Below are 55,467 nucleotides of genomic sequence, written 5' to 3'. Positions count from 1 at the left end.
CACCCCGCTGCTGGTGCAGCTGTTCTTCCTCTTCTATGTGCTGCCCGAATGGGGCCTGACCTTCTCCGCGCTGACCACCGGTGTCTTCGCGATCGGGCTGCACTACTCGACGTACACGATGCAGGTCTACCGGGCCGGCATCGAGGCCGTGCCCGCCGGGCAGTGGGAGGCGGCGACGGCGCTGAGTCTGCCGGTGCGGCGGACCTGGACGGTGGTGATCCTGCCGCAGGCCCTGCGCCGGGTCGTGCCGCCGCTCGGCAACTACGTCATCGCGATGCTCAAGGACACACCGATCCTGATGTCGATCACCGTGCTGGAGATGCTGGGCCGGGCGCGGCTCTTCTCCCAGCAGCACTTCCAGTTCACCGAGCCGGTGACGGTGATCGGCGTGGCCTTCATCGTCATCTCCTCTCTCGCCTCCCTCCTTCTGCGCACCCTGGAGCGTCGCCTTGTCCGTTGAGACCAGTAAGCAGCCAGTCGCCACCGACACCCGTCCGACCGAGCTGATCCGGCTGGCGGGGGTGACCAAGCGGTTCGGGGACAACACCGTTCTGGACCGGCTCGACCTGTCCGTTCAGGCGGGCCGGCACGTCACCCTGATCGGCCCCTCCGGCTCCGGCAAGACCACGATCCTGCGGCTGCTGATGACCCTCACCGAGCCGGACGAGGGCACGATCACCGTCGACGGACAACCGCTCTTCCCCGCGCCCGAGAAGCAGGTCCGGGAGGTCCGCAAGAAGATCGGGATGGTGTTCCAGCAGTTCAATCTGTTCCCGAACATGAGCGTGCTGCGGAACATCACCGAGGCCCCGGTCACCGTCCTCGGCCTGTCGAAGGACGAGGCGGAGGCCCGCGCCCGCGAGCTGCTGGACATGGTGGGGCTCGCCGACAAGTGCGACGCCCGCCCGACCCAGCTGTCCGGCGGCCAGCAGCAGCGGGTGGCGATCGCACGGGCCCTGGCGATGCGGCCCAAGGTGCTGCTCCTGGACGAGGTGACCTCCGCGCTCGACCCCGAGCTGGTCGCGGGTGTCCTCGATCTGCTCCGGGACATCGCCCGCTCCACCGACATCACCATGCTCTGTGTGACCCACGAGATGAATTTCGCCCGGGACATCTCCGACCAGGTACTGATGTTCGACGCGGGGCGTATCGTCGAGGCGGGTCCGCCGGAGCGGATCTTCAGTGATCCGGAGCAGGAGCGGACGCGGGAATTCCTCAGCGCCGTGCTGTGATTACGGGAAGTGAACGAACGAACACCCGAGGCCTCGGCGCCGGGTCATGACAAAGGCATATGCCAGCGTGCCTGCGTCGCAGCTGAGAGCGTCAGATTCTGACCAACGCACTCTCCACATACGGCTCTTGCCGGTTATCGTGGAGGAGATTCGCCGTCCGGACTACGGCCAAAGAGCGAGCGCAGGGGGATCACCGTGGCGCTGATGCACGAGCCGACCGCCCCGTACCACTCCGCCCAGGACGCCCTGCGCGTCCTGGAGACCGTGGCACAACACTCGACCGGCATCACCGACACGGAGCTGACCCACAACACCGGACTCGGCCCCGAGCGCCTGACCACGCTGCTGCGCATGCTGCGCCGCGAGGGGTACGTGGAGCAGATCACCGACGGCGCGTATGTCACCGGGGAGACCCTCAGGCGCCTCGGCTCCGCCCACGGCCGCGAGCAGGCGCTCACCGAGAAGCTCCAGCAGATCCTGGACCGGCTGCGCGACTCGGTCGGCGCCGCCGTGTATCTGAGCCGGTACGTGGACGGCGAGGTGCGGATCGGCCAGTACGCCGACAGCCCGGACACGCCCGCGGTCAACGAGTGGGTGGACTTCCGCTCCTCCGCCCACGCCACCGCGATCGGCAAGAGCCTGCTCACCCAGCTCGACCACAACGCCCGCCGCGACCACCTCTCCCGTCACAGGATGGCCCGCCTCACCTCGCGCACCATCACCAGCGACAAGCTCCTGCTCTCCCGTCTGGAGTCCCAGCCGGCGACGGTGCCCGTCCTGGACCTCCAGGAGTACGCGGTCGGCACGGTGTGCGCGGCGGTGCCGATCACGGCCGGTTCCTCGGTGGGCTGTCTGGCACTGTCCCTGCCGCTGGAGCAGGCCCACCGGCTGAAGCGTGCGGCGGACGCCCTCAACCGCAACGCGGCGCCCGTACTGCTCTCGCTGGCGATCTAAGCCGTGACCAGGGTGGTCACAAGCACCGCTCCGGACCAGGTAGTATTTTCTTCGTCGCCAGCCGCGCAGAGCGGATGGCGGGAGTCATGCGCCGCTAGCTCAGTTGGTTAGAGCAGCTGACTCTTAATCAGCGGGTCCGGGGTTCGAGTCCCTGGCGGCGCACAATATCGATGGCGAGCCATGTCCGCAAAAGCGTGGACCGGCTCGCCATCTCTGTTATTGCGCGGCTACGCCGCGCGCGGTGGGGGCTCCGCCACCCACACCCCCCACTGACGGGCCCTTCGCAGCAGCGAGGGGCCCTTCGACGTCTGCCCCGGTCAGCCTCCGGTACTGGGCCTCCCCGGGCGGTCGCCACCACACGGGGTCGGCACACCGGAACCCCTCGCGCCGCAGCCGCGCCCGCTCGATCTTGTTGGTGGCCGTCACCGGCATCCGCTCCACCACCCGCACGAACCGGGGCGCCATCTTCGTCCCGAGGTCGGGCTGGGCCCGCAGGAACTCCGCGAAGGACCCCGGGTCGAACCGCCCGGCGACGGTCGCCATCACCTGGTCCCCGGTCACCGGATCCGGCACCCCGTACACGGCGACGGCCACCGCCCCCTCGTACCGGGCGACGATGTTCTCGATCATCGCGGCGGCCAGATTCTCCCCGTCGACCCGGATGCGGTCGTCGGTACGGCCGGCGAAGTACAGGTATCCCTCGGCATCCCGGTAGAACAGGTCCCCGGTCCAGTAGGCCCCGCCCCGCCGTCGCTCGGCTTCCGCGGCCGGATTGCGCCAGTACCCCTCGAAGGGGCTGGGCCCCTGATTCACCAGTTCCCCGATGGCCTCCTCACCGTTGAGGAGCTGTCCGGCGGCATCGAATGCGGCCACCGGGCACTCCCGCCCCGTACCCGGATCGCGCACCGCCAGGCCGGGCCCGGCCGGACCCACCGCCCCCGCCGGAGTCCCCGGCGCCCACTGGATGGCCGCCCCGCCCTCCGACGACCCGTATCCCTCCACCAGCCGCACCCCGAACCGCCGCTCGAACGCCGCCGCGTCCACCGCCCCCGCCTCGGTGCCGAACCCCAGGCGCAGGGGGTTGTCCCGGTCGTCCGGACGCGGCTCGGTGGCCAGGACGTACTGGACCGCCCGGCCGACATAGGTGAAGTACGTCGCCCGGTACCGCCGTACGTCCGCCAGGAACCCGGACGCCGAGAACCGCCGCCGCAGCGCCACCCCCGCCCCGGCCGCCAGCGCGGGCGCCCAGTCCGCGATCACCGCGTTGCCGTGGAACATCGGCATGCAGATGTAGTGCACGTCGTCCGCGCGGACGCCGAACTGCTCGACGAGCGAGCGTCCGGCCGCGGCCAGCCGGCCCTGGGAACAGATCGCGGCCTTGGGTGCGCCGGTGGAGCCGGAGGTGAAGTAGAGCAGGACGCGGTCGGCGGGCGTGGCGCGGGCCGGGTCGGGTACGGCGCCGGCGTACCCGGCGAGGAGGTCGTCGTACGCATGGGTGTCGGTGACCAGGAGCCGTACCCCGGGCAGGTCGAGGCCGTCGAGGAGGGGCAGCCGGGCCTTCTCGGTGACGAGGACGGGGCACTCGGTGTGCAGGATGTCGCGGGCCAGCTCCGGGCCCCGGCGTGTGGGATTGATCCCGGCGACCGCCGCGCCGGCCAGCGCGGCCGCGCTCAGCCACAGCGGGAACTCGGGGGTGTTGTCGAGCAGCACCCCGACGTGCGGTTCGGCGGCGCGCGGCAGCAGGTCCGCCAGGAGCGCCGCCCGGGCGGCCGCACCGGCGGTCACCTCGTGGTGGGTCAGCGCCCGGTCCTCGAACCACAACCCCGGCCGGTGGTCGCCCCACCGCGCCGCCACCAGCTCCGCAACCGTGCCCCTCCGGTCCTCCATGGACGGGCACGGTAGTTGACGTACCGTCAGATGTGGAGTCCCGCTACGGCAGCAGACCGTCCGACTCGGCGAAGATCACATGGGCCATGGCCATGAAGGCGAGGCAGAAGGCGACGAACACGCCGAAGAAGACCAGCGTGCAGCCCGTGCCCACCGCGAGCTTCCCCCGGGCCGGGGGGTGGGCCGTGGCCCGCTCCGGGTGGTCCGGCAGATAGTGCACGGTGACGATGTCGCCCTCGATCACGGTCGACGGGCCGTTCAGCTCGTCGAACCGGACGGTGCGCCCCTCGCGCGTGGTGAACTCGTAGACATGGTGCAGGGTGGTGCTCACGGAGGTGTCGCCGGCGCCACCGCTGGTCGTCGTGTACGACCGCAGACAGCGCGCCTCGGCCGTGAGGCCGTGGTTCCAGGCGCCGCTGATCTGCCGGGAGCGGGCGATGGTCCTGACGGCCAGGACGGACACGCCGGCGATCATGATGACGGGTATGACGTAGAACAGAACTTCCATGAGGTCCCCCGAGGTCGGTACGCCGACCGGACGATCGGCGTGGCGGGAACCTACCCCCGCCACCTGCGGAAGTGTCTCAAGGAAAGCTCAGAACCCCGGCAGGGCCCATGTGCGCCGGCGGCCGGGCCGGAACCGGTGGCGCCGGCGCACGCGGAACCCTTCCGAGGCGGGGTCAGAACGTGACGTCCGAGCAGGCGTAGAACGCGTTGCCCGTGTCGGCGATCGTCCAGACCGCGAGGATGACGTGATGACCGCTCAGGCCGGACGGCAGTGTGCCGCTGTGGCTGAGTGTGGAGGGCGGGCGCTGCCCGTTGTAGGGGACCGTGAGGAACGGTGTGGTGTTGAGGTCCGAGCGGGACAGGGCGTGGTTCTGGTTCCAGCCCGGTTTGGTGACGTAGTACTTGAAGTCGGTCGTGGCGTGCATGGCGGTGAACTGCCAGCGGAAGGTGTAGCTCTGACCGCCCGTCACCCTGGTCGTCGGCCAGGCCGCGCCGGACGGCGTCCTGGGCGAGCTGAGCTGGGCGAACCGGCTCAGCCCGCCGTTGCAGAGCTGTCCGTCGGCGGGGCCGCCCGCCGGGAAGCCCTTGGGGCCCTCGACGCTCTGCGGCTCCCACTGGATGTCGCCGCAGTTGGTCACGGTGCCGTTCTGACAGAGCTTCTGCCTGCTGATGGGGAGGTCGGTGTAGCCGTGCCCGCTGGCACCGCCGGTGGAGAGCACGAAGGCTCCGGCGGTTGCCACGCCCAGCACGGCTGCGGACAACTTGGTCTTTGTGCGCATGCTGCCGCTCCTGGAGAACGTGGGGGAAGTTCAGTGAGCTGTGCAGGTCTAGACCAAGTCCCAGATTATTGCCGTTAGTTGAACATGTCCATACCAATCACGGCGCCGCCTCCCCGCGCCCCGAACAGAACGCCACGGTCAGGTCCCGCACCAGCACCTTGCGCTCGTAGTCGTCGAGTTCGACGAGTCCGCGCATCGTCAGCCGGGTCACCGTGTCCTCCACCGAGTCCACGACCGAGCTGAGCACGGTGGCCCGCTGCTGCGCGTCCAGCGCGGCGATCCGGCGGCGGTGCATGGCGGCGGCCACCTCCGGGGCGTACTCCACCCGGACGGGCTGCACGGAGAACACCTCCAGCCCGACGGGCGCCGCGTCCGCCACGACCATCCGGGTCAGCGCGTCCGTGGCCACCTCCACGGCACCCTTCGACGCACCCGGCATCTCCACCGGCACCCGGGCCAGCGCGGCCTCGACGCACTCGCGCAGATACGACTCGTGGTCCTCGACCCCGAGCGCGGCCCGCGCGGTGTCCCGCACCCGCCACACCACGAGCACCACCACCCGCAGCGCGACCCCGTTGCCGTCGGCCGCGGGCATCGGCTCGCTGCGCCAGTGCCGCAGCCGTACGTCGACCCGGCGGCGCAGCACCAGCGGATTGACCCAGAGCAGGCCGGTGCGCCGGACCGTCCCCCGGTAGCGGCCGAACAGGCCGAGCACCCAGGCGCGCCCGGTGGTGCCCCGGGCCAGCCCGCCGAAGCCGAAAAGACCGAGCGCCCCGGCCCCGGCGTACGCCGCCCACTGGGCCGGGCCGACACCGGCACCCGCGTAGGCCGGCAGCCGCAGCGCCTCCACGGCGAGCGACGGCAGTACGCCGGCCCACCAGGAGGCGGCCAGGCACCCGGCCACCCCGCTGACGCCGGCGAACACCCCGGCCGCCCCGGGCAGCACCCGCGCCGGGCGTTCGGACAGGTCGGGGTCGAGCTCCGGGACCGGCCGGGCCTTGGCGGGGACCGGGCGTCTGAGCCGCGGCTGTTCGCCGGTGCCCTGTCTGCGGGCCACCACCGCGGTCCGCAGCGGCACCGGTGACGGGTCGGGGTCGTCACGGAACAGCAGATGGACGGGGATCTCGGTGGTCGCCTCGTTCTGGATCAGCCGGGCGGGACGGGACGGTCCCTCGGGAGGTCCCTCCGGCTCGGGCGAGTGGGATGTGGTCGTACTCATGCGTGCCTCCAGCCTCCGCGCCAGATGCGTCACAACAGGTGGTACAGACGGGTCGTCAGGTGGTGCAGACGGGGTCATAGGGACGGGCGGGTCGGGGTCACGGGGACAGGCGGGTCGGGGGCATGGGGACGTACGGCCCGCCGTGGTCGTTCCGGGTCATGAGAAGAGCCGCCGCCAGGTCTCCGGGCCCGGATAGCCGTCCGCCGCGCCGCCCCGCCACCCCTGGGAGCGCTGGAAGGCCTCGACCGCCCGCCGGTCCGCCTCGCCCCAGCGCGGCCCCGGCCCGGTGGCGTAGAAGGAGCCGAACCCCTTCTCGACCAGCCGCTGCCCCAGCCGGGTGACGTACTCGTTCTCCTCCCCCGGACGGAACAGGTTCCGGCCGGGATAGCCGGGGACGCCGTGCGAGGCGGGCCGTCCGGCGGTGCCGGCCGCCGCGGGTGTCTTGGCCGTGCCGCCCGCCGCGGCCGGGATGTTCTTGCCCTTCCCGGTCGTCAGCAGGTCCCAGGTGACCGGTCCGGGCAGGCCGTCGGCGGCCGCCCCGGTCCAGCCCTGGGCCTGCTGGAACGCCTGGGTCGCCCGTCGGTCCGCATCCGACCAGACGGGGCTCGGGCCCTTGGTGTAGTAGGCGCCGGCGCCGCGGGCGATCAGCATCCGGCCTAGCTGGGTGACGTAGTCGTTGTTCGCCCCGGGGCCGAAGAACTCCGCTCCCGGGTACGGCACCGCCTTGGTGGTACTGGCCGGTTCCGCACCCGCCGCGGTCTTGGTCACTCCCTTGTACCGGTAGGGGACGTACCGGTCGGAGTTGCTCCAGTAGGCGTAGGGGGTCGACTGGCGGCGGGCGTGCGGGGGTGTCTGTTCGTAGGCGGTGTAGTAGGTGTGCGTGTAGTCCGTCCAGCCGCCGAAGATCACGACGTGCGAGCCCTTCTCGGGGTTGTCGGGATTGTGGAACAGCAGGATGTCGCCGGGCTGGAGTTCCTCCTTGGCGATCTTCACCCCGTACTCGCCGAGGCTGCCGGTCCACTCGTTCCCCGGCAGTCCCCAGGCCATGGAGACATAGCCCGAGCAGTCCTGCCGGTAACCGTCGGACCAGTAGGCCTCCATGCTGTACGGCACCTTCGCGGCGATCCAGGTCTTGGCCCGGTTGATGATCTCCGTACGGGTGGTCGCCGGGGCGTCGGCCGGGGAGAGGGGCCCCGCCGGTTTCCCGCGGGGGCCGTGCAGCGGCGCTCTGCCGCCCTGGGGGGTGTCGGACTCCCCGCCCTGCGGGGTGTCGGCGCCACCGTCCGCGGGGACGCCGGGCCGGTGGGGGGCGTGGGAGGCGGTGAGGGCCATGGCCGGCTGGCCCGCGCCGACGGCGGCGGACGCGGCGGCGGCCACGACCAGGGCGCGCCGGGCGGCCGGGTGACCGCCGAAGCGGCCGGCGAGAGGATGCGGGCCCACCCGCCGCCAGTGGACGCATCCGGGGCATTCGCAGTCGCTCACGGGATCGAATTCCTCGAATACCGGAGCCACCATGCGATTCCCCTCACATTCCTGATTCAAATGTCCGCAAATGTGCACATTGCACAGTTTCCCAACTGTCTTCCCGACGCGCATGTTGACGGTCCGAATGATGTACGGCCGCCCGAGCGCCCCCTCGGCGGCGCGGAGGGCCGGAGCCCGGACCTCCCCTGCCGGTCGGGAGCACCCCTGGAGGTCGGGTAGAGTTCTCGTTGTCAGCAGGCGCCGCTAGCTCAGTTGGTTAGAGCAGCTGACTCTTAATCAGCGGGTCCGGGGTTCGAGTCCCTGGCGGCGCACCGACCGGAAGGCCCCCTCGCCATCGCGAGGGGGCCTTCCGCATGGCCGGGTTCCATGGCCGGGTTCTTTCGTATGGCCGGAACCGGGGCTTCCTCCCGATTGGCCGGATACCCTCTGGCCATGGCAGCCCGAGACCTGCAGGAGCGGATCAAGAAGCTCATCGTCGAGCGGCGACTGCCCTCCGGGGCCCCGCTGCCGACCGAGCCCGAGCTGATGGTGTTCCTCGGCGCGAGCCGGAACTCGGTGCGGGAGGCGCTGAAGGCGCTCCAGGCGATGGGCATCGTCGAGATCCGGCACGGCTTCGGCACCTATGTCGGCCCGATGACCCTCGCACCCATGATCGAGGGCCTGGCCTTCCGCACGGTCGCCGGACACTACCGGGGCGAGGACTCCCTGCTCCAGCTGCTCGAACTGCGCGAGGCGGTGGAGAGCGGACTCGTCGCCCGGCTGGCCGGACGACTGCCGGAAACCGACCTGATTGAACTGGAAGGTCTTGTCGTCCGTATGGAACAGGAGGCCGCACAGGGAGCCGGCCTCGCCGAGACCGACCGAGCGTTTCACGCCACCCTCTACCGAGGGCTGGACAACGTGTTGCTGAGCGAGGTGCTGGAGGCGTTCTGGGACGCCTTCCACCGTGTTCAGCGGGATCTGCTGGACGTACCGCAGGACCCGAGGGTCACCTGCCGCCAGCACCGGGAGATCCTGGACGCGGTCCGGTCCGGCGATTCCATACGTGCGGAGGAGGCCATAAGAGACCACTTCGGCAACATCCGTGCCCGCCTGTCAACGACCGACACGACTGATCCACAAGATCCCCACACGCGCCACAATGAACGCGTATGACCGGTAAACACCGCGTTTCGCATCTTGCGATCATGCTGAACACCGTAGAACCCTGGTTGTTCAAGCTGCGGCGATTTCGCGGCACTTGGGGGGTAGGTAAGCGGTTGCCAGGTCTGCGGGGAGAAGGGGCCCCGTTCATGAACGGATGCCGAGGGGGGCATCATGCAACCGGAGGGTCGCAGTCCATGTCTATAAGGTGTGGAGAGCCTGTGGCCCATTTGACGCGGCCGTGCGGGTCGAGGGGGACCTGACGGCCGATCGGAACCGACACAGACACGCGGTCACCTGCGTGTGGGGGGATGACTCATGACGTCGACGCCGTCCGGCGCCCGGCGGGAATTCGACCCGTCACAGACCACCCAGCTGAGGATGCCTTCGCACCGGACCGGTCAATTCCGCCGGATAAAGAAGACCCTGCCGAGATACGACTACGAGCATTACAGCCGGCTGGCGGGCCCCCTCACCCAACCGGATCCCGGCAAGCCGTACAAGGTGCAGTACCGCTCCCTGCTGTCACAGGAGCCGCACCGGGTACGAGCCGCGCTGATGCTGGGCGCGGCGCCGCTGCTCTCGCTGGTCCTGCTCGCCTGGCTGCTCCAGCCGGAACACTGGACCGAACGCGACTACCCGGCCTACGACTTCCTGCCGGCCCTCGACGTCGTCATGCTCGTCTCGATCGGTCTGATCGAGTTCTTCCGCTGTATGAACGTGCTGTCGAACGCGCACGCCACCCTGGTCGCCCGCGACCCGGTCCCGGTCGTGCCCGAGACCGGCACCCGTGTCGCCTTCCTCACCTCCTTCGTGCCCGGCAAGGAACCGCTGGAGATGGTGACGAAGACCCTGGAGGCGGCCGTGAAGCTGCGTCACCGGGGCCTGCTGCACGTCTGGTTGCTGGACGAGGGCGACGACCCGGCCGTCAAGGAGGTCTGCGCCCGCCTCGGCGTGCACCACTTCACCCGCAAGGGTGTCGCGCACTGGAACCAGCCCAAGGGCCCGCACCGCGCCAAGACCAAGCACGGCAACTACAACGCCTGGCTGGAGGCGCACGGCGACGAGTACGACTTCTTCGCCTCCGTCGACACCGACCATGTGCCGCTGCCCAACTACCTGGAGCGGATGCTCGGTTACTTCCGCGACCCGGACGTCGGCTTCGTCATCGGCCCGCAGGTGTACGGCAATTACGACACGTTCGTCACCAAGGCCGCCGAGTCGCAGCAGTTCCTCTTCCACGCGCTGATCCAGCGGGCCGGCAACCGCTACGGCGCCCCGATGTTCGTGGGCACCTCCAACGCCGTGCGCATCAAGGCCATCAAGCAGATCGGCGGCCTGTACGACTCGATCACCGAGGACATGGCCACCGGCTTCGAGATGCACCGCGCCAAGAACCCCGCGACGGGCCGGAAGTGGCGCTCCGTGTACACGCCGGACGTGCTGGCCGTCGGTGAGGGCCCGAACGCCTGGACGGACTTCTTCACCCAGCAGATGCGCTGGTCGCGCGGGACGTACGAGACGATCCTCAAGCAGTACTGGAAGGGCTTCTTCTCGCTGCCGCCCGGCAAGCTCTTCAACTACACGATGATGATCATCTTCTACCCGATGTCCGCCCTCAACTGGATCCTGGCCGCGCTGAGTTGCGCGCTGTTCCTGGGGCTGGGCGCCTCGGGTGTGAACATCGACCCGACCGTGTGGCTGATGCTCTACGGCAACGCGTCCGCACTGCAGATCGGCCTGTACATCTGGAACCGCCGCCACAACGTTTCGCCGCACGAGCCGGAGGGCTCCGGCGGTGTCGCGGGCATGGTGATGTCGGCGCTGTCGGCGCCGATCTACGCCCGGTCGCTGATGGACGCCGTGCTGCGCCGCAAGAGCAAGTTCGTGGTGACGCCCAAGGGTGACTCGGCCAGCCCCGACACGCTGTTCGGGACCTTTAGGATCCACTGGTTCTTCATCCTGGTCTTCGGTGGTTCGCTCGCCGCCGGCTTCGTGTACGGGCACTCCCACCCCGCGATGATCACCTGGGCGGTCTTCGCCATGCTGATCACCGCCTCTCCGATCTTCGCCTGGCGCTACACGCTGCACCAGGACAAGAAGAAGCCCGCCGATCCTGTGGTCACCGAGCCGCAGGACTCGGTTCCGCCCCCGGCCCCGGCGGCTCCTCCGCCGCACGCTCCGCAGCAACGGCCGAGCTGGGCCGCCTCGAACGGGGGCAACGACCAGAACATGCAGATCGCGCTCGGTGGACTTGGGGGACGTAAGGAATGAACGACAGTGCCGGTCGCCGCCGCGCCCGCAGACTTGCGATAGGCACGGCGGTGGTACTCGCGCTGGCCGGGATGAACGGTCCGTGGCTGTACCGCTTCGGAACCGAGCAGTACCACCAGTACAAGATCAACAGACCCGAGTACAAGGCCGAGAACGGCCACTGGGACATCATCGAGTTCCCCAAGGAGTACCGCCAGGACACCATTCACGCGGCGCTCCTGCACACGGGCAAGGTGCTGTTGATCGCGGGGTCGGGCAACAACCAGGACAACTTCGACGCGAAGAAGTTCGACACCCGCATCTGGGACCCGGTCAAGGGCACCATCAAGAAGGTGCCGACGCCCGCCGACCTGTTCTGCACCGGCCACACCCAGCTGGCCAACGGCAATCTGCTGATCGCCGGCGGCACCAGGCGGTACGAGAAGCTCAAGGGCGATGTCACCAAGGCCGGCGGCCTGATGGTGGTGCACAACGAGAACCCGGACAAGCCGATCACGCTGCCCGCGGGAACCAAGTTCACCGGCAAGGAGAACGGCAAGACCTTCGTGTCGAAGGACCCGGTCCTCGTGCCGCGCGCGAAGAAGGTCTTCGACCCGAAGACCGGCGCGTTCCTGCGCAACGACCCGGGTCTCGGCCGTATCTACGTCGAGGCGAGGCAGAGCGGCTCCAAGTACGAGACCGGCACCCAGGACAACTACCGGGTGCAGGGCCTGACCGGCGCCGACGCGCGCAACACGTACGGCATCGCGCAGAAGCTCGCCCTCGACAAGAAGGACTTCCAGGGGATCCGGGACGCCTACGAGTTCGACCCGGTCGCCGAGAAGTACATCAAGGTCGACCCGATGAACGAGGCCCGCTGGTACCCGACGCTCACCACCCTGAGCGACGGCAAGATCCTCAGCGTCTCCGGCCTCGACGACATCGGCCAGCTGGTCCCGGGCAAGAACGAGATCTTCGACCCGAAGACCAGGAAGTGGACGTACACGCCGAAGATCCGGCAGTTCCCGACCTACCCGGCGCTGTTCCTGATGCAGAACGGGAAGATCTTCTACTCCGGTTCCAACGCGGGCTACGGCCCCGACAACGTGGGCCGCGACCCGGGCATCTGGGACGTGACCACCAACAAGTTCAGCAAGCTGCCGGGGCTGAGCGACGCGGGCGAGATGGAGACGTCCGGGACCGTGCTGCTGCCTCCGGCGCAGAACGAGAAGTACATGGTCATCGGCGGCGGTGGCGTCGGCGAGTCCAAGCTGTCCAGCAACAGGACCCGGCTGATCGATCTGAAGTCCGCGAACCCCAGGTTCGTGGACGGGCCGACGCTGGAGAAGGGCACGCGCTACCCGCAGTCCTCGATCCTGCCCGACGACAGCGTGCTGGTGTCGGGCGGCTCGGAGGACTACCGGGGCCGCGGCGACTCCAACATCCTCCAGGCGCGGCTCTACCACCCGGACAGCAACAGCTTCACCAGGGTGGCCGACCCCCTGGTGGGCCGGAACTACCACTCCGGGTCGATCCTGCTGCCCGACGGGCGGATCATGTTCTTCGGGTCCGACTCGCTGTACGGGGACAAGGCCAACACCAAGCCGGGCAAGTTCGAGCAGCGCATCGAGATCTACACGCCGCCGTATCTGTACCGGGACTCACGGCCGTCCCTGTCGGGCGGACCGCAGACCATCGCGCGCGGCGCGTCGGGGACGTTCACCTCGCGGCACGCGTCGACGATCAAGAAGGTCCGACTGATCCGCCCCAGTGCCTCGACCCATGTGACGGACGTCGATCAGCGTTCCATCGCGCTGGACTTCAAGACGTCCGGTAACAAGATCACGGTGACCGTGCCGAAGAGCCGGAGTCTGGTGCAGTCCGGTTGGTACATGCTGTTCGTCGACGACGACCAGGGCACTCCGTCCAAGGCGCAGTGGGTCAAGGTTCCGTAGAAGCAGCGCACTTGGGGGCGCCCTCCGACCGGGAGGGCGCCCCCTTGGGCTACATGCCGGTAATTGCCGGCTATTCGCCGGCTACTTGCTGGCGTTCGCAAGCTTGAGTGCGTACGTCGGCCACCAGGCTCCCGCCTTGGGGCCTCCCTTGCACTGGCCGTCCGACTCCCCCGGCCGCTTGACCCACAGATACGCATCCACCAGCGAGTCCGCCGTCTTCGTCGTCGGCGCCTCCCCCAGCGCCCGGCCCGGCGGGTTGCACCAGCGCTCGTCCGGGTTGCCGGCCGTGTAGGGGCCGTTGCCGTTGCGGCTGGTGTCGATGACGAAGTGCTTGTTGCCGACCTTGGCCGAGAGCTGCTTGCCGTAGGCGATGGAGTCCTGGGTGGAGTAGAAGTTGGAGACGTTGAGCGCGAAGCCGTCGGCCTGGTCGATGCCCGCCCACTGGAGGGGCTGGAAGATCTGGTCGGGGTGGCCCCAGCCCGCGTTCCCGGCGTCCAGGTACACCTTGGTGTTCTTCAGGGACTTCAGCTTGGCGATGGCACCCTTGAGGAGGTCGTAGCGCTCCTCGTGGAACTCGTCCGGGGTGCAGCCGTTCACCAGGTGCAATATGGCGTCCGGCTCCAGGACGACCATCGCGGAGCGGTCGCCGATGCCCTTGGCCACGCCGTCGATCCAGGCGCGGTAGGCGTTGCCGTCGGCCGCGCCGCCCTGCGAGTACTGGCCGCAGTCGCGGTGCGGGATGTTGTAGAGGACGAGCAGCGCCGTACGGTCGGACTTCTCGGCGGCCTCGGTGAAGCCCTGGGCCTCCTGCTCGGGGTTCTCCGGGCCGATCCACTCCCCCGTCGGCTGCTCGGCGATCTTTCTGATCTGCTCGGCGTCGTCCTTCTTGCCATCCTTCTCGTAGGCGGCGACCTGCCGGGCCGCGTTGCCGTCGGGGTTCACCCAGAACGGGTCCACGCCCTTGGGCTGTTGGGTGATCTTCGCACCCTGACCGGCGTCGTCCCCTCCGTCCCCGGAGGAGCATCCCGCGATCAGCAGTCCCGCCCCGAGCACCACTGCGGCCGCCCTGCTGCCGTACATCCAACTCCCCCTTGGGTGCACCGTTCCAAGGGTCAATCGTGACATACCCACCGCGCCGGTCACGAGATCGCATGGGCCCTTGTCGGAGACCTGTTACAGGGTTCACGTCGAGCGGGCCAAGGGTGTGCCGTCGGGGCCGTCCGTCGCCCCGGCGCAGTGTCACCTGCGGGGATGACGGAGAGCCACCAGGTTGGGACTTCCCGTCAACTTCCTCTAGGCCCAGGGGTGTCATCCGTTCTAGAGTCGTTCCATCCGGTCCCGGCCACCGGCCGGATGTGCACCCACCGTGGTTTCCGGACCTCCCGCGCCGGTCGCCGGGTTACTCCCGCAGCCCGCGCGAGCGCGGTCGAGGACCTGCCCGGTCGGCGGCTTCGGGGGGAGCGAGCCGCCGGCCGGGCCAGGTGCCCAGCCAAGGGGTGTCGTTTGGATCATCCAGGGGTCGCGGGCCCCTGGCACGCGCATCCCCATGCCCCCGCTCGGGGTCGGCCGGCCCGCACCGTTCGTCACGGCCGACCTGATCCAAACGACACCCCCTAAGGCCTACGGTCCCGTGCCGGTGAGGTACGCCGACACCACCACGTTGGCCGTGTAGTGGTTGGTCGCTCGGTCGAAGCTGCCGCCGCAGGTGATCAGTCGCAGCTCGGCGCGGCCCGCCTGCCGTGGTCCGTAGGCCTGGCGGGCGTCGAAGTCGTCGCGGGGCAGGACCTGTACGTCGTCCACGGTGAAGTCGGCGACCTTGCCGTCGGCGCGGACCACCCGGACCGTCTCGCCGGGCTGCATCGTGCTGATCTTGTAGAAGACGGCGGGCCGGATCGTGGTGTCCACGTGCCCCACCATCAGCGCGGTGCCGGCCGCTCCGGGTTTCGCCCCGGCCGCGTACCAGCCCACCACTCCCGGCTGGTCGAAGGGCGGCGGTTCGATCGCCCCCTGCCGGTCCAGGCCGCGGCCGACGACCGGCGCCTGCACACCCAGCTCGGGAATGTCGATGCGCTGCGGCAGCGCATCCCCCAACGGCTCGGCCGCGGGCGGGAGTTCCGCCCCGGCCGGCCGGCCCACCGCGGCGATGTCGCCCGTCGCGGCACCGGAGGTCCCCTGCGGTATGCCGGTCAGCTCGCGGCCCCACAGCCACAGGCCGAACAGCAGCACGGCCCAGGCCGCACAGGTCACGAGCCGCCCGGTCCCGGTGGATCCCGCACCGTCGGACATGGTGACCGGTGCCCTCAGCCCGCCTCGCGGCTCCGGCGGGCACTGTGCAGCCCGACGGCGACCGCGGCGAGTCCGGCGAGGACGAGACCGACGACCGCGTGGGCGGTGCCAGGACCGTCCGCGTGGGCGTCCACGGAGGCGAAGTGCGCGGTGCCGCCGCCGCCCGCGTCGACGGGGGCGACGGGCGAGGCGGCGACGGAGGAGAGCGGGTCCGCCTGCGACGCGTCCTGCGACGATGCCCCGGCGACGGTGAGCCTGCCGTTGACCACGGAGCCGGCGCAGGTGACCTTCACGTCGTACGAGCCGGGCTGGGCCGCCGAGCGGACCTGTGTCTCGCCGGCCAGCGCGCCGCCGACGCCGACCAGCCGTGCGTCGGACACGAACGCCGGCGAGGCGGCGGTGCCGGACGTCCCGCCGCAGCCGCTCACCCGCAGCGCCACGGCGGCGCCAGGGGCCGGGGTCGACGGGGTCACGGAGACTCCGCCCTCCGCCGCGTGGGCCGTCGGCACGAGAGCGGCGGCGGCCAGGAGTCCTGTACAGAGAGTGAGGCGTAGTGAGCCCATCGTGAAACCTCCAGATATCTGGAGACTCCCCCCACGGGCCCACCGACGCATCTTCCAGGGGCCTTCTACTACTCCGAACGGGTTGGTCCGGGTTTCGAACCCACGTCTCAGACCCGGTCGACCAGCTCCGCGATCGAGTCCACGATCTCCGACGGCCGGAACGGGAAGCGGTCGACCTCCGCCGGCTGGGTGACACCGGTCAGCACCAGGAAGGTCCGCATCCCGGCCTCCAGGCCCGCGAGGACATCGGTGTCCATACGGTCGCCGATCATGGCGGAGGTCTCCGAGTGGGCGCCGATTGCGTTCAGCCCGGCCCGCATCATCAGCGGGTTGGGCTTGCCGACGAAGTACGGCTTCTTGCCGGTCGCCGCGGTGATCAGGGCCGCGACCGAGCCGGTGGCGGGCAGGGCGCCCTCGACGGAGGGGCCGACGTTGTCGGGGTTGGTGGCGATGAACCGGGCGCCGTCGTTGATGAGCCGCACGGCCTTCGTCATGGCCTCGAAGGAGTACGTCCGGGTCTCGCCGAGGATCACGAAGTCGGGCTCGTGGTCGGTCAGGATGTAGCCGACGTCGTGCAGGGCGGTGGTCAGACCCGCCTCACCGATGACGTACGCGCTGCCGCCGGGCCGCTGGTCGGCGAGGAACTGGGCGGTGGCCAGCGCGGACGTCCAGATGTTCCCCTCCGGCACGTCCAGGCCCATGCGCCGCAGCCGGGCGTGCAGGTCGCGCGGGGTGTAGATGGAGTTGTTGGTGAGCACGAGGAACGGCCTGCCGGACTCACGCAGCTTCTTCAGGAAGGAGTCGGCGCCGGGAATGGGGACACCCTCGTGGATAAGCACCCCGTCCATGTCGGTGAGCCACGACTCGATGGGCTTGCGGTCTGCCATGTCTTGCGTCTCCTGGCGTGCGTACGGTCATGAGCTGGGGGCGCCGGAACCACGGCGTACCGACGCCCCCAGCGTAATCAGCCCTGCCTGATACGGACCCCGTCGATCAAGCGGTACCGGCGAGGCAGTCGCGGCGGAGCCGGTCATCTCCAGCGCGTCGGCGACCCGCGTCCGGATCCCGGCCTTGGCGACCTTGCGGGCCTTGAGCCCGACGGCCACGTTGTCGTCGACCCGCATGTGCGGGAACAGCGCGTACTGCTGGACGACCATCCCGATGCCGCGCCGGTGGGGCGGCAGGTCGGTCACGTCCCGCTCCCCGAGGAGGACCCGCCCCGAGGCGGGCCGTACGAACCCGGCGACCGCCCGCAGAGCGGTGGTCTTGCCGGAGCCGGACGGCCCGAGCAGGGCCATCACCTCGCCGGGCTCGACGGCGAGGTCGAGGGAGTCGAGGACGACGTTGCCGTCGTAGGCGACCGTGACGGAGTCGAGGCGGATGCCGCGGCTCAGGTGAGCACTCCCGGCAACCCGCCCACGGAGTCCAGCACATGGGTCGCTCCGGCCGTGCGCAGCGCGTCCGCGCCGTGCGCCCCGGTCAGGACACCGGCGACCACGCCCGCGCCGGCGCGTACGCCGCTGAGCATGTCGTACGAGGTGTCGCCCACGACGGCGATCTGCCGTACATCGGCGGCGGCCGCCGTACGGAGGAACGCGGCGAGGACCATGTCGGGATACGGACGGCCCCGGCCCCCGGCGTCGGCGGGGCACAGCGTGAGCGGCACCAGGTCCTGCCAACTGAGCGCGGCCAGGATCGCGTCCTGCGTGGTGCGCGCGAAGCCGGTGGTCAGCACGACCGTACGACCCTGCGACCTGAGCTCCTCGATGGTCTCTCGCGCACCGGGCAGGGCCGCGACCCGGCCCGCGTCGACGAGTTCCGCATACGCCGCCTCGAAGGCCTTGTTGGCCTCCTGTGCCCGTGTCTCTTCCCCGAACAGATGCCGGAAGACGGAGATCTTGGACTCGCCCATGGTGGCGCGGACGTAGTCCACCATCGAGTCGGGATCCGCGCCGAGGTGCCTCGCGGCGGCCGCGAAGGCCTCCTCGACGAGCCCGCCGTCGGCGACTGTGGTGCCGGCCATGTCCAGGACGACGAGCCGGATGCCGGTGTTGTCGGTGTTCTGCGTGGTCAACCTCCTCACCAGCCCAGTTCGTTCGCGGTGGTCTCGGCTATCGCGGGCGAGCAGGTCATACCGCGCCCACCGGGCCCGGTGACCAGCCACACCCCGTCGCTCACCTGCTGCCGGTGCACCACCCGGCTGGTGTCGGTGCACTGCGCGTACACGCCGGCCCAGCGGCGCCGGATCTTCGGGAGCGGCCGGCCGAGGAGGGATTCGACGACCTCGGTGAGGTGGTCGTAGGGGTCCTCAAGGGTGTCGAAGGCGAAGGGGTGCTCGTACTCGTGGGTGTCGCCGATGGTCAGGCCGCCGTCGGCGCGCTGCACCATGAGCAGCTGCATCCCGTGCTCGGCGGCGGTGCGCGGCTGCGGCTGCCGGGCGTCGAGCTCGTCCAGGGCCGGGGAGGCGTAGGCGGGGTAGTAGCGGAAGCTGTCCGCGTCGGCGACCGAGGTGGTGAGCGGTTCGCCCAGCGGGTCGGTCTGCATCATCTGGAGCCGCACGCGGCGGACCGGCAGGTCGGGGCCCGTCAGCTCGCGGACGAGTCCGCCCAGCCAGGCGCCGGTGCACAGCACGACCACGTCGGCGTGGTGCACCTCGCCGTGGTCGTCGCGGACGGCACCCGCACCGACCACCTCGCGCGCCTCGCGTCCCGGCAGGAAGGTGTAGTTCGGGGACTTCGACAGCTCGGCGCGCAGGGCGCGCTGCGCGGTGCGCGGCTCGACGGCGGCGTCGCGCTCGCAGTACAGGGCGGCGGTGAAGTCGCCGCGCAGCGCGGAGTTGAGGGCGCGCGCCTCGCCGGGGGTCAGCAGCTTGTAGCCACGGGCGGCGGCGTCCGCCCGTGCCACGGCGGCCTCGGCGACGGCGAGTTCGAGGGGGCCGCGCACGGGGGTGAGGGATCCGTTGGCCCGGAACCCGAGGCCGGGCACGCGCCCGCCGATCCCCTCCCACAACTCCCGGGCCCGGAGCGCGGTTTCGAGCTCTTCCCCGCCCGCGCGTCCACTGACCCAGATCTGCCCGAAGTTGCGCAGCGAGGCGCCGCGCGCCTCCGCTTCCCGCTCGATCTGCACGACCTGATGGCCCCGTTCCACTGCTTGCCATGCGTGCATGGTGCCCACCACACCTGCTCCGACGACTGTCACTCTCACGGCGGCAACGCTCCTCGCGATCGGGGAACCGGAAAGGTCCGGCTGACAACGAGAGCGTGAACGAACCATCGCGTTTGGGCTAGTCCCGTTATCTTTTCGTGATGCTCGGAAGGGGTGCTGTACGGGTCGTTCTCAGCCCGTGAGGTGAGCCGTGAAGGAGAACCGGTCCCCTCGGTACAAGCCCCGCACCCGCTCCAGCGGCCGCCCCTCGGTGTCCCTGGAGACCCGGTGAATCAGCAGCATCGGCAGGGCGGGCGGGGTGCCGATCAGGAGGGCCTCGCGCGGGGTGGCGAGCACGGTCTCGACGCGCTCGTCGGCATCGCCGAAGCCGACGCCCTGCTCCTGGAGGTAGAGGTAGAAGGAGGAGTCGGGCTCGAAGTCGGTGTCGAGGCGCGGGACGCGGGAGACGGCGACGTAGGTGCTCTCCAGGCCGACCCGCTCGTCGTCGGCGAGCAGCACACGCTCCAGGTGCCAGACGGGTTCGCCGCGGGTGAGGCCGATCTCGGCGGCGAGCGCCTCCGGGCAGGGGAAGCGGTCGAGCCCGACGAGGTGACGACCGGGCCTGCGCCCCTGCCGCCGCACGCCTTCCGTGTAGCTGGCGAGGGACAGCGGCTGCTCCAGCTTGGGTCCGGCGACGACGGTCCCCCGCCCCTGCCGTCTGAGCCGCCCCTCCAGCACCAGCTCGCGCACGGCCTGGCGCACGGTCTCGCGGGCGACGTCGTACCGCTCGGAGAGGTCGCGCTCGGTGGGGATGAGGCTGCCCTCCCCCAGTTCCTCCAGGAGGGCGGCGATCCGCGCCTTCACGGCGTAGTACTTGGGGATGCGCCCGTGCTCGGGGATGCCGGCGCGTACGGGGGCGCCGGGGGCCTGGTCGTTCGGGTAGTCCACGGGAGGGATCGTCGCAGACGGGGCGTCCTGTGGTGATCGCGGACCCCCGCGCCCGCGCGGCTCAGCGCCGCCTGCGCGCCATCAGATACGCGCCCCATCCGGCGACCAGCAGGACGGTGGCGCCGACGAGAGCACCGCGCCCGGCCCCGAGCCCGGTCCGCGCAAGCTCCCAGGCTCGCGAACCTGCACCTTCGCCGGCACCTCGACGGGCACCGTGACCGGCACCTTCACCGGCCCGGATGTCGTCCCGGCCCTCTCTCCCTCCTCCCCCGCCTTCGTCTCCGCCGTCCCAGCCGCCTCCTTCATCCCCGCCGTCTCCACCGCCGTCGCCTGCGCTCTCCTCCGCCACCGGGGTCTGTTCCGGCTCCTTCGGCGGCGTGGATTCCTCGGCCGTGGGGAGCGGGGTGCCCGAGCCGCTGGGTGTGGCGGACCGGGGAGTCGCGGTGGGGGTGGGGATGGGCCCGGGTTCGACGCCGATCCCGAACCGGTAGTCGTTGGACTGCCCGATCCAGTCGCCGTCCTGGTTGTGGCGCTGTACGAGGGCCGCGTTGGCGGTGACCGCGTTCATCACGGCGTCGGAGGTGAGGGAGAGCCGGACCTTGACGCTGACGGTCTTGCCGGGACCCACGGTGAACCCTGGGAAGCCGTCCGCGTCGAACACGCCGATGAGCTCGTGCGCGTCGGTGGTCTCGAAGCGGACGTCGTGGGCCGTCGCCCCGTCGTAGAACTCCAGCTTGGGCTGCGAGGCCTTGAGAGCACGTTTGTCGTCGACGAGCACGAGGACGGGGTGTACGGCGGCGCAGGTCTGGCGGGTGGTGTTGGTCAGGTCGATGTACCAGGTGCCGTACCCGCCGCCGGCCTCGTAGGAGGTGGGACCGTCATGGATCCGGCTGGTGAGCGGAAAACGCTGGTCGTCGGTGCCCGCGCAGGGCGCAGCGGAGTCCGCCCACGCGACCGCCGACGGCAGGGGGGCGAGAACGGCGGCTGCGGCGAGGCAGAGGGGCAGAGGCGTGCACAGTCGCATGAGCACATAACCGTCCCGGGCGAGGTGGCCGACGGACGGCGCCATTCCGAACGGGCACCTCGAACGGCGGCGCGAATCCGCCCGATCGGCGCAGACGCGCACGCCGTGCAGGCAGCCTCACCCCCACCCCAGGCAGACGTCAGCCGTCCGCCCGCCCGAACACCGGTGCCAGCATCAGCTGCGCCGCCCCCTCCGCCACCCCGCCGGAGGCGACCCGCACGGGAACCGCCCCGCCGAGCGCCCCCGCCCGCCGAGCCCGCTCCGCCAGCACCCCGGCGACGCCCCTTACGAAGACCTCCGGCGCCGCGGCGACCGTACGACCGCCGAGGAGCACCTGATCGATGTCCAGCAGTCCGACCAGATTCGCCGCCCCGGCCCCCAGCACCCGGGCCGCCTCCGCCACGTCTCCCCGCCCCACGGCGGCCAGGCACAACGCCTCGATGCAGCCGCGCCCCCCGCATCCGCAGACCGGCCCGTCGAGCTGGATGACCTGGTGGCCGAACTCCCCCGCCCCGGTCCGCGCCCCCCGGTGCACGCTCCCGCCGATCACCAGACCGGCACCGAGCCCCGTACCGAGATGCAGATACGCGAACGACCCGCCCTCGCCCGCGACGGCCAGCCGGAGCGCCGCCGCGTTGGTGTCCTTGTCGACCACGACGGGAATCCCGAGCCGCGCGGCCAGCGCGTCCCGCAGCGCGAAGCCGTCCCACTCCGGGAACCCGGTGACGCGGTGCAGGACGCCGTTGGTGTGGTCGAGAGGGCCGGGAGAGGCGACGCCCATCCCCAGGAGGGACGCCCGCGCCCCGGACACCAGCCCCTCCACCTCCCGTGCGGCGGCCTCGACCACCGACTCGGCCCCGGCCCCGAAGTCCAGGCCGGCCCGGACCTCGCCGACGACCGCCCCGGTGAGATCGCAGAGCACCGCCCGCAGCTCGTCGCGGTCCAGATGCACCCCCACCGCGTGCCCCGCCTCCGGCACCAGCCGCAGCACGGTCCGCGGCTTGCCTCCGGTGGACGCCCGCCGCCCCGCCTCCGCCGCGAATCCCTGCTCCCGCAGCCGCGCGGTGATCTTGCTGACGGCCTGCGGGGTGAGCCCGGTCCGCTCGGCGAGTTCGAGCCGGCTGATGCCCTCCGCACCGGCCGTACGCAGCAGATCCAGCACCAGCGCGGTGTTGTGACTGCGTACGGCGAGCAGATTCGCTCCCGTGGGGCCGCTGCCGCTCTTCGTCCTGTTCACGCCACCCATTCTCCCCACCACTTGCACTTTGGCAACAGCGTTGCGAAAGTGGGACGCATGACTGCTGGTACACCCCTCCGCGTGGGCCTGGTCGGCTACGGCCTCGCGGGTTCCGTCTTCCACGCCCCACTGATCGCCGCCACCGAGGGCCTCGCCCTCGACACGGTGGTCACCTCGAACCCCGAGCGGCAGGAGCAGGCCCGCGCCGAGTTCCCGGACGTCCGGCTCGCCACCGCCCCGGACGAGCTGTTCGACCGTGCCGACGAGCTGGACCTGATCGTCATCGCGTCCCCGAACAAGACGCACGTCCCGCTCGCCACCGCCGCCCTGAAAGCGGGCCTCCCGGTCGTGGTGGACAAGCCGATCGCCGGCACGGCGGCCGAGGCCCGCGCTCTCGCGGCACTCGCCGAGGAGCGCGGACTGCTGCTGTCGGTCTTCCAGAACCGCCGCTGGGACAACGACTTCCTGACCGTCCGCAGGCTGACCAGCCACGGCGAGCTGGGTGACGTATGGCGGTTCGAGTCCCGCTTCGAGCGGTGGCGGCCGGAGCCCAAGGGCGGCTGGCGCGAGTCCGGCGACCCCGCAGAGATCGGAGGTCTGCTCTACGACCTCGGCAGCCATGTGGTCGACCAGGCCCTGGTCCTCTTCGGCCCCGCCACACAGGTGTACGCCGAGACCGACATCCGCCGTCCGGGCGCGGAGACCGACGACGACACCTTCATCGCCGTCACCCACGCGAGCGGCGTCCGCTCCCACCTCTACGTCTCCGCGACGACCGCCCAACTCGGCCCCCGCTTCCGGGTCCTCGGCTCGCGCGCGGGCTATGTGAAGTACGGCCTGGACCCGCAGGAGGCGGCCCTGCGGGAGGGGCTGCGGCCCGGCCCGCAGTGGGGCGCGGAGCCCGAGTCGCTTTGGGGCCGTCTCGGCTCCGGAGAGTCCCCGCTGACCGGCGGCGGCGATCCCGTACCGACCCTGCCCGGCGACTACCCCGCGTACTACGCGGCCGTGGCCGCGGCCCTCACCGGCGCCGGCCCCAACCCGGTGACCGCGCTGGAGGCGGCCGCCGCCCTCGACGTGCTGGAGGCGGCCCGGCGCTCCGCCCGTGACGGTGTGGCGGTGACCCTCTGATGCACCACCCGAAGATCACCCCGAAGTACACCCCCGAGATCACCCCGTCCGTGGAGGAGCTGGAGACCCAGGAACGACGCCTGGTCTTCCCGCGGTTCACCCACGACGACGCCTGGGCGCTCGGCTCCCTCCTCGTCGAACTGGCCCGCGAGCGCCAGGCCCCCGTGGCCATCGACATCCACCGCTCCGGCCAGCAGCTCTTCCACGCGGCGCTGCCCGGCTCCACCCCCGACAACGACGCCTGGATCGCCCGCAAGCGCCGGGTGGTGGAGCGCTACGGCGCCTCCTCCTACCTGGTCGGCGCCCGCTTCCGGGCCAAGGGCACGACGTTCGAGGAGGCCTCCCGCCTCGACCCCGACAGGTACGCGGCACACGGCGGGTCGTTCCCGGTCAACGTGGAGAACGTGGGCATCATCGGTGCGGTCACCGTCTCCGGTCTGCCCCAACTCCAGGACCACCGCTTCGTGGTGGAGGCGCTGGAGCAGTTCCTGGGCCGGCCGCCCCAGTAGTCACCGGCGGGATTAACCCGAGGCTCCCTCCGGTTGGCACTGTCCATACGTCTGACAGCCGGAGGGAACGGAACCGATGAGCGGCACCCTGAAGGAAACGGTCGGCCGGTACGGCATCTGGAGCGTCGGGCTCCGCGCGGAGGACCCGGCCCGACGCGCCGAGATCGCCGAGGCGGCCGCCGAACTGGAGGAACTCGGCTACGGCGCGGCCTGGCTGGGCGGCAGCAGCGCGGCCCCCCACGCCGTACCACTACTGGCGGCCACCTCCCGGCTCGCCGTCGGCACCAGCATCCAGAGCATCTGGCAGTACGAGGCCGACGCGAGCGCCGCTGCCTTCGCCGAGGTGGAGACGGCCCACCCCGGCCGCTTCGTGCTCGGTCTCGGGGTGAGCCACGCCAAGTTCGCGGACCAGTACCGGCGCCCCTACTCGGCCCTGGTCGCCTACCTGGACGCCCTGGACGCGGCCGGGGTCCCCGCAAACCGCCGGGTCCTGGCCGCCCTGGGCCCGAAGACCCTGGAGCTGAGCCGGGACCGGGCGGCGGGCGCGGTCCCGTACCTGGTCACACCCGAGCACACCGCCCAGGCCCGCGAGATCCTCGGTGAAGCGCCCTTGCTGGCACCGGAGTTCAAGGTCGTCCTGGAGACCGACCCGGCCCGCGCCCGCGCACTGGCCCGCGACAGCCTCGCCATGTACCTCGCCCTCCCCAACTACACCAACAGCTTCCTGCGCCTGGGCTTCACCGAGGACGACCTGGCCGACGGCGGCAGCGACCGCCTGATCGACGCGCTGTACGCGTGGGGCGACGAGGACCGGATCAGGGACCGCGTGACCGCTTTCCACGAGGCGGGCGCGGACCACGTGGCACTCCAGGTGGTGAACGGCGGCACGAGGGACGCCCTGCCGCGGGAGGCATGGCGCAGGCTGGCATCGCTGCTGGCGTGAGTGGAAACGCCCCAAGGGGCGCGGGGCTGAATCGATATGCGGCTCCGCCGCGTGTGCGCGATCAACCACTTACGGCCTTCACCCGCCGAATTCGCGCAGCCCCCACCCCTTCAGGCGTCTTTGAACTCCTGCCGCTGACGCCCGAGCCCCTCGATCTCCAGCTCGACAACGTCCCCCGCCCTCAGATACGGCTTCGGCTCGGGCTGCCCGAGCGCAACCCCCGCCGGCGTACCGGTGTTGATGACATCACCGGGGTACAGCGTCATGAACTGACTGACGTACCGCACGACTTCCGCGACCGGAAAGATCTGCTCGGCCGTGGTCCCGTCCTGCTTCAGCCCACCGTTGACCCACAGCTTCAGCGACAGACTCTGCGGATCCGGAACGTCGTCCGCCGTCACCAGCCACGGCCCCAGCGGATTGAACGTCTCGCAGTTCTTCCCCTTGTCCCAGGTGCCGCCCCGCTCGATCTGGAACTCCCGCTCGGACACGTCGTGCGCGATCGCGTACCCCGCGACATGCGCGAGCGCCTCCTCGGCCGACTCGACGTAGCGGGCCGTACGCCCGATGACGACCGCCAGTTCCACCTCCCAGTCGGTCTTCTCGGAGCCGCGCGGCACGAGCACGGTGTCGTTCGGCCCGACGACGGTGTCCGCCGCCTTGAAGAAGATGACCGGCTCGGCGGGCGGCTCGGCTCCCGTCTCCCGGGCGTGGTCGTGGTAGTTCAGCCCGATGCACACGATCTTCCCGATCCGGCCCAGCGGCGCCCCGACCCGCAGCCCGGTCGCGTCGAGCGGGGGCAGTTCCCCGGCCTCGGCGGCGGCCCGGACCCGGCCGAGCGCGGCGTCGTCGGCGAGCAGCGCCCCGTCGATGTCGTCCACGATCCCCGACAGGTCCCGCAGGGTCCCCTCGGCGTCGAGCAGCGCGGGCCGCTCCGCCCCCGCCGTACCGACTCGCAGCAGCTTCATGGTCACAATCTCCCTCGATCGCGAACGCCCCGCCGATGTGTGCAGCCATCGGAGGACTGGTCGATCCTCCAAGGTCGAGGTCCAGTCCGCAATACCCGGTTCACGTACTGGACCGTAACCGGGCCCTCTCAATGATCCAGACCCTCTCAGCGCGATCCAGACCCTCTCAGCGATAGAGCGCCGCGCGCTCCACGGCACTCCAGGTCGTACTGGTCACGACGTACAGCGCGGCGGCCAGCGGCACCACGGCGACGGTGACGATCGTCAGGTACGACATGAAGGGCATGATCCTGCCGACCGCGGCCGGCCCCGGCACCTGCTCGCCGCCGTCCCCCACCGGCAGCGCACCGCCGACGGCCGCCATCCGCTTCGTACGGACGCAGTTGAAGGTGGCGACGGCGGCGACAACGGCGAAGAGGGCGAGGTAGACGAGCCCGGCGCCCCCGAAGACCCCGCCGTCGCCGAGGGCGTCGGCCCATCGCCCGCCCAGCGGCGCCGCGAACAGCTGGTGGGTCAGCAGCCCGTTGCCCTCCCCGCCGATCGCCGAGTTCGAGAACAGGTGGTAGAGGAGGAAGAAGGCGGGCAGCTGGAGGAGGCTGGGCAGACAACCGGACAGCGGCGAGACCTTCTCCTCGGCATGCAGCTCCAGCACCGCCTTCTGGAGCTTCTCCGGATTCTTCGCGTGCTTCTTCCGCAGCTCGGCGACCTTCGGCTGGAGCGCGGCCCGGGCGCGCTGACCGCGGGCGGCGGCCCGGGACAGCGGATGCACGAGGAGCCGTACGAGCGCGGTGAACACAACGATCGCGGCGGCGGCCGCGGACGCGTGGAAGAGCGGCTGGAGCAGATCGGCGAGCTGCTCGACCAGGGTGGCGAAAACGGACATGGGTGAGCCCTCCGTGGGTCTCGTCGTGCCGGAGTGATGCGGGATGGCGGCATGACGACCTGCGCGGGGTCACCTGTGTGTTTCGGTGTTTCGGGGGTGATCGCCCTACGCGGTGGTCGCCGGGAGGGCGTGTCCGGGCGCTCGGGGACGTGGCCGCCCCGAGGCGTCGGGATCGCGTTGCGGCAGGAAGGCCGTACGGCGGTCGCGGTCGCGGATGGCCGTACGCACCCGGGTGGGCGGCACGGCGGGCGCGCAGCGCGCGGCGATCAGGGAGCAGAGGGCGAGCGCGGACCCGGCCGCGGCGGTCGCGGCGAGCGCGACGGTGGCGGAGAGGGTGCCGGTGTCGAGGAGCGCGATGTCGAGCAGCAGGAGCAGCAGGACGGCGGCGGGACGCGGGGATGCCCAGCGGCGAACCATTGCCTGCTGCTCCTTTCGACCATCTGTTGTACGCGCGTTGTACTCGCGCTGCTCATGCGTGTCCGGTCTCCAGGGGCTCCAACAGCCGCTTGGGCTTGAGGAGCGCCCGGCTGACCGGATCGGCCGGGTCGGGATCGAGTCCCGGTCCCGGCGTAATGAGGACGTCCGCGGGGGGTACGAAGGTTCCACAGGCGGGGCATTCGCCGTACGGCCCGAGTTCCGTACCGCAGTCCACGTGCCGGAAGTAACGCAGCTGGGTCTCGCTGAAGTGCTCCCGCCCCCAGACCGCGAGCGCCCGCAGCGCCGGCCACAGGGCGACGGCGCGGTCGGTCACGACGTATTCGTCCCGTGGCGGCGACTCCTGGTACCGGCGCTTTTCGAGGATCCCCTCCTCGGTGAGCGTCTTCAGGCGGGCCGAGAGGACGGCGCGCGGGATGCCGAGGTGGACGAGGAAGTCGTTGTAGCGCCGGACGCCGTAGAGCGCGTCGCGGACGACCAGGAGCGTCCACCGCTCGCCGACGATCTCCAGCGCGCGGGCGATCGAGCATTCCTGCGTCGCGTAGTCCTTGCCCAGTGCCATGGCGTCCACCTTAGCCACTTTCCAAAGTGTTGGTTCAATGACCGAACCGACGGTGCTACGGTACACCCATGACAAGGTTCAATGAAAGAACTATCCAGCGTGCGGAGGCAGCAGAGCCCACCGCCAAGCAGAGCGCGCCACACACGGCCCCGAACACGGCCCCGAACACGGCACCGAATACGGCCCCGAAGGCGACCCCGAAGGCGGAAGCGCCTCCGCACCCCCGGGCCACGCTCGCCCTGACCAGCGCCGCGACGGCGGTGGCCCTGATGACGTACACGGCCCCGGTGGTCACGCTCCCCGGCACGGTGGCCGCTCTGCACACCCCCGTCTCGGCCCAGGCCTGGCTTCTGAACGGCACCCCGCTGGGCCTCGCCGCCCTGCTCCTGGTGGCGGGCAGCCTGGCCGACGACTACGGACGCCGCCGGATCTTCCTGCTCGGCACGCTGGCCCTGGGCGTGACGACGGCGCTCAGCGCCCTGTCCACGACGACCTGGGTGTTCACCCTGACCCGCATAGCCCAGGGCGCGGCCAGCGCGGCGATCCTGGCGAGCAGCCTAGGCCTGCTGGTGGCCGCCTTCCCCAGCCCGCGGGGCAGGCTGCACGCGACGGGCGTATGGGGAGCCTTCGTCAGCGGCGGCATCGCGGTCGGCCCGCTGGTCGCCGGTTCACTGCCCGACTGGCGGGTGGCGTACGGCGTCCTGGGCGCGGCGACGCTGGCCGTGGCCGCGCTGGCAGTCCGCCCCCTGACCGAATCCCGCTCACCCAGAGGCGGCCGCCCGGACCTGCTGGGCGCACTGACCTTCGGCCCGGCGCTGGTGGCACTGGTCGCGGCACTGACCCTGGGCCGGGACGGCTGGCTGCGGACACCGGTAGAGCTGCTGTTCGCGGCGGCCGTCCTGCTGCTCGCGCTGTTCGCGCTGGTGGAGCGACGGGTGCGCACCCCCATGATCGACCTGGGCCTGCTGCGCCACCGCCGCTTCCTGGCGTCGTCGGCGGCCGGCCTGTTCACGGGCCTGACGGTGATCGGCCTGTTCAGCTTCCTCCCCGCGGTGCTGCAGCAGGCGCTGCACATGACGGCGATGAACACGGCCTGGCTGTTCCTCCTGTGGTCCGGCCTGTCCTTCACGGTGGCCCTGCAGGCCAAGCGCCTGGCGGGCCGCGTGCCCCCGCGCCTGCAACTGGCCATCGGCTTCCTGCTGCACGCCGCCGGCGCCCTGACGATGCTCGGCGCGATAGCCGCGGATTCCTGGCCCCGCCTGATCCCCGGCCTGATCCTCGGCGGCATCGGCAGCGGCCTGCTGAACGCCGCGCTGCCTCTGCTGGCGGTGGAGTCGGTACCGGTCGCGCGAGCGGCCATGGGCTCGGGCGCCCAGCAGACGTTCCGCTACATCGGCTCCTGCGCGGGCGTGGCCCTGACGATCGCCCTGGTGACGCCCTCCTCCGGCGGCTTCGGCCAGGGCACGAACGTGGCGATCGTGGTGTCGGCGGCGCTGGCCGTGGTGGGGGCGGGGAGTGTCTTGGCGCTGCGGGAGCGGAGCTGAACGACGGCCGCCGGCCAGCCGGTGCCCGGAGGAGGACCGGTCCACTGCTCTTCACGGCACCAGCGGCACGGGCGACTCGGGCGAGCATCACTACGCACTCCCAGCCAAATAGGACCGGCTCTTGCCGAGCCGAGACCCAGAAGCCCGTAACACGATCCCGGCCCCCCGGGACCCCAGCAGCCAGGAGTCAGCGACGACGTGGCCCGCGCCTCGCAGGCGCTGTTCCTTGGGCGGCAGCTCCGAAAAGGACAACTGTTGCGCCATTTGTTCCAACTGCCTGCGGATCGCAGGCAACCGTGCCTCACCGGCCGTCGGCAGCAAAGCCCGGGCTCGTCACGGTGGCCTTACAGTGCTCAGCCAGCCCTACGCCAACCTCCCACTGGCCGTCAGGACTTGATTGCAGCAACCCAGTCGGCGGTCTGCACAAGGATCGGACCAGTTACTTCCTCACCACCAGAGACGTAGGCGACCCATCGAAGTTCGTTACAAGCGAAAAATGACTCACCCCATGAATCCACCCAAATACGCGCTTCTCGGTCACCAGACTGAGTCAGATCCCACCACGCCCAACCACGGGATTCCGATTCGGCATCAAACTGGTACAGCCATTCCTGCGCCCTCCATGGCACTCCAGCGATAGCGGCCTCATAGCGCTCCGCCCCCCGCCTCACATGCTCGGCGGCTGGCGCCGAGGCCCCTTGGGCGGCAGCGACGAACCAGTCGGGGAGCGTTCCGACAGGAGGCACTCCTTCGTCAAACGAGTGCGTGAGGGCAACCTGAAGCGCAGGATCCAGCACAGACCGCAGCCTCGCGCTGAACTCGGCGACCGGGCAGTTCGTCCGCACATCGAAGGCGGACAGAATGGGGGGCGCCACTTCGGGCGACGGCCGATGTGACAGCCGCAGCCGCTCCTGCTCGATGTCCTCAATTTCGTGAAACATTTCAGTGCTTACCTATCAGCCTTCTTGGACTACTCTGCCCGGATATTTTGCCACTTCTTCTCTGAACTCCTTGAGCATGCTGCCGGGAATCCCGTACAGATCATCCCCCATGGTTGGGTCGGAGATCTCAGGGCAGATCCTCTTGAGCTGCCTCCACTCCTCGTCCGTGAACCCGAGCCCCGGCGGCTGCTGCTGAGGTATCGCGGTCCTTCTGAGCTTGTCCCGGTACGCTTGCGAGATCTGGAACTCTACGATTTGCCCGCCATCACCCCGGAACTCGACCGTATGACGTATGTCTCCACTCAGGTTGACGTACAGGAACCCCTTGCCGGTGATGGTGACCTTGCCGTCTTCACCGATGTGAATGCGCCGGCTCAGCGGGAAATCCGTCTGCTTGCGATACCCGAGGACAGTCTCTTCGCAGCGCGGGGCGAGGCCGAGAGGATCGATCCACGAGTGCGGATTATGGACGTAAGTCGACGGGTTGGGAGCCGGGGCAAGGCCGAGTGGATCAGGAGTGAGATAGCGGGCCGTCTCCGGGTCGTAGTGCCGGTGATAGTTGTAGTGAAGGCCCGTCTCAGGATCGAAGTACTGGCCCGGGAACCGCAGCGGGATGTACGTCGCGCTGTCGGACGCCCAGGACGTCGTACCCCACACAGTGGCACGCGCACGCCAGGCAACACTGCCAGTTTCGTCGACAAGCTCGGTTGGGGTACCGACGAGATCGGTGACGATCGCGAAAAACCGGGAGTCGATCTCGTCCTGTGTCGTGTCGTCGACTCCGACCCGTTCGGTCTGTGCGATTGGGTGCACATCCTGGTGGTCCCAGGTAAGGGTGACCGGGTGGGGCAACTCGTCAGCCGCTGTGGTCTGTTCACAGAGCGTGGCGCCGTCCCAGGTGAACTGTGTTTGTTCGACGACGGTAACGCCATCCGTAGCCAGACGCTGTTTGGCCATGCGGCGCCCGAGTGGATCGTACAGGTAGCGCCACTGGGTTCCGTCGGGTGTGATGACGGAGGTGAGGCGGTCGTCGGAGTTCCAGGTGTAGTGCCAGGTGTCGGGTTTACGGGACAGACGGGTCTTCTGACGCAAGGTGATCCGGCCTGCTGCGTCGTGCTCATAACGGACGCTCCCGGCAAGGGTGAGGCGCGTACCGGCGTAGGTGCGGGTTCCGGTGGCCTCGTGACCCGGGTGTGTGGAGGGCCAGGATGCGGCGGCCTGGTTGCCGACCTCGTCGTATAGGTAACGTTCGGTCCAGTCCGAGGCACGAACGGTGGTCACGCGGCCCGCGGCATCGAGGTCGAAGTGACGCGTGCCGTTCCGCCGATCGTCGACGCTGGTCAGATAGCCGTCGGCCCGGTAGCTGTAGTGCCGCTGCTGAACGCTCTCGCCCTGGGCGTCGAGCACGGACTGAGACGTCAGGCGTCCCAGTCCATCGAACGCGTTGGACAGCGTGACTGTCTCTCCGACAAGACGGGTCAGCAGGCGGTCGGCCCGGTCGTACGTGAAGTTGATCCGGCGGCCTCCGGTGTTCAACTCGGCGCAGCGGCCTGCGGCATCGTAGCTCCAGTGGCTGACGGCTCCGGTCGGGGTGGTGCGGCTCGTACGGTGGCCCAGCAAGTCGTACGTGTACCTCGTAGTGCGACCGTTGACCGACTCGGACAGCAAGCGGCCGGCAATGTCGTGTTCGAGGACGAGTGTCGAATCGCTGGTGGTCGCCGCGCGAAGCCGCCCCGTGGACGTGTAGCTGAAGTCGGTGACCTGGTCGTGGGCCGTCCTCCGGATCATCTGCCCCAGTGCGTCTCGCTCAAAGACCGTCGTCTGTCCGAGCGCATCGGTACTGGTGTGGAGTCGACCCGCAGCGTCATGAAGGTAGGTGACAGTACGGCCGTCGAAATCGGTCTCCGAAGTCAGGTGTCCGGCGGGGTCATAGTTATAACCCCATATCTGACCCAGCGGGTTCGTGACGCCGATGAGGCGTAGTTCGGAGTCGTACGAGTAGGCGTACCGCACACCGTCCGGGCCGGTACGGGCTACGGGAAGGTCGAAGTGCCCGTATTCCAAACGTGTGACGGCAGTCATCGCGTCGGTGCGCGCGACGCAGTTGCCCTCTGCGTCGTACGTCCATGACTCGCTGGTGCCGTCGGCAGCGGTGCGGCGGGCAAGCTTGCCCTCCACAGTCCACTCCTGGCGGGTCACGTTACCGAGAGGATCGGTGATCTCGACGGGTCGACCGAAGGCATCGCGAACGTAGCAGGTACGCGCCCCCAACGGGTCGGTGACCTCAGTGAACAGTCCAGCCCGATCGCAACGGACGAGTGTCGTGTTGCCCAGTGCGTCGGTTACGGATGCCAGGTGTCCCGCCGAGTTGTAGGTGAAGCGGGTGGTGGCACCCACCGGGTCGGTGACGGCGGTGCGGTCGCCCTTGTCGTTGTACTCTTGACGCCAGACAGCTCCATCGGGACCCGTGATGGCCGCGGGCAGGCCGAGCGCGGTGTACTCGGATGTCAGCTCCCCACCGTCCGGACGGATGACCGCGATGATCCGGCCGTTGTCGCTGTAGCGGTAGCGGGTGGTGTTGCCGAGCTGGTCTCTGACGGCGGTCAGCTGGTGATCGGCGTCCCAGAACTGGTGAACAGTGTGGCCCAGTGGGTCCGTCTCGCGAACGAGGCGGAGTGCTTCGTTGTGTTCGTAGACGCGGGTGTGGCCGAGGGAATCCGTCACCCGGGTGGTGCGCGTTGCATCGTCGTAGGTGAGGGTGGACGCGAGCGCGTTGCCCGTACCACCGGTGGCAATGACGCGCCCCTGGTCGTCGTACTCGTACCAGTAGTTGGTGTTGTTGCGGTCGGTCCAGGAGGTGATGCGGCCCTCGACGTCGTAGGTGTAACGCATCGGCAGCCCCGAGGAGTTGAACTCCTCGGAGAGGTGACCGTGCTCGTCGTACGCGAAAGTGACCAGCGTGGTGCCGGGCCGGTCCGGGTGGGCGGGGTCGATCAGGCGCAGCCCCGTGACGCGGGAGCGCGCGTGATCGTGGTCGAGGGCGATCCGGTAGCCGCCGGAGTGGACCACCGCGCCGGGGACGTCACCCTCCTCGTACTCGATGGTGATCCGGTTGCCGTTGCGGTCCTGGATGTACTGCAGAGGCAGGTCGACGGCGGTGTCACCGGCGGCCGCGACGGGGCTGTGGAAGACATACGTCAGGCCCGCGTCGGGGTCGGTGACACGGATGCCGCCGTCGACGTCGTAGTCCCAGGAGAGAGTGAGGCGGGAACCGGGCGTGTCCGGACGGACGGGCTCGTCGGTCTCGATGTCCGGGCGTGGGAAGCACAGGCGGGCACCGTCCGCGGTCGCGTAGACGAAGCCGTCGTCGTCGGCCTGGACGCGCTGGTCGAGCGTCGACGCCCAGGACGGGCCGAACCAGCCGCCCCACCGGTACGACGACAGGTGCGTGCGCTCCAGGACCAGCGGAAGTACGCCGGGCAGGGTCACATCGGTGCGCGGCAGCGACATGTCCCCGGTGGCCACGTCGATCGGATCCCGCACGAACTTCTTGACCATGTTGCGGACCGAGGCCGGCAGCTTGTTGAAGCCCGGGTTCAGCTTCAGCCGCTCGAAGGCGGCGCAGTTGAGCTTCATCCCCTTGGCCAGCTCGGCCAGCTGGCTGGGCTTCAGCGCCTTCAGCCCCTTGCCGAGCGCCTTGCCCAGCACCCCGAAGCCGACGCCCATCAGCGCACCCTCGGTGAGGATCCCGGCCAGCTTGCCCGGATCCTTGAACGCGCCCGGATCCTTCAGCAGCGTCTCGAACGCGGAGAACTTCGCCCCCTCGGCCGCCATCTTGCCCACTTGGGCAACACCGCGGATCTCCTTGAGCGCCTGCAGCGCCCGCTCCACGCCCCGGATGACCTCCATCACCCCGCGCACCACGGACCCGAGCGCCGTACCCTCCTCCTCGATCCGCCCGACCAGCGCCACGACCTTCAACGCCCGCTCGCCGGCCATCAGATTCGAGGCCACTTCGGAGGCACCGGCGGTGAGGATCGACAGCGCGAGTCCCGCGATCTCGAACTCGGCGATCTCCGCGAGCATCACGCCGATCTCGGACAGCAGCTCGTGCGCCTTGTCCGCGAAGTCGTCCAGCGCCTTCGCGCCCTCCCGCAGCGAATGCGCCATCTCGTTCGCGCTCTTACGGGCCGACTTGGACCGCTTGTGGAAGGCCTTGGCCGCCTTCCCCTCCCACTCCACCCCCGACAGCGCCCGCTCAGCCGCCGCCGACGCGTCCTCCAGCCCCTTCGCCAGGTGCCGCCACTTCTTGGCGATCTCCCGGACCCCGTCCGGATCCACCGCCGGATCCGTGATCCCCAAAAACTCCAGACGACTCGCGAGCTTGTCACCGAACCAGTGGTTGGCCCTGTTGATGTAGTGCAGCGGGTTGAGATCCACCATGACTGTGCGCCGCTCAGCCCTTCTTCACCCGGGCCGCGGCCGCCAGCAGAAGGTCCAGCAGATCGAAGGTGTCGGACACCTCACCGATCAGCTTCGCCTCCGCCTCCCACTCCTCCTCCAGCTGCTTCGTCAGCTTGGACAGAGTGGTCATGCCCTTCTCTATCTCGTCCTTCGCACCCAGCAACGAACCCAGCGCACCCAACGCCTTCAGGTCGTGCTGCTGCTCCTTGAACGCCGCCAACGGCTTCGTCGTGTGATGCCCCACCGTCCGCAGCCCCGACGCCGCCTTGTGCATCGACGCGGCTTCCTTCGCCAAATCAGACATGACACCCGCCCCCGTAACTTCCCCGTACACGCACGCACTTCACTCTGTGCACATGCCAACCCCATCGACACTAGGGAGAGGGATTATGCGGAAGGTATGGGCTACCCCAAGGGAAAGCAAAGACTGATTACGCCCGGGGCCGCATCGAAGTCAGCTTCCCCCACACCACCATCCGGTACTTGGAGGTGAACTCCGGGGTGCAGGTGGTCAGGGTGATGTAGTAGCCGGGATCGTCGTAGCCGTACGCGGGTCGCACAACGGAGCGCGGTACGGGCCGGATCACGCCAGAGTCCCGGGACGAGGTCTGCGGAAGGATCTTGTCGACGCTGTACGTGTACGTCGCCGACCTGGTCTCGACCTCGACGAGGTCCTTCGACCGCAGCCGCGGCAGATACCGAAAAGGCTCGCCATGGGTGTTCCGATGCCCCGCGACCGCGAAGTTGCCTGCCTGGCCCGGCTGTTGGGTGCCGGGGTAGTGACCGACGTACCCCTTGTTGAGGACGTCCGGCTTGCTCACGCCCTCGGCGACCGGCACGCGCAGATGGAGTCGGGGGATGGTCAGGATGGCGTACGCCTGGGAGCTTCGCGGAAGCGACGAGCCGACGGTGACGTACGACGGCTGCCGCCCGGCCGCTCCCGTACCCGCACCCGTTCCCGTTCCCGTTCCCGACGGCGGAGCGGCGGACTCGGCGGAAGGCTCCTGCGTGCCGGCAGACACCCCGGAGGAACCGGAGGAACCACCCCCCGCCCCCCACTCCCGCTCCAACGCCTCCACCTTCCGCTCGGCCCCCCGCCGGGCCTCCCGATTGGTCCACCACAACTGATGCACGACCAGCAGCAGGAGTACGACCCCGACGGTGACGAGGACCTCACCCCCGACCCACACCGCCCGCCGGCGCCGCACACGCCTACGCCGGCTGCTGTGCTGCACCACGCGAACGACGGAAGCCCGCATACGAACGCCTCCCTCACCGGCCCGGGACGCCGCCCGCACGATAAGGCGCACGCCGTCAACTCACCAGAGCCGTAAGCCTTCCTGACGGACGCCGGCCGTACAGCTGCTTCGCACACAGGCCGTACAGCTGCTTCGCACACGGGTTTTAGAAAGGGCTGGCACAACTCTCGACAACCTCCCACACCACACCTGATGCTTCCTGTTGGCATGCGGGGGGACGAGTCAACGCCGGTCCATGGGAGACCGGCGCTTGAGCCGCACGCACGGAGAGGCAGAGAAGCAGCCATGATCCGACGCAGAACACTGCTGGCAGCCGCGGGAGGTGGCCTGCTCGGCAGCGCCCTGGCCACGGGCACCGCCGGCGCCGACGCGACCATCGCCGTCAACCCGTCGACGGCGTACGGCACTTGGGAGGGCTGGGGCACCTCCCTGGCCTGGTGGGCCAACGTCTTCGGCGCCCGGGACGACTTCGCCGACATCTTCTTCACCACCAAGTCGACGACGTACAACGGCACTTCACTCCCCGGCCTCGGCCTGAACATTGCCCGCTACAACCTCGGCGCGTGCAGCGGGAACAGCGTCAACGGCGAGAGCATGGTGGCGTCGCCCAACATCCCCGCCTTCAAGCAGGTCGAGGGCTACTGGCAGGACTGGAACAACGAGGACCCCACCTCCTCGGCCTGGAAGTGGACGGCGGACGCGACCCAGCGGGCGATGCTGCTGAAGGCGACGGCACGCGGCGCGACGACCGAGCTCTTCGCCAACTCCCCCATGTGGTGGATGTGCCTCAACCACAACCCCTCCGGCGCCTCCGGCGGCGGCAACAACCTCCAGTCCTGGAACTACCGCCAGCACGCCTCGCACCTGGCGGCGGTAGCCCTCTACGCGAAGCAGAACTGGGGCGTGAACTTCGCGACGGTGGAGCCCTTCAACGAGCCCTCCTCCAGCTGGTGGACGGCGACGGGCACGCAGGAGGGCTGCCACATGGACGCGAGCGTCCAGTCGGCTGTACTGCCGTACATGCGGAGCGAGTTGGACAAGCGCGGCCTGACGAGCACGAAGATCTCGGCATCGGACGAGACGAGCTACGACCTGGCGCGCACGACGTGGAACTCCTTCAGCTCGACCACCAAGGGGTACGTCAACCGGGTCAACGTCCACGGCTACCAGGGCTCGGGCGGCCGTCGCGACCTGCTCTACACGGACGTGGTGACGACGGCCGGCAAGGCCCTGTGGAACTCGGAGACGGGCGACATCGACGGCACCGGCATGACCATGGCGAGCAACCTGCTCTACGACTTCCGCTGGCTGCACCCCACCGCCTGGGTCTACTGGCAGGTGATGGACCCCAGCTCGGGCTGGGCGATGATCGCGTACGACGCGAGCACACTCCAGCCCGGCGCCGTCCAGACGAAGTACTACGTAATGGCGCAGTTCAGCCGCCACATCCGCCCCGGTATGACGATCCTCGACACGGGAGTGAGCTACGCGGCCGCCGCACTGGACAAGTCAGCGAAACGCCTGGTGATCGTCGCCGCGAACACCTCCTCCTCGGCCCAGACCCTGACCTTCGACCTCTCCCGCTTCACGACGGTGACGGGCGGCACGAACGGCCTGGTCCCGCGCTGGAACACGGTGACGGGCGGGGGCGGCGACCTCTACACCGCTCACTCGGACACGTACCTCTCCGGGAAGACGGTGGCCGTACCCTTCGCGGCGAAGTCGGTGCAGACGCTCCAGGTGGACGGCGTCACGATATGAGCCGCCGCCCCGGCCCTGGTCCCGCCCCCACAGGAATCCGGAAATCCTGACGCCCCCGTAGCTCTGCCGACCAGCGCATACCTCTCCCTATGTCGTTGGTCGGCAGTACGGTGTCCCCCATGCGCCCCGACACGCCTGCCGAGAACGTCGACCACACCGCCGAAGCGGCACGCCTGGAGCGGACCGCCGGCCTGTACCCCGCGGACGCCGAGGCCCTGCTGCTGCAGTCCGCGGCCCACCTGGAACTGGCCGGCGACCGCCCCGCCGCGACCACGCTCTACGACCGTCTGCTGTCCACTCCGGACACGCTGGAGAACCCCCACCTGGTACGGGCCCTGAAAGCCTCGAACCTCTGGGAGTACGGCCATGAGGCCGAGGCCCGCGCGATCATCGACGGAGTCCGCGCGTCCGCCCCGCGGGACGCGGCCCCCTGGGTGATCGTCGCCGAGGCCCTGGAGTCCCACGACGAACTGGAGGCGGCGCAGGCCACGTTCACGGAGGGGACGACCCTGCTCCTGACGGACGTGACGGAACCCCCGTACTCGACCCGCCCTCTCCTGTTCGGCCGCCACCGGGTGCGCCGCATGCTGGGCCTGCCCCACGACGACTGGGACGCCCTGGCCGACACCCTGCACTCCTCCCCGGTGTCCCTGGACGAGCTGCACGACCCCAAGCGGGTATGGTCCCTGGGCTCGGACAACCCGGCGGAACTCGAAGCGGAGATCTCCCGCCTCCGAGCGGAACTCGGCGCATACCGCGAGGCACTGTCCCGCCCCTTCCCGGTGGCCGTCCTGCACTGGGCACAGGGTGAGCTGGCGGAGCTGGTGGAGGCGTATCCCTCCCTGGCGACGGAGTACCCCTCCCGCGACGAACACCTCGCGACGATAGAGGCCTCGCTGCGGGAGCTGGCATCTTCGGGGACGCCGAACCTGGGGATCGTTACGGGGACGGTGCCGTCGTACGAGGCTTTCGCCGCGTCGGAGGGGTCGTCGCCGGGGGATGTGACCTTGCTGCCGCAGTATGCGACGACCTTGGCGGCTCGGGGGCGGGCTGTGGCTTGGCCTCCGCAGAGGGGGGCCGTCTGCTGGTGTGGCGCAGGGCGGTTTTATGGGGAGTGCCATGGACGACCTGTCTCTGGACCCGGCACCGACTGACTTGCAGCCAATGCCAAGACTTTAGAAAACCAAGGTCGGCCGCGGTCTCACAACGTACGGCCAAGAGGTGCTGACCAATGCGAGCTGAGGGGGTACAGATAATGGCCAAAGAATTTTCGGTCGAAGAAATTGAAGCCGAGGACGACGAGCAAGAGCAGATCAGTGAATACGACATCGTCTCATCCCCCAACGACTTCAACACCCTGACCATTAATAGCTTTATCGATCAAGGGGCTATCCAGACACCGGGGTTTCAGCGAAATTACGTTTGGGACATCAAGAGGGCATCCAAGCTGATCGAGTCGCTCATTCTAGGACTTCCCGTGCCCCAAGTGTTCCTCTATGAAGAAAACCGAAATAAATTCCTTGTCATAGATGGGCAACAACGACTCCTGACAGTCCACTTCTTCATGAGGGGAAGGTTCCCCAAAAAGGAGAAGCGCGGCGAACTCAGGAAGGTGCTGAACTCGGGGGCGGGTCTGAGTGAAGAACTCCTGTTGGACGATGAGTTCTTCACCCCCTTCAAGCTCCAGCTTCCGAAACTTCCCAACGGGACCTCTAATCGATTCTCGCGGCTCACATACGAAACCCTCGGTGACTACCAGAATCAATTCAATCTTCGAACGATTCGAAACGTAATCGTCAAGCAGGTCAATCCGAGGGACGACGACTCGTCCATCTTTGAAATGTTCAACCGCCTCAATACGGGTGGAGTGAACCTCAATACTCAAGAAATTCGAGCAAGCCTCTATCACTCGAAGTTCTTCGAGAACCTGTTCGCACTAAACGAGAACAAAGAGTGGCGTTCTGTCCTCGGCACAACGGACCCAGACTTCCGGATGCGGGACATCGAGATAATTCTGCGGGCCCTATCTCTCAACCGAGGGACAGAGACATACTCTGGCTCAATGACCAGCTTCATTAATTCATTCTGCAAGGAGGCCCAGGGTTTCGACGAAAGTCAGGTAAATCAGGTCACTGAAGACTGGGAGTGGTTCCTCGAAACGATTCAGGACTGGGATGAGTGGACATTCTGGCCCGGGCAGAAGAAGTTCAGTGCGCTCTTTTTCGAGTCGGTTTATTGCGCAGCGCAAAGCCTTCGCAAGGAGGGTCACGACCTGAAGAAACTGGATCACGCAAAAGTCGGAGCTTTCGGGCGCAGCAAGGATTTCTCTGCCTTCTCTCAAGAAGGATCCACAAAGACAACTAACGTAAGAGGACGGCTTACCGCAACTTACGATCTCATGCGCGCCGCCCTCGAAGAGGTATCACAGTGAGCCTGCCCGCGAAGCCGGTGGAACTCCTGTACAACGACCAGCAGCAGATGCTAGCCGAACTCCAGGTGCGCGAGCCCTCGTTCCACTCAACTCTGCAGACAATGTTGCCAAAGGTTCTGTTGCTCGCCGCCGCGAGCGAGTTTGAGCATTACGTGTGCCTGCATCTTCGGGGCTACGTGCGTGACCACGTGACTGCGCCCGGGGTCGTGTGGCTGGTAGACCGCAAGGCCATTAGCCGCCAATACCACACCTATTTTGATTGGCCGAATAGAAAGGCCGGGCCTTTTTGGGCCCTCTTCGGCAAAGAGCAGAAAAAGGTCATTGAAGCCGAGATAGCAGCGAAGGATCCGATACGCGAGGGCCAAGAAGCATTCTTGGAGATAGGAGCTGTCAGGAACGAGCTCGTTCACAGCAACTATGCGACATTCACCCTAAATAAGACAATTGATGAAGTCTACGGACTTTATCAAAAAGGGTCAGCCTTCATCGATGAGCTCCCTCGCCTGCTGCGCGTGCCGGTCGACTCTGGCAGGCAAACCACCCCCTGACGTGAGGCCTTCGTTGACAAGCCATCAGGACGAAACCCTGCCTATCGACATTTCGAGCGCTACGAAAATTGTTAGAGCTGTGGACGACAAAGAGTTGGAGAAGGTTCGCAAACACCTTCTCGGGCTGGACCCTGAAGGAAGTAAATTCGCAGCCATTCTACGCAAGACGATAGATCAGCTGCTCGACGGGGAAAACACTGGCCGTTATGACTGGCGCCAGCTCCACAAGACTGAAAAAACTCACGCAGGGACCCTCGTAGAGATCAACTTGCAGCGCGAGTTCGATTTCAATCCAGGTCGGGATATGGACTACGAGATCGCCGGCGTGGACGTGGACTGTAAGTTCTCCCAGGACTTGGGCGGCTGGATGATTCCGCCAGAAGCCATGGGGGAAATTTGTCTGGTTGTGTGGGCCGATGACCAAGTCAGCAAGTGGAGCGCAGGCCTATTTCGGGCAGACAGGGAGAAGCTCACGCGGAATGGGTTGGTGACTCGGAGGGGAAATCGAGACCATAAGTACCGACTCAATAAATCGAACCTTCATCTCATCGACTGGCTGTGGCATCTACAGCCACTCAAAGAGAACCTCTTGCTTCACCTTGACGATGAAACGCGCAACGCGCTCTACGCACCTACGTCGGGGCAGAAACGTGTCAACGAGCTCTTCCGGCGCGTGCAGAGGCGCCGAATTGACCGCAACGTAGTAAGGACTCTGGCTCAGCAGCACGATTACATGGCCCGCGTGCGGGACGATAAGGACCGTATACGCGCACGGCCGGCCCTGAGAGAAGAGGGATATATAATCCCTGGAGACTCTCGGAACCACCAAGCTGTTGCACAAGCACTCGGAGGTCCGGTTCCGGAAAAGGGAGAGTTTGTAAGTTTCAGGGTAGCTAAGGCACAGCCTCACCATGGAGATCGGCCATCGGTCGAACTCGATGGCTGCGCCTGGGTGGCCGTCGGCCCGGGTGAAAAGGAAGACCGGCCTGCCCCTAAGCTGCCTTCCCGATAGCCGAGGCGTGCAGGGGGTCTCATGGAAGTCGAGTGGCAACCACCAAGTGGCTCTTGGGCCTCATCTGCGGCAAGGCGCCGCAACATGCAGGCCATCCGAAGCCGGGACACCACCCCTGAGCGCCTGATCCGACGGCTCGTTCATGCCCAAGGCCTGCGTTATCGAGTAGCAGCCAGGCCACTGCCCGACCTTCGCCGGACCGCAGACATGGTCTTCCGCCCGGCGAAGGTGGCAGTCTTCATCGACGGCTGCTACTGGCACGGCTGCCCAGAACACTACGTGCCGCCCAAGACCAACTCGGGTTATTGGTCAGAGAAGGTCGCCCGGAACATGGCCCGGGACCGAGACACCGACCATCGGCTCACGGACGCAGGCTGGATGGTGCTCCGGTTCTGGGAACACGAACCGTCTGCAGAGTGTGCAGCCCGGATTGCCTCCGAGGTCGCCAAACGCCGTGCTAAGACGCCCCAGGCGGGCAATAAGAACGAGTAATCAGTTCCGCTTTCCGTTCCGCTCGCGCGCAGCTCGTAGAACATCGGCGATCGACTCACCGACCGCCTTGGCTACGGGCGGCGGGAAGGCGTTGCCCACCTGTCGGTACTGCGCGGTCTTCCCACCCGCGAACTGCCACTCTGGCGGGAAGCCCTGGATGATGGCGGCCTGCTGCACCGTAAGCATCGGCCCATCTACGCCGAAGAGATCGCGATCTTCGGTGCCCTTCTTCTTACAAGTCTCGGGGTCGTTGGCGACTCCGAGGCCATTGACACCGAGTAGCTTCCACGCGGCCTTTGCGCGACTGGGGCCAAGGTCCGCTCCCCCATGCTTCTTCGATCCGCCGACCAGCGTGGGAGCGATGCCTCCGCCCTTTTCCAGAAGCTCTGCATGACGCCTTTGCGCAGTCCCGAGCCAGCGGTCATACGCGTCGCGAGCCCGCTTCGCGTGAACGCCCTTGAAGTACGGCTCATACCGGGCTTTCATGGACACTTCCAGTGCCATCGCAACGCTGACGTGATCGTCACCGGTTGAGGCTGGCCATTCGTACTTGACATCCTTCAGGACGTCCTTCCGAAAGGCGACCAGGATGGCACGGGGACGAAGCTGCGGAACTCCGAAGTCGCTGGCCTCCAGGATGCCCCATTCGCACACCTCGTAACCAAGCCCGGCGTCCTTGACCAACTGACCGTCATCGGCGCGGTATGAGCCGCCTTGAAGCCGTGCCTTGATGTAGTCCCGGTAGTCATCGAACTTCGGGTCCATGATCCCACGTACGTTCTCAATCATGACTGCACGGGGATTCAGCTCGTCGACGAGTTTCAGCATCCGAGGGAACAAGTCGCGCTCGTCGTCTTTTCCGAGTTGCTTGCCGGCATGAGAGAACGGAGGACACGGGACGCCGCCTGCCAGGAGATCCAGGCCGCGCTGCCCGAGCAGCGTCTTGCTCTTCTGTAGATGCTTGTCCTGATTGAAGTCATTGACGTCTGTTGGGGGCAGAACGTCACAGTTTTTTCTCTCCCAAGCCCAGCCGGGCTGGGAGTCGACATTCTTACGCAGCGTCTCGGCCGCGTGTGGGTCGATCTCCACGAGGGCGAGATGGCCAAACCCTGCCCCATGCAAGCCGATAGCCTGTCCGCCAGCTCCGGCGCAGATCTCGATCGAGGTGAACTCAGGCTCCTCAATCTGCTCCTCGGAGCGCTCTGGTTCGTTCGTGCGGGTCATGCCCCCTCCTTACAGCCGTACTGCGGCAGACACATCTTGCAATCCACCATCACTGAGGGTGACAGACCCCACTGACAACGACCCCCCAAGTGTGCAGTACGCCTCGCACTTCGTTGAACGCACCCTCCGCCATGCCGAACACTCATACGATATTGATCATGCCGATCTCGCGAAGCCCTGTCTGGACCGAGGACGAACTGCTGCTGGCCGGAGCACTGGTCGTGAAGAACGGCTGGCACGAGCTGCGGACTGGAGACCCGGAAGTCCAGGAGCTGTCCGAACTGCTTCGCTCGCTGCCGATTCATGATCCAGAGGCTCTGACGCTTCCTGGCTTCAGATCTCCGGACAGCGTGAGCCGCAAGACAAGCGACTTCGCGTCCAATCACAAGCTGTATGCGGGCAAGCCCACGCGCTGCGGCAAGCCCACTTTGCTCATGATCGAAGCCTTCACCAACCGTGAGGCCGAGATGCTCCAGGCCGCCCAGGCGATCGAAGACGGCATCGGCTCTGGCGAGCTCCAGCTGATCCCTCCACAGCCCGACGAAGTCGACGAGACCGGTGCCACTGCCATCGAAGGACGTCTCCTCGTCCGCCGTGCACTCGCCCGGGAGCGGGATCCCAAGCTCCGCGCGCTGAAGATCAAGCAGATGCGGCACCGCGGTCGCGCCCTCCGATGCGAGGTCTGCGAATTCGACTTCGCGCGCACCTACGGAGACCTTGGCGAGGGCTTCATCGAAGTGCATCACGTCACTCCCCTGTACGTCTCCGGACTGCGGGAGACCAAACTCAACGATCTCGCGTGCCTGTGTGCCAACTGTCACCGCATGTGCCACAGGAGCCGTCCCGGAGAATCCTGGCGCACGCCGGCCTCTCTTCGCGAGCACATGCCGAACCCCGGACGGGCCAATAGCCACTAGGCCGCTTCCGCTTCGGCCTCGTAGTGCATCTGAGCCCGGTCGAGGAGGTCGTCCGGGTCATGGCCTTGGGCGGCCGTCCAATGCAGGAGGTCCGCGATCAGTTCCACCGCAGACGCCGCAAGGTCGGCGTCTCGGCCTTTGCTGCGCAGAGGGATGCCTCCACGTGCGCCCTCATAGTTCTCAAGCGCTTCGACGGCACGCTCAACGCGCCGACATGCGCTTCCCACACTGAGCCCAATCTCGCACCAGACCGCCTTGCCGACAGCCGTCAGTACCGTGCCCCAGTCCAGTGCCAGTGCCGCAAGTAAGTGCAGGCCTCGGCCGCACTCCTCATCACAACCCGAACTCTTGAGCGCCGGCATCGCGGGACTCTTGTCGTGGACTTCGAGCCGCAGCCGCTCGCCACTCCACTCGAGGACCAGGGCAGCTGCCGTGCCCTCCCCGACGTGTTTGACAACGTTCGTTGCCAGTTCCGTGACGAGCAGTTGCGCCTCATCCGAGGCCACGGGCATCCCCCACCGGTTCAGTTGCTTAACGGCAGCTCGCCGGAGCAGGGGCACTTCCGCCGACGCCGCCTCGAACGGCAGGACACAGCGGAGTCGGCGGTCGGTGACTTCGTTGCCAGGCACGGCGCTCTCTCCCTATAGCCACGCAGGCGTTGGGCCTGCCGTATCCGTACGGCTGCACTGCGTAGCCGCCTGAGAGCGAGCATGGCATAGAGAAGTCTCACCATGTAACTTCTCACCTGAATCGATCGAGTGAATCCGGTAGTGAGCCGGGTTCACCGCTACCTAGCCTGATGGGAATCTCCGGGCCCTCTCCCCAGTGCACGGCGAAGGAGTCGAATGTCCGAACGGACCACAACGCGTCGCCGCCAACTCGGCGCCATGATGCGCAAGTTGCGCGCTCGCAAGGGGCTGACACTTGAGGAGGCCGGGCGACTCGTCGGCGTCTCGAAGGCGACAGTCAGCCGCTACGAAACCCAGGCGGGACCAGTCAAGTGGATCGTGGTCGATGCGCTGTGCCGTGAGTATGGAGCAACTGAAGCCGAACGGAAGACCATTGTCGGTCTAGCGAAGGATGCCAAGCAGCAAGGCTGGTGGAGCTCCTTCGCGGACTCCATTCCCGAAAGCATGAACCTGCTGCTCACCCTTGAGGACGAAGCGGTACGTGAGAGCCACTTCTCCTGCGTCTACGTCCCTGGCCTCCTGCAGACGCGCGCCTACAGCACTGCACTGCAGAAAGCCAACGAAGTTCCGCTGGAAGAGGCGGAGATCGAGCGGCTGGTCGACATCCGTATGAAGCGACAGGAGATCCTCACCCGCCCAAAGCCACCGCGCTTGTGGGCGATCCTCGACGAGTCCGTCATCCGCCGCGTCGTCGGGTCACCTCAGACCATGAAGGAGCAGCTCGATCGGCTGCTCGAAGCGAACGAGTCCCCTCACATCACCCTCCAGGTGCTGCCCTTCTCCAAGGGAGCCCATGCCGCCGCGCTGGGAAGCTTCGTGATCATCGGCGGCCCCGAGCCGGCTCTCGACGTGGTGTACGTCGACTTCCATGCAGGCTCTCTCTTCCTGGAGAAGGACGAGGAACTGGACCGATACAGGCTTGCGTTCGAGTACCTCCAGGCACAAGCGTTGGACATGGAGGCTTCCTCCGCCCTGATCCATCGCGCCCTCAAGGAGCTGTGAATGCCCGGGAGTCCTCATCCCGCGTCCGAGCTTAGGTGGTTCAAGTCGTCGTACAGCGGCGGCAATACGACCGAGTGCATAGAGGCGGCGTTCGTCCCTTTTGGCGTGCTCGTAAGGGACTCCAAGCAGCCAGAGGGTGTTCATCTGATGATCTCTGCAGGGGCTTGGTGCGACTTCCTGGCGGGCGTGTGCACAGCTTCCTCGTAACGAAGCCCGATGCGTATCAGTGGTTCAAGTCCTCCTACAGCGGCGGAAGCGGAACCGAGTGCGTCGAGTGTGCGCATGCCAGTGACTGCACACTCGTGCGTGACTCCAAGCGTGTCTCTGGGCCCGTCATGGCTGTTCGAAGAAGCACCTGGGGAGCCTTCGCAGGTGCACTGGGTCGAGGTGAACTGGGAGGGCGCTGATGGAGGGCGTCCGTCGCCGTCTTATCTGACCGCGCCTCCAACCCAGACCACAACAGAGCCGATCCCACGGTGGGCCGCAATCCGATCGCCGAAGTCGATGGCAGAGCGTAGTGAAGCGGAGCGGGCCAGCCAGCGATCGTCGGAACATGCGCGCATCGCCCGCCCGCTCAATCACCGCGGACTGATGGCGCCAAGACTGCCGCGTTGCGCCGCCACTGCGCCGGTATACGTCTCGCGAGTCAGGGCCCCGGGCGCAACGCCGAGTTCGGCGAGGACGGAGCGGACGTCGTCCAGGGCCGCGCTCACCTCGTCCTCATCGACGAGCGTCTCTACTTCGAGAAACGTCCCATCGATCTCGGGTACGTGGACGAGCGTGGCAAGCATGCGGCGGCCGAGTGCCTCGAACTCGTAGTTGCGGCAATACTTCTCGAACGCGATGACCTCGACGTAACCGAGGCCGCGCAGGATCGCGTGCGTGGCGGCCGCGTCCCCGACTCGGGTCTCTTGCTCGGGTTTGGACCGGGAGTCCTCGTCGATCGCGGCGTCCTTGAAGGTGAGCACGGTCCGCGTGCCGTCCATGCCGTCCACCGTGCGGACACGCAACTCCTGGTCCGCCTTCTCCAACGAACCGTCGGGCCGGTCGTAGTACGCATCTCGGTACACCACAACGCGGGCTTCCACACGCTCGTCGAGCTTCCGAGTGATCGCCTCAGGCGAGTGGACCCGGGCCTTCAGCTCCGCTTCGATCACGGTCTTCCCCTTCTCCTTGTCACACGGCGCTCCGCGCATCAGCAATTACTGCTTCGAAGCATGCTGTAGCGCCGGGCAGTGACGCCGTCCGACTCTGCCAGCAAGTTGGTGCGCCCCTGATCGCAGTCGAAGGCTTCGTTACATCTGGCAAGTTCTGGCAAGCTTCTGTCCTCCAAAGCGATACGGGCGGCAGGCTCTGGCATACGGATCGTCACCTACGAGAGAGGTGGACCCATGACCCTACGCAAGCTCGGCCAGGACCCCGAGAGCCCTAGCGGTGGCTCGCCCACGGTGTATCTGGACGAGGAGAAGGACACCTATCTCGTGCAGGGGTGGAAGGTGCTGGACGACGAGCGGCTCGGCCAGATGGACATCCCCGGCCACGAATCCGTGGTGGAGATCCCGCGACGCATGGTCCAGTTCTTCTTGGAGGTACAGCGTGACCACGGTTCCGACGTTTGAGGAACTGTTCCGCAGCTGCCGCGAATCGGCGGTCCATCTGGAGATGCGGGACGCCTACATGAAGTCGGACCCGGCGTATCTCGACTGGGACGCCGGCGTGGCGATCAACCCCGCCGAGAGATGGGCCGACTGGCTCGCCCTGGTCTCCGAGGCCACCAGCCGAGGAGTGAGGGTCCGCCGCGCCCGCATCGTGTCCGAGCCGGTGAGCAAGTACATCCGGTTCGAGCACGAGGTGACGAACGGCCTGAACATAGCTGCTGGCGAAGAAGTTTGCTGGCTGCCGCGCAGGAAGGCCACCAGCATCGCCCTGCCTGGCAACGACTTCTGGCTGTTCGACTCGTCCCTGCTGCTGGTGAACCACTTCGATGGCGAGGGCGAGTGGCTGGAGCCGTCTCTCAGCACCGACCCCCAGGAGGTCAAACTGTGCGCGAGCGCCTTTGAGGCGGTGTGGGAACTGGGCATCCCGCACGCCGACTACCAGCTCGCCTGATCGGTAGGCGAAAAGTACAGAGCAACGCCATGCCATCCCCTTCCTCCAGCGTCCAGGAGGCCCGAAAGGCTCTCGGTCAACGCCTGCGCGAGATCCGGCTCGACGCCGGGCTCACCGCGCGGGCGTTGGCTGTAGTCGCCGGCTGGCACGAATCCAAGTGCTCCCGGTACGAGAGCGGGGCCCGTAGTCCCTCTGAAGCCGATCTTCGGGCGTGGGCACTGCACTGCGGTGTGCCGCACCTTGGCGACGAACTCGTCACGACGGCACGTGGTATCGACGGCATGTACGTCGAGTGGCGACGCATGGAGCGATCCGGGCTGCGTCGCGCGCAAGAGTCTGTGGTTCCACTCTGGGAACGCACCCGTCGCTTTCGTATCTATTCTTCCTGGCTCATCCCGGGCCCAGTGCAGACGGCCCCCTACATTGAAGCCCTGCTGAAGTCGATCCGCGATCGGCGTCAACTGGTCGACGACGTCGAAGAGGCAGTGCGCGTGCGCGTCGCCAAGCAGCACGTCGTCCACGAAGGCGGTCACAGCTTCGCAATCGTGCTGGAGGAGGCCGCCCTGCGTTATCGCATCGGCGGCCCCGACGTGATGGCCGGGCAACTCGGCCACCTACTCACCGCCGCTTCCCTCCCGTCCGTCTCGCTCGGAATCATCCCGCTGACCGCCGACCGGTCTCGCATCTGGCCGGTTGAAGGTTTCTTCCTGTACGACGCCGAGGTGGCCAACGTCGAACTAGTCTCCGCGCACCTCACTGTGACGCAGAGCCACGAGATCGACCTGTATGCGCGGACCTTCGCGGCACTGCAGGAGCTGGCCGTCTACGGCTCGAAGGCTCGTGAGCTGATCACCTCGGCAATCGACGCGCTCGGGTGATCGTCGGCAAGTTCTGGCACGTTCGTTGAGGGCGCACCCGGCCGCTTCCTAGCGTGATTCGCATGGCGGAAACGGTGACTCCTGACGTAGGTGAGCTCGTCTACGACACCAAGCAAGATCGTGTCGGCGAGGTAGTGGACTACCAGGCGGGTCGGGCTCTCCTGCGCCCCTCGGGCGGAGGCATCGAATGGGAGGCAAACCCGGACGATCTCCGGCCAGCAGACGCCAAAGAACGCCTACGGGCACGCGTGAACGAGATGAATACGAGGCGATTCTGATGCCCGTGCGTTCCGTGTGGCGATTCGTGAACTACACGATCAGCCACGCGAGCGAGGGCGGTGTGACATGGGAAGTCTTCTGCGCGACCTACGGCTGCGACGACTCGCACATCGCCGACAAGGAGGAGCAGTGCTCCGAGTGGGCCATGCGGCACACGGTCAAGACGGGCCACGACTTGTTCCGGCGCGCATGTACCGACCACGCTCGCGTCAGTGCTTCCCCCGCTGAAGCCTCTGTCTCCGCTCCAAGATCTCCCGCCCACCACAGGCGGCGGCCAGTCACGGCCGCGACAGTTAAGCAGGAAGGTGCAGTGATGCTGGACGGAACCAAGCTGTACGGGCTCGACATCAGCGGGGCCTCCTTCGTGAAGGCGTGCGGAGGTCCATGCACCGAGGGGTGCGTGACCCTGGCGCGTATCGGCGAGGACGCCTGGGCTCTGGGAGACAGCAAGCGGCCGGACGTGGAGCCGCTGCGGTTCACCACGGAAGAACTCGACGCGGCCGGCATCGACCCGGCGAGGTTCGGGCTCTCGGTCTGAGCGCTCCCCCCGGCCGGTCCCGGTTCCTGCTTGGAGCCGGGATCGGTTCCCCTTCGATCTTCGACAGCCAAGACACCAAACGGGGAACGACCAGTGCACCACCATGGCTATCTCTGGGTCGGGACGAAAGAGCGTTTCGATGACGACGCCCTACGGCGACCTCCTCATCCGGAGCCGCCCCCAGCTGGAAGCAGACCCGAGCTGCTCCAGCGCTACCGCGAGGTCGCGGCGGAGTTCCCGATCGTGGATCTGCCGCCACTGGAAACGGCGTACTGGCTCGTCAAACCGCCTTCCATGGTTCGGGGCACGTGGGATGAGGCCAAGGAGGCGGCCGTCTGGCTCGGGGAGCGCGTGACCGAGTACGCGCTTCGATTCGCCTCCGATCGGGACCGCGACACCACCGAAGTGGCGTTGCTGGTCAACTCCACCGCTGAGAGGCTGAGTTCCGGAGTCGACGTGTCACTCGGCTTCTACCTCGAACGCCCCTCGTATCTGTCACTGGCGGTGGCGACGTGTTCCCCGAACCGTGCAAAGCCTGAGCTGGCATGTCCCGTCGAGCAAGGAGATACGCAGTGACCAGCATGATTCCCTGGCAGCAGCGGCTGTCCACCGGCACGGTAGACATCCAGGACGAGGTGATCTCCTGGTACCAGCAGACGCGGCACGGCAGGGCTGCATCCCCACCATGATCTGGGGGACGCTTCAGACCGAGGCCTACGCGACAGTCATCCTCCGCCAGGTCGTCGACTTTCTCGGGGTTCCGGACGATGTGCCCGCGGGCGTGGCCAAGCGGATGGAGCGGCAGAAGGTGTTGTACGACGGGGAGCATCACTACGAGGTGATCCTCGGTGAGCAAGCCCTGTACACGACCGTCGGAGGGCCGGAGGTCATGTGGAGCCAGATGGAACGGCTCCTTCGCGACGGCGACCTTTCCTCGCTCTCCCTCGGCATCCTCTCCGCCACCGCAGAGGTGGGTGTCGTTCCCATGCCTGCCTTCAACATGCACGGCGAGGGCCGAGTGCACTACGAACTCGTCTCCTGCGGCGTGGACATCACCGACTCCGCCGAACTCGCCCTCCATGACAAGGCCTTCGATGCCCTGCGCGGTGCAGCGTCCTACGGGGACGCGGCGCGGAAACTGATCACCAAAGCACTCGATTTCTGGAGCAACGCCAGTTCTGCCTCGAAGTGACAGGCCATGCAGGCACCCCGATCACGACAAGTACCGGTTCCGGTAAACATCCTGAAGGAGGCCACTCGTGCCCAATGTCGGCTCTGACCCGGTGTACCTGGACGGTGAAGCCTGGAAAGCCAAGTTCCGGGACTTCCAGAGCGAGGCATGGCGGCTCGAAACGCTGCCCGAATACCGGGTTCCGCAGGAGGAGGAAGGGATCCGAGCCTATCTGGCCGGCGAACGCATCGACCCCCACACGTACTCGGATGCCTACACCGAGGACCTCAAGAGGGTGCGTCGCGAAGGCAAGAGCAAGGGGCGCGTGCACATCGTCACACGCCCTCTCACCACGTACCTCCAGTACGAGTTCATGCACTACCGCCCCCACGTATGGGCGGGCGACGACATCCGGATCATGGACGTGACCGACCGCGAAAACCCTCTTGCCGGCGTCCAAGATTTCTGGATGTTCGACAAGAAGGAAGTCGTCCTCATGCACTACCAGGCGGACGGCACACAGATCAGCCGGGAAGTCTACGAAGGTGACGTGGCGCCCTTCATCGAGTATCAGCGTGTCGCGCTCGCTGAGTCAGTGCCCTTTGAGGAATATGCGAAGGGCCTTGGTGATTGAGCAAGGTGGTGCGGACCTTCGCCTTGAAGACCTTCTCGTTCGCCTTCGCCTCAGCCACCAGCTCGCGTAGCGTCTTCTCCCCGACCACTGGGAACAGGGGCCGGCGTACGACCTCGTCGGGCTTGTCGACGGCGGCCGTCGCCAGCTTGAAGAGGATGCCCTCCATACGGCAGACCTTCTTCAACTCGGCGGTGAGCTGCTTCTCCACCCACCGCTCGGCACGGGCATTGATCTTGTGGACCAGGGCGACCAGCAGGTCGACAACGGCATCGATGATCTCCGCCTGACGGGACGAGCACAGCGCCGCAAGCAGGGTGATCCGAACGTCCTCCGCCGTGTCGCGGAAGTCCGAGGCGTACATCTTGATCGCCCGCGCCCGCCAGGCGGCCACCAGCTTCTCCGAGCAGTCCGTGAACAGCCCGTCGGGCAGCCCGAGCTTGCGCACGTCGTTGAGCTTGGTGATCTCCGTCAGCAGGGAGTCCAGGCTGACCGCGCCCGGGTCGCGCTTGAGCGCGGCCAGGAGGGCGGTACGCCTCATTGTCCTCGGCCACCAGGGACAGCAGCCGGGCCGTGCCCGCCTCGCCCAGGCGGCAGATCGTGCGGGCGCAGAACGCCTTCTCCCGCTTGCCCCGCGCCGCACCTTCTCGATCCGCGTCTGTCCTGGCGGCTCGATCTTCCGCGCCCGGCACTCCAGCAGCAGGGCCTCGCGCTGCCGGTCCTCCACCAGCTCGACCGGACAGACCTCCGCGGCCAGCCACTCGGCCGGCGTCTCCTCGTCCGCGACCGTCGACGGCCGGGACCTTCACCGGATCGGCGACGTACTCCACCGCGGCCGGCGGGACCTCTTCCAGCACATCGGAGAACCGGCCCTCCAGTTCGAAGAACTACAGCAACAGGCTGAACCCGAGCCGGGTCGCCCCGCTTTTGTTCGCAACCAAGTCCCAGTCGCCGTCCACCAGCGTCCCGTTCGCCAACGGTTCCTCTGGCGACCGCTCTTGCCGCACGCCCGCCCCTTTGGCCTCGATCAGTCGATCGGACCAACGTCAGCGCCCAAGACAGGGAAATGGGGCTCGTCCGGCTACCCGCGACCTACTTTGCCTGGCCGGAGCGCCGGCCATCGTCACCAGCACGGCGCTGGTGGGCGCCGGCATCTACGGTGTCAGCGACGGTATCGGCCGGTTCAGCAATGGCCTCGGCCAGGCACTGCGTGAGGCGGAGTCGACCGGGCGGACCGCGGCGGGCGGTGGCAATGAGCAGCGCGCCATGGACCTGGTCATGGAGAATGCCGACTACGGCAATGAACTGCCCATCACCATGAAGGACCCGCGGTGGCCCGCCTCCGACGGATGGGTGAAAATGGAACAAACCGTGGACGGTGTCGAAGTCCACTATGCGTACAACACCCGCACGCGCGAAGCCGCCGATTTCAAGTTCAAGGACCGGAGCCAATGACGCCGACAAACCGCGACAGCGGCCGCCCGGACGTCTCGTGGCCGGCGAGCGCGATGACGCCCGGTACCAGGGTCACCGTGGTCCAGGACCCGTCCTGGGCAGGCCCGTGGCAGGCCGAGTTCCAAGGGGTGATCGACGATTTCCAGCCGCCGGCACCCGTTCGGCACTCCACGGCACAGGAGGGCGAGCTGGCCTACTGGGTCGTGTTCGACAGCCCTCAGTACGACAGTGACGGCTGCGGCCCGTACTACAAAGCCCAGATCTGGGACCGCTACCTAAGGCCGGTCTCGCAGTAGTTGACGGGCACAGGTGTGGCCCGGGTGCACCGGGCCACACCTTCAGCACCCGACGAAGTGGTCGAACTCCCCCGCCTGCACGCCGAACGCGAAGGCGTTCCACTTGCGGCGGACAAGGGCTTCGCCTCCAAGCGGCCGGACCAGGGCTGGCCCGGTCCGGCCCTCCGCTTCCATTCGCTGTCACGCCTCCGCCGCGTGGATTCCGCGCCACAGTTCCGCCATCTCCTCCGCCACTCCGGGGGCCACCAGCAGCAACGGCTCGTCGTACGCAGGTACGGGCGGGAGTGCCACCGCTCCCGCCTCCGTTGCGATCAGGTACGCCGGTAGCCCGTCCACGGCGTGGAATTCGCCGATCGCTGCGGCGGTGGCTCGGCCTGCGGCTACCTGGGAGAGGGAGAGTGCCGTCGAGCCCATCACCCTGGTCGTGCAGTGGCGGGTGGAGAGGGCGTTGAGGAGGGTGTCCAGGCCCGGCCAATGGGCGTGGGCTGCCCATTCCGTCAGGAAGATGTGGCCCGTGAGGGTGGTGTGGGGGGCTGCGTGGATGGGGGTGCCGTTCAGGTGGGCGCCTCTGCCTCGGATTGCTGTGAAGGTCTCTCCGCGCCAGGGGTCTGCCACCAAGCCGAGCAGGGGTGTGCCGTCGGGGGCTGCCAGGCCCAGGGAGAAGGAGCACCAGCCGATGCCGTGGGCGTAGTTCGTGGTGCCGTCCACCGGGTCCACCATCCAGTACGGGGCGTTCGGGGTGGCCGGCTCGTGGGTGCCGTACTCCTCGCCCTCGATGCCGTGGGTCGGGAAGGCGGATCGTAGGACCGAGCGCACGTGCTTCTCGATCGTCTCGTCCGTCTGCGTGACGATGTCCGCCGGGCTTGCCTTCTCTCGTACCCCGCCGGCATGCGGATGGCGGATCGTCTCCGGTGCCCAGGCTGCCAGCTCAGTCGCGATCGTCAGGGCTCGGTCCAGGTCCAGGTCGCGGTCGTTCACGGTGTCACCGTCTTGTAGAGGTACGTCTGCTGTCCAGCCGTGGGCTTCCGGGTGCCGGAGGCCGCCCGCTTTTTTTGCAGTGTCGTGCTTTCGCGAGCCGAGTAAAGGGCGCTCCGCGTCGCCTTCGGCGATGATCCTTCGGGTCACCCTTGACTCGGCTCGCGGAAGCCGAGGAAGAAGCGAGCGAGCGGCGCGGGGAAAGCAGGGGCCCAGGTGGGCCGGCCCTCGCGTGGGCTGCGGTGTGGGCCCTGCCGGGGGCGCTGACTCCGGTCGCAGTCCCCCAGTCCGGCGATCTCCTCCCGTGCGGCAGCCTCCCGCCGATCGAGCTCCTCCGGCCACGACACCATCGCTGCCTCCAAGACCGCACTCCGGGACACGACGATCCGCCGTCCGACCACGAAGGGCAACGGCGCACGGCATCAGCAGCTCACGGCAGAAGAGCCGCACCCATTCCGCCATCACGTACCCACCTGCGCCCCCGCTCCACCTGGGGAATTCCGTGATCGCTCACACCGCCTCGCCGACCTGGGCTATACCTGTGCCGTGACTGTGCCGAGGGACGTAGACGAAGTACGCAACGAGCTGCGCGCCGTTCTCGATCGGTGCGAGGTGTGGCTTCGCGCCGCGTCAGCCGCTCCTGAGACTCCGTCGGAATGGCCAGAGGAGGTCCTCAGCGACGCGGGCACGATGACACGGCTGAGGACACGTGCGGCCTCAACCCTGATCAACGTGGCGCTGCTGGGTGCTTTCTCGTCCGGCAAGAGCTTCCTTCTCAGTGGCCTGCAGGGCGGGCTTGAGCTGGTC

Annotated in this window: 56 protein-coding genes, 2 tRNA genes and 2 pseudogenes (2 of these 60 cut by a window edge); 33 read left to right on the top strand and 27 right to left on the bottom strand. The window is 67.9% G+C overall.

Features of this window, described 5'->3' with window-relative positions; genetic code table 11:
* The 4 genes from ehuD to ACZ4EG_RS01045 form a co-directional block, all read left to right on the top strand.
* Positions 1–460 carry the 3' portion of an ectoine/hydroxyectoine ABC transporter permease subunit EhuD gene (gene ehuD, locus ACZ4EG_RS01060; protein ID WP_467789084.1) on the top strand. It extends 191 nt beyond the left edge of the window, so only the last 460 of its 651 coding nucleotides appear in the window; its start codon lies beyond the left edge, outside the window; its stop codon occupies positions 458–460.
* The gene (gene ehuA / locus ACZ4EG_RS01055; RefSeq protein ID WP_467789083.1) at positions 450–1,232 is read left to right on the top strand and encodes an ectoine/hydroxyectoine ABC transporter ATP-binding protein EhuA; all 783 of its coding nucleotides are present in this window, start codon (positions 450–452) and stop codon (positions 1,230–1,232) included. The genes ehuD and ehuA overlap by 11 nt, the downstream gene beginning before the upstream one ends.
* 195 nt (positions 1,233–1,427) lie before the next feature.
* Complete coding sequence (locus ACZ4EG_RS01050) at positions 1,428–2,186, top strand: IclR family transcriptional regulator (RefSeq protein ID WP_453552696.1); 759 nt, start codon at positions 1,428–1,430, stop codon at positions 2,184–2,186.
* 88 nt (positions 2,187–2,274) lie between these two features.
* Positions 2,275–2,348, top strand: a tRNA-Lys gene (locus ACZ4EG_RS01045).
* 54 nt (positions 2,349–2,402) lie between these two features.
* On the opposite strand, the gene ACZ4EG_RS01040 is transcribed toward ACZ4EG_RS01045, so the two are convergent.
* From ACZ4EG_RS01040 to ACZ4EG_RS01020, 5 genes are all read right to left on the bottom strand, one after another.
* A complete protein-coding gene (locus ACZ4EG_RS01040) occupies positions 2,403–4,073 on the bottom strand; it encodes an AMP-binding protein (RefSeq protein ID WP_467789082.1) in 1,671 nt (556 codons plus the stop codon).
* 43 nt (positions 4,074–4,116) lie between these two features.
* Positions 4,117–4,581, bottom strand: a complete 465-nt coding sequence (locus tag ACZ4EG_RS01035) for a DUF3592 domain-containing protein (RefSeq protein WP_467789081.1) — start codon at positions 4,579–4,581, stop codon at positions 4,117–4,119.
* 172 nt (positions 4,582–4,753) lie between these two features.
* Complete coding sequence (locus ACZ4EG_RS01030) at positions 4,754–5,359, bottom strand: lytic polysaccharide monooxygenase auxiliary activity family 9 protein (RefSeq protein ID WP_363295350.1); 606 nt, start codon at positions 5,357–5,359, stop codon at positions 4,754–4,756.
* Positions 5,360–5,456: 97 nt separating this feature from the next.
* Positions 5,457–6,578: an SPFH domain-containing protein gene (locus ACZ4EG_RS01025; RefSeq protein WP_453552702.1), complete on the bottom strand. Its 1,122-nt coding sequence runs from the start codon at positions 6,576–6,578 to the stop codon at positions 5,457–5,459.
* A 156-nt stretch (positions 6,579–6,734) separates the two neighbouring features.
* Positions 6,735–8,093 carry a peptidoglycan-binding protein gene (locus tag ACZ4EG_RS01020; RefSeq protein WP_453552704.1) on the bottom strand — a complete coding sequence of 453 codons (1,359 nt, stop codon included), beginning with the start codon at positions 8,091–8,093 and terminating at the stop codon, positions 6,735–6,737.
* A gap of 207 nt (positions 8,094–8,300) precedes the next feature.
* Between ACZ4EG_RS01020 and ACZ4EG_RS01015 the strand changes: the two genes are divergently transcribed.
* The 4 genes from ACZ4EG_RS01015 to glxA all read left to right on the top strand — a co-directional run bounded on the left by ACZ4EG_RS01015 (position 8,301) and on the right by glxA (position 13,414).
* Positions 8,301–8,374 (top strand) — tRNA-Lys (locus ACZ4EG_RS01015).
* Positions 8,375–8,495: 121 nt separating this feature from the next.
* Positions 8,496–9,218 carry a FadR/GntR family transcriptional regulator gene (locus ACZ4EG_RS01010; protein WP_363295353.1) on the top strand — a complete coding sequence of 241 codons (723 nt, stop codon included), beginning with the start codon at positions 8,496–8,498 and terminating at the stop codon, positions 9,216–9,218.
* A gap of 306 nt (positions 9,219–9,524) precedes the next feature.
* The gene (locus ACZ4EG_RS01005; protein WP_453552706.1) at positions 9,525–11,480 is read left to right on the top strand and encodes a glycosyltransferase family 2 protein; all 1,956 of its coding nucleotides are present in this window, start codon (positions 9,525–9,527) and stop codon (positions 11,478–11,480) included.
* A complete protein-coding gene (gene glxA, locus ACZ4EG_RS01000; RefSeq protein WP_467789080.1) occupies positions 11,477–13,414 on the top strand; it encodes a radical copper oxidase GlxA in 1,938 nt (645 codons plus the stop codon). Before ACZ4EG_RS01005 ends, glxA begins: the two co-directional genes overlap by 4 nt.
* An 81-nt stretch (positions 13,415–13,495) precedes the next feature.
* Here the strand turns inward: glxA and ACZ4EG_RS00995 are convergent, their stop codons facing one another.
* The 10 genes and pseudogenes from ACZ4EG_RS00995 to ACZ4EG_RS00950 form a co-directional block, all read right to left on the bottom strand.
* Positions 13,496–14,494 (bottom strand): glycoside hydrolase family 6 protein, encoded by a 999-nt coding sequence (locus ACZ4EG_RS00995; protein WP_453552710.1) that lies wholly within the window; start codon positions 14,492–14,494, stop codon positions 13,496–13,498.
* A gap of 540 nt (positions 14,495–15,034) precedes the next feature.
* Positions 15,035–15,700: a class F sortase gene (locus ACZ4EG_RS00990; RefSeq protein WP_467789079.1), complete on the bottom strand. Its 666-nt coding sequence runs from the start codon at positions 15,698–15,700 to the stop codon at positions 15,035–15,037.
* 14 nt (positions 15,701–15,714) lie between these two features.
* Complete coding sequence (locus ACZ4EG_RS00985; protein ID WP_467789078.1) at positions 15,715–16,263, bottom strand: hypothetical protein; 549 nt, start codon at positions 16,261–16,263, stop codon at positions 15,715–15,717.
* A gap of 107 nt (positions 16,264–16,370) precedes the next feature.
* Positions 16,371–17,150 carry an HAD-IIA family hydrolase gene (locus ACZ4EG_RS00980; protein WP_363295359.1) on the bottom strand — a complete coding sequence of 260 codons (780 nt, stop codon included), beginning with the start codon at positions 17,148–17,150 and terminating at the stop codon, positions 16,371–16,373.
* 87 nt (positions 17,151–17,237) lie between these two features.
* Positions 17,238–17,657 (bottom strand): annotated as a pseudogene (locus tag ACZ4EG_RS00975) (ABC transporter ATP-binding protein); the annotation flags it as partial.
* A complete protein-coding gene (locus tag ACZ4EG_RS00970; protein ID WP_467789077.1) occupies positions 17,654–18,337 on the bottom strand; it encodes a phosphonatase-like hydrolase in 684 nt (227 codons plus the stop codon). The pseudogene ACZ4EG_RS00975 and the gene ACZ4EG_RS00970, both read right to left, overlap by 4 nt.
* A gap of 5 nt (positions 18,338–18,342) precedes the next feature.
* Positions 18,343–19,467 carry a TIGR03364 family FAD-dependent oxidoreductase gene (locus ACZ4EG_RS00965; protein WP_467789076.1) on the bottom strand — a complete coding sequence of 375 codons (1,125 nt, stop codon included), beginning with the start codon at positions 19,465–19,467 and terminating at the stop codon, positions 18,343–18,345.
* A gap of 132 nt (positions 19,468–19,599) precedes the next feature.
* Complete coding sequence (locus tag ACZ4EG_RS00960; RefSeq protein WP_467789075.1) at positions 19,600–20,355, bottom strand: GntR family transcriptional regulator; 756 nt, start codon at positions 20,353–20,355, stop codon at positions 19,600–19,602.
* A gap of 61 nt (positions 20,356–20,416) precedes the next feature.
* Complete coding sequence (locus ACZ4EG_RS00955) at positions 20,417–21,424, bottom strand: hypothetical protein (RefSeq protein WP_467789074.1); 1,008 nt, start codon at positions 21,422–21,424, stop codon at positions 20,417–20,419.
* A gap of 94 nt (positions 21,425–21,518) precedes the next feature.
* Positions 21,519–22,625 carry an ROK family transcriptional regulator gene (locus ACZ4EG_RS00950; protein WP_453552728.1) on the bottom strand — a complete coding sequence of 369 codons (1,107 nt, stop codon included), beginning with the start codon at positions 22,623–22,625 and terminating at the stop codon, positions 21,519–21,521.
* A gap of 48 nt (positions 22,626–22,673) precedes the next feature.
* Between ACZ4EG_RS00950 and ACZ4EG_RS00945 the strand changes: the two genes are divergently transcribed.
* The 3 genes from ACZ4EG_RS00945 (at position 22,674) to ACZ4EG_RS00935 (ending at position 25,196) form a co-directional block, all read left to right on the top strand.
* Positions 22,674–23,744 (top strand): Gfo/Idh/MocA family protein, encoded by a 1,071-nt coding sequence (locus ACZ4EG_RS00945; RefSeq protein WP_467789073.1) that lies wholly within the window; start codon positions 22,674–22,676, stop codon positions 23,742–23,744.
* Positions 23,744–24,253 (top strand): heme-degrading domain-containing protein, encoded by a 510-nt coding sequence (locus ACZ4EG_RS00940; RefSeq protein ID WP_453552732.1) that lies wholly within the window; start codon positions 23,744–23,746, stop codon positions 24,251–24,253. Before ACZ4EG_RS00945 ends, ACZ4EG_RS00940 begins: the two co-directional genes overlap by 1 nt.
* 76 nt (positions 24,254–24,329) lie before the next feature.
* Positions 24,330–25,196 (top strand): LLM class F420-dependent oxidoreductase, encoded by an 867-nt coding sequence (locus ACZ4EG_RS00935; RefSeq protein WP_467789072.1) that lies wholly within the window; start codon positions 24,330–24,332, stop codon positions 25,194–25,196.
* Positions 25,197–25,306: 110 nt separating this feature from the next.
* On the opposite strand, the gene ACZ4EG_RS00930 is transcribed toward ACZ4EG_RS00935, so the two are convergent.
* From ACZ4EG_RS00930 to ACZ4EG_RS00915, 4 genes are all read right to left on the bottom strand, one after another.
* On the bottom strand, positions 25,307–26,164 hold the full coding sequence (locus ACZ4EG_RS00930) for a fumarylacetoacetate hydrolase family protein (RefSeq protein WP_467789071.1): 858 nt from the start codon (positions 26,162–26,164) through the stop codon (positions 25,307–25,309).
* Positions 26,165–26,330: 166 nt separating this feature from the next.
* Positions 26,331–27,047, bottom strand: a complete 717-nt coding sequence (locus ACZ4EG_RS00925) for a YidC/Oxa1 family membrane protein insertase (protein ID WP_467789070.1) — start codon at positions 27,045–27,047, stop codon at positions 26,331–26,333.
* A gap of 105 nt (positions 27,048–27,152) precedes the next feature.
* Positions 27,153–27,464 carry a DUF6412 domain-containing protein gene (locus ACZ4EG_RS00920; protein ID WP_453552740.1) on the bottom strand — a complete coding sequence of 104 codons (312 nt, stop codon included), beginning with the start codon at positions 27,462–27,464 and terminating at the stop codon, positions 27,153–27,155.
* Between the two features lie 52 nt (positions 27,465–27,516).
* Positions 27,517–28,044 carry a winged helix-turn-helix transcriptional regulator gene (locus tag ACZ4EG_RS00915; protein ID WP_390706801.1) on the bottom strand — a complete coding sequence of 176 codons (528 nt, stop codon included), beginning with the start codon at positions 28,042–28,044 and terminating at the stop codon, positions 27,517–27,519.
* A gap of 68 nt (positions 28,045–28,112) precedes the next feature.
* Between ACZ4EG_RS00915 and ACZ4EG_RS00910 the strand changes: the two genes are divergently transcribed.
* On the top strand, positions 28,113–29,588 hold the full coding sequence (locus tag ACZ4EG_RS00910; protein ID WP_467789069.1) for an MFS transporter: 1,476 nt from the start codon (positions 28,113–28,115) through the stop codon (positions 29,586–29,588).
* A gap of 956 nt (positions 29,589–30,544) precedes the next feature.
* On the opposite strand, the gene ACZ4EG_RS00905 is transcribed toward ACZ4EG_RS00910, so the two are convergent.
* From ACZ4EG_RS00905 to ACZ4EG_RS00895, 3 genes are all read right to left on the bottom strand, one after another.
* Entirely contained in the window at positions 30,545–34,972 is a 4,428-nt protein-coding gene (locus ACZ4EG_RS00905) for a DUF6531 domain-containing protein (protein WP_467789068.1), read from the bottom strand.
* Between the two features lie 13 nt (positions 34,973–34,985).
* Complete coding sequence (locus ACZ4EG_RS00900) at positions 34,986–35,297, bottom strand: hypothetical protein (protein WP_467789067.1); 312 nt, start codon at positions 35,295–35,297, stop codon at positions 34,986–34,988.
* A 127-nt stretch (positions 35,298–35,424) separates the two neighbouring features.
* Positions 35,425–36,252, bottom strand: coding sequence for a class E sortase (locus ACZ4EG_RS00895; RefSeq protein ID WP_467789066.1), 828 nt, complete (start codon positions 36,250–36,252; stop codon positions 35,425–35,427).
* A gap of 285 nt (positions 36,253–36,537) precedes the next feature.
* On the opposite strand from ACZ4EG_RS00895, the gene ACZ4EG_RS00890 reads away from it, so the two are divergent.
* From ACZ4EG_RS00890 to ACZ4EG_RS00865, 6 genes are all read left to right on the top strand, one after another.
* A complete protein-coding gene (locus tag ACZ4EG_RS00890; protein WP_467789065.1) occupies positions 36,538–38,013 on the top strand; it encodes a glycoside hydrolase in 1,476 nt (491 codons plus the stop codon).
* A 119-nt stretch (positions 38,014–38,132) separates the two neighbouring features.
* Positions 38,133–39,167 (top strand): hypothetical protein, encoded by a 1,035-nt coding sequence (locus ACZ4EG_RS00885; protein WP_467789064.1) that lies wholly within the window; start codon positions 38,133–38,135, stop codon positions 39,165–39,167.
* A gap of 77 nt (positions 39,168–39,244) precedes the next feature.
* Positions 39,245–40,444 carry a GmrSD restriction endonuclease domain-containing protein gene (locus ACZ4EG_RS00880; protein ID WP_467789063.1) on the top strand — a complete coding sequence of 400 codons (1,200 nt, stop codon included), beginning with the start codon at positions 39,245–39,247 and terminating at the stop codon, positions 40,442–40,444.
* Positions 40,441–40,992 (top strand): HEPN domain-containing protein, encoded by a 552-nt coding sequence (locus ACZ4EG_RS00875; protein ID WP_467789062.1) that lies wholly within the window; start codon positions 40,441–40,443, stop codon positions 40,990–40,992. Before ACZ4EG_RS00880 ends, ACZ4EG_RS00875 begins: the two co-directional genes overlap by 4 nt.
* A 79-nt stretch (positions 40,993–41,071) precedes the next feature.
* Positions 41,072–42,004 carry a NaeI family type II restriction endonuclease gene (locus tag ACZ4EG_RS00870; protein WP_467789061.1) on the top strand — a complete coding sequence of 311 codons (933 nt, stop codon included), beginning with the start codon at positions 41,072–41,074 and terminating at the stop codon, positions 42,002–42,004.
* Between the two features lie 21 nt (positions 42,005–42,025).
* Positions 42,026–42,496 (top strand): very short patch repair endonuclease, encoded by a 471-nt coding sequence (locus ACZ4EG_RS00865; protein WP_467789060.1) that lies wholly within the window; start codon positions 42,026–42,028, stop codon positions 42,494–42,496.
* Here the strand turns inward: ACZ4EG_RS00865 and ACZ4EG_RS00860 are convergent, their stop codons facing one another.
* Entirely contained in the window at positions 42,497–43,720 is a 1,224-nt protein-coding gene (locus tag ACZ4EG_RS00860; RefSeq protein WP_467789059.1) for a DNA cytosine methyltransferase, read from the bottom strand. It lies immediately after the preceding gene.
* Positions 43,721–43,878: 158 nt separating this feature from the next.
* Here ACZ4EG_RS00860 and ACZ4EG_RS00855 point away from each other — a divergent pair, with 158 nt between their 5' ends.
* Positions 43,879–44,637 (top strand): HNH endonuclease, encoded by a 759-nt coding sequence (locus ACZ4EG_RS00855; protein WP_467789058.1) that lies wholly within the window; start codon positions 43,879–43,881, stop codon positions 44,635–44,637.
* On the opposite strand, the gene ACZ4EG_RS00850 is transcribed toward ACZ4EG_RS00855, so the two are convergent.
* Entirely contained in the window at positions 44,634–45,266 is a 633-nt protein-coding gene (locus tag ACZ4EG_RS00850; RefSeq protein ID WP_467789057.1) for an ATP-binding protein, read from the bottom strand. The genes ACZ4EG_RS00855 and ACZ4EG_RS00850 overlap by 4 nt on opposite strands.
* 216 nt (positions 45,267–45,482) lie before the next feature.
* On the opposite strand from ACZ4EG_RS00850, the gene ACZ4EG_RS00845 reads away from it, so the two are divergent.
* From ACZ4EG_RS00845 to ACZ4EG_RS00835, 3 genes are read left to right on the top strand one after another with little or no spacing between them, the layout of a single operon-like run.
* Positions 45,483–46,328 carry a helix-turn-helix domain-containing protein gene (locus tag ACZ4EG_RS00845; protein ID WP_453557313.1) on the top strand — a complete coding sequence of 282 codons (846 nt, stop codon included), beginning with the start codon at positions 45,483–45,485 and terminating at the stop codon, positions 46,326–46,328.
* Entirely contained in the window at positions 46,329–46,535 is a 207-nt protein-coding gene (locus ACZ4EG_RS00840) for a DUF397 domain-containing protein (protein ID WP_467789056.1), read from the top strand.
* Complete coding sequence (locus ACZ4EG_RS00835; protein ID WP_467789055.1) at positions 46,496–46,735, top strand: DUF397 domain-containing protein; 240 nt, start codon at positions 46,496–46,498, stop codon at positions 46,733–46,735. Before ACZ4EG_RS00840 ends, ACZ4EG_RS00835 begins: the two co-directional genes overlap by 40 nt.
* A 171-nt stretch (positions 46,736–46,906) precedes the next feature.
* Here the strand turns inward: ACZ4EG_RS00835 and cyaB are convergent, their stop codons facing one another.
* Positions 46,907–47,485: a class IV adenylate cyclase gene (cyaB, locus tag ACZ4EG_RS00830; RefSeq protein WP_467789054.1), complete on the bottom strand. Its 579-nt coding sequence runs from the start codon at positions 47,483–47,485 to the stop codon at positions 46,907–46,909.
* Positions 47,486–47,719: 234 nt separating this feature from the next.
* On the opposite strand from cyaB, the gene ACZ4EG_RS00825 reads away from it, so the two are divergent.
* From ACZ4EG_RS00825 to ACZ4EG_RS00790, 8 genes and pseudogenes are all read left to right on the top strand, one after another.
* Positions 47,720–47,947 (top strand): hypothetical protein, encoded by a 228-nt coding sequence (locus ACZ4EG_RS00825; RefSeq protein ID WP_453557305.1) that lies wholly within the window; start codon positions 47,720–47,722, stop codon positions 47,945–47,947.
* Positions 47,925–48,437 (top strand): DUF6879 family protein, encoded by a 513-nt coding sequence (locus ACZ4EG_RS00820; RefSeq protein WP_467789053.1) that lies wholly within the window; start codon positions 47,925–47,927, stop codon positions 48,435–48,437. The genes ACZ4EG_RS00825 and ACZ4EG_RS00820 overlap by 23 nt, the downstream gene beginning before the upstream one ends.
* Before the next feature lie 29 nt (positions 48,438–48,466).
* Entirely contained in the window at positions 48,467–49,315 is an 849-nt protein-coding gene (locus ACZ4EG_RS00815; RefSeq protein WP_467789052.1) for a helix-turn-helix domain-containing protein, read from the top strand.
* A gap of 187 nt (positions 49,316–49,502) precedes the next feature.
* Positions 49,503–49,799 (top strand): annotated as a pseudogene (locus ACZ4EG_RS00810) (DUF7848 domain-containing protein); the annotation flags it as partial.
* Positions 49,800–49,907: 108 nt separating this feature from the next.
* Positions 49,908–50,132, top strand: a complete 225-nt coding sequence (locus ACZ4EG_RS00805; RefSeq protein WP_453557354.1) for a DUF397 domain-containing protein — start codon at positions 49,908–49,910, stop codon at positions 50,130–50,132.
* A 93-nt stretch (positions 50,133–50,225) separates the two neighbouring features.
* Positions 50,226–50,708: a hypothetical protein gene (locus ACZ4EG_RS00800; RefSeq protein ID WP_467789051.1), complete on the top strand. Its 483-nt coding sequence runs from the start codon at positions 50,226–50,228 to the stop codon at positions 50,706–50,708.
* A gap of 109 nt (positions 50,709–50,817) precedes the next feature.
* Positions 50,818–51,324 (top strand): Scr1 family TA system antitoxin-like transcriptional regulator, encoded by a 507-nt coding sequence (locus ACZ4EG_RS00795; RefSeq protein WP_467789050.1) that lies wholly within the window; start codon positions 50,818–50,820, stop codon positions 51,322–51,324.
* 91 nt (positions 51,325–51,415) lie between these two features.
* Positions 51,416–51,937 carry a DUF6879 family protein gene (locus tag ACZ4EG_RS00790; RefSeq protein WP_467789455.1) on the top strand — a complete coding sequence of 174 codons (522 nt, stop codon included), beginning with the start codon at positions 51,416–51,418 and terminating at the stop codon, positions 51,935–51,937.
* On the opposite strand, the gene ACZ4EG_RS00785 is transcribed toward ACZ4EG_RS00790, so the two are convergent.
* A complete protein-coding gene (locus tag ACZ4EG_RS00785; protein WP_467789049.1) occupies positions 51,864–52,475 on the bottom strand; it encodes a hypothetical protein in 612 nt (203 codons plus the stop codon). The two genes, ACZ4EG_RS00790 and ACZ4EG_RS00785, sit on opposite strands and share 74 nt — an antisense overlap.
* A gap of 599 nt (positions 52,476–53,074) precedes the next feature.
* On the opposite strand from ACZ4EG_RS00785, the gene ACZ4EG_RS00780 reads away from it, so the two are divergent.
* Together ACZ4EG_RS00780 and ACZ4EG_RS00775 are read left to right on the top strand one after the other, a co-directional pair.
* Positions 53,075–53,389, top strand: coding sequence for a hypothetical protein (locus tag ACZ4EG_RS00780; protein ID WP_467789048.1), 315 nt, complete (start codon positions 53,075–53,077; stop codon positions 53,387–53,389).
* On the top strand, positions 53,386–53,685 hold the full coding sequence (locus ACZ4EG_RS00775; RefSeq protein WP_467789047.1) for a ferrous iron transport protein A: 300 nt from the start codon (positions 53,386–53,388) through the stop codon (positions 53,683–53,685). The genes ACZ4EG_RS00780 and ACZ4EG_RS00775 overlap by 4 nt, the downstream gene beginning before the upstream one ends.
* 180 nt (positions 53,686–53,865) lie before the next feature.
* Here ACZ4EG_RS00775 and ACZ4EG_RS00770 read toward each other — a convergent pair whose 3' ends face one another.
* Positions 53,866–54,663 carry an inositol monophosphatase family protein gene (locus ACZ4EG_RS00770; protein ID WP_467789046.1) on the bottom strand — a complete coding sequence of 266 codons (798 nt, stop codon included), beginning with the start codon at positions 54,661–54,663 and terminating at the stop codon, positions 53,866–53,868.
* A gap of 729 nt (positions 54,664–55,392) precedes the next feature.
* Between ACZ4EG_RS00770 and ACZ4EG_RS00765 the strand changes: the two genes are divergently transcribed.
* Positions 55,393–55,467 carry the beginning of a dynamin family protein gene (locus tag ACZ4EG_RS00765; RefSeq protein ID WP_467789045.1) on the top strand. It continues 1,806 nt past the right edge of the window, so the window shows 75 of its 1,881 coding nt (coding positions 1–75); it begins with the start codon at positions 55,393–55,395; its stop codon lies beyond the right edge, outside the window.

The sequence above is a fragment of the Streptomyces sp. NPDC025638 genome, from assembly GCF_055558775.1.
Note: the sequence above shows the minus strand (reverse complement) of the source record. Positions and strands in the feature narration are given on the sequence as shown.

Coding starts and splice junctions, on each gene's coding strand:
- ACZ4EG_RS01040 (WP_467789082.1), bottom strand. CDS start 4,073: ATGGAGGACCGGAGGGGCACGGTTGCGGAGCTGGTGGCGGCGCGGTGG.
- ACZ4EG_RS01035 (WP_467789081.1), bottom strand. CDS start 4,581: ATGGAAGTTCTGTTCTACGTCATACCCGTCATCATGATCGCCGGCGTG.
- ACZ4EG_RS01030 (WP_363295350.1), bottom strand. CDS start 5,359: ATGCGCACAAAGACCAAGTTGTCCGCAGCCGTGCTGGGCGTGGCAACC.
- ACZ4EG_RS01025 (WP_453552702.1), bottom strand. CDS start 6,578: ATGAGTACGACCACATCCCACTCGCCCGAGCCGGAGGGACCTCCCGAG.
- ACZ4EG_RS01020 (WP_453552704.1), bottom strand. CDS start 8,093: ATGGTGGCTCCGGTATTCGAGGAATTCGATCCCGTGAGCGACTGCGAA.
- ACZ4EG_RS01010 (WP_363295353.1), top strand. CDS start 8,496: ATGGCAGCCCGAGACCTGCAGGAGCGGATCAAGAAGCTCATCGTCGAG.
- ACZ4EG_RS01005 (WP_453552706.1), top strand. CDS start 9,525: ATGACGTCGACGCCGTCCGGCGCCCGGCGGGAATTCGACCCGTCACAG.
- glxA (WP_467789080.1), top strand. CDS start 11,477: ATGAACGACAGTGCCGGTCGCCGCCGCGCCCGCAGACTTGCGATAGGC.
- ACZ4EG_RS00995 (WP_453552710.1), bottom strand. CDS start 14,494: ATGTACGGCAGCAGGGCGGCCGCAGTGGTGCTCGGGGCGGGACTGCTG.
- ACZ4EG_RS00990 (WP_467789079.1), bottom strand. CDS start 15,700: ATGTCCGACGGTGCGGGATCCACCGGGACCGGGCGGCTCGTGACCTGT.
- ACZ4EG_RS00985 (WP_467789078.1), bottom strand. CDS start 16,263: ATGGGCTCACTACGCCTCACTCTCTGTACAGGACTCCTGGCCGCCGCC.
- ACZ4EG_RS00980 (WP_363295359.1), bottom strand. CDS start 17,150: ATGGCAGACCGCAAGCCCATCGAGTCGTGGCTCACCGACATGGACGGG.
- ACZ4EG_RS00955 (WP_467789074.1), bottom strand. CDS start 21,424: ATGGCGCCGTCCGTCGGCCACCTCGCCCGGGACGGTTATGTGCTCATG.
- ACZ4EG_RS00950 (WP_453552728.1), bottom strand. CDS start 22,625: ATGGGTGGCGTGAACAGGACGAAGAGCGGCAGCGGCCCCACGGGAGCG.
- ACZ4EG_RS00945 (WP_467789073.1), top strand. CDS start 22,674: ATGACTGCTGGTACACCCCTCCGCGTGGGCCTGGTCGGCTACGGCCTC.
- ACZ4EG_RS00940 (WP_453552732.1), top strand. CDS start 23,744: ATGCACCACCCGAAGATCACCCCGAAGTACACCCCCGAGATCACCCCG.
- ACZ4EG_RS00935 (WP_467789072.1), top strand. CDS start 24,330: ATGAGCGGCACCCTGAAGGAAACGGTCGGCCGGTACGGCATCTGGAGC.
- ACZ4EG_RS00930 (WP_467789071.1), bottom strand. CDS start 26,164: ATGAAGCTGCTGCGAGTCGGTACGGCGGGGGCGGAGCGGCCCGCGCTG.
- ACZ4EG_RS00925 (WP_467789070.1), bottom strand. CDS start 27,047: ATGTCCGTTTTCGCCACCCTGGTCGAGCAGCTCGCCGATCTGCTCCAG.
- ACZ4EG_RS00920 (WP_453552740.1), bottom strand. CDS start 27,464: ATGGTTCGCCGCTGGGCATCCCCGCGTCCCGCCGCCGTCCTGCTGCTC.
- ACZ4EG_RS00915 (WP_390706801.1), bottom strand. CDS start 28,044: ATGGCACTGGGCAAGGACTACGCGACGCAGGAATGCTCGATCGCCCGC.
- ACZ4EG_RS00910 (WP_467789069.1), top strand. CDS start 28,113: ATGACAAGGTTCAATGAAAGAACTATCCAGCGTGCGGAGGCAGCAGAG.
- ACZ4EG_RS00905 (WP_467789068.1), bottom strand. CDS start 34,972: ATGGTGGATCTCAACCCGCTGCACTACATCAACAGGGCCAACCACTGG.
- ACZ4EG_RS00900 (WP_467789067.1), bottom strand. CDS start 35,297: ATGTCTGATTTGGCGAAGGAAGCCGCGTCGATGCACAAGGCGGCGTCG.
- ACZ4EG_RS00895 (WP_467789066.1), bottom strand. CDS start 36,252: ATGCGGGCTTCCGTCGTTCGCGTGGTGCAGCACAGCAGCCGGCGTAGG.
- ACZ4EG_RS00890 (WP_467789065.1), top strand. CDS start 36,538: ATGATCCGACGCAGAACACTGCTGGCAGCCGCGGGAGGTGGCCTGCTC.
- ACZ4EG_RS00885 (WP_467789064.1), top strand. CDS start 38,133: ATGCGCCCCGACACGCCTGCCGAGAACGTCGACCACACCGCCGAAGCG.
- ACZ4EG_RS00880 (WP_467789063.1), top strand. CDS start 39,245: ATGCGAGCTGAGGGGGTACAGATAATGGCCAAAGAATTTTCGGTCGAA.
- ACZ4EG_RS00865 (WP_467789060.1), top strand. CDS start 42,026: ATGGAAGTCGAGTGGCAACCACCAAGTGGCTCTTGGGCCTCATCTGCG.
- ACZ4EG_RS00860 (WP_467789059.1), bottom strand. CDS start 43,720: ATGACCCGCACGAACGAACCAGAGCGCTCCGAGGAGCAGATTGAGGAG.
- ACZ4EG_RS00855 (WP_467789058.1), top strand. CDS start 43,879: ATGCCGATCTCGCGAAGCCCTGTCTGGACCGAGGACGAACTGCTGCTG.
- ACZ4EG_RS00845 (WP_453557313.1), top strand. CDS start 45,483: ATGTCCGAACGGACCACAACGCGTCGCCGCCAACTCGGCGCCATGATG.
- ACZ4EG_RS00840 (WP_467789056.1), top strand. CDS start 46,329: ATGCCCGGGAGTCCTCATCCCGCGTCCGAGCTTAGGTGGTTCAAGTCG.
- ACZ4EG_RS00825 (WP_453557305.1), top strand. CDS start 47,720: ATGACCCTACGCAAGCTCGGCCAGGACCCCGAGAGCCCTAGCGGTGGC.
- ACZ4EG_RS00815 (WP_467789052.1), top strand. CDS start 48,467: ATGCCATCCCCTTCCTCCAGCGTCCAGGAGGCCCGAAAGGCTCTCGGT.
- ACZ4EG_RS00805 (WP_453557354.1), top strand. CDS start 49,908: ATGCTGGACGGAACCAAGCTGTACGGGCTCGACATCAGCGGGGCCTCC.
- ACZ4EG_RS00795 (WP_467789050.1), top strand. CDS start 50,818: ATGATCTGGGGGACGCTTCAGACCGAGGCCTACGCGACAGTCATCCTC.
- ACZ4EG_RS00785 (WP_467789049.1), bottom strand. CDS start 52,475: ATGAGGCGTACCGCCCTCCTGGCCGCGCTCAAGCGCGACCCGGGCGCG.
- ACZ4EG_RS00775 (WP_467789047.1), top strand. CDS start 53,386: ATGACGCCGACAAACCGCGACAGCGGCCGCCCGGACGTCTCGTGGCCG.